The 56,952-nt window shown below is 69.4% G+C and carries 54 protein-coding genes and 1 tRNA gene (2 of these 55 only partly in view); 13 read left to right on the top strand and 42 right to left on the bottom strand.

Annotated features, from left to right (window positions below; genetic code table 11):
• Both WDU99_RS13165 and WDU99_RS13160 read left to right on the top strand, forming a co-directional pair.
• Window positions 1–3,720, top strand: the 3' portion of a protein-coding gene (locus WDU99_RS13165; protein ID WP_337332910.1) for an endo-alpha-N-acetylgalactosaminidase family protein. The gene continues 144 nt to the left of window position 1, outside the view; the window shows 3,720 of its 3,864 coding nt (coding positions 145–3,864); its start codon lies off the left edge, out of view; it ends in the stop codon at window positions 3,718–3,720.
• Between the two features lie 216 nt (window positions 3,721–3,936).
• Window positions 3,937–4,251 carry a hypothetical protein gene (locus WDU99_RS13160; RefSeq protein WP_337332909.1) on the top strand — a complete coding sequence of 105 codons (315 nt, stop codon included), beginning with the start codon at window positions 3,937–3,939 and terminating at the stop codon, window positions 4,249–4,251.
• An 18-nt stretch (window positions 4,252–4,269) separates the two neighbouring features.
• Here the strand turns inward: WDU99_RS13160 and WDU99_RS13155 are convergent, their stop codons facing one another.
• The gene (locus WDU99_RS13155; RefSeq protein ID WP_337332908.1) at window positions 4,270–4,758 is read right to left on the bottom strand and encodes a MarR family winged helix-turn-helix transcriptional regulator; all 489 of its coding nucleotides are present in this window, start codon (window positions 4,756–4,758) and stop codon (window positions 4,270–4,272) included.
• A gap of 86 nt (window positions 4,759–4,844) precedes the next feature.
• Between WDU99_RS13155 and WDU99_RS13150 the strand changes: the two genes are divergently transcribed.
• On the top strand, window positions 4,845–5,486 hold the full coding sequence (locus WDU99_RS13150; protein WP_337332907.1) for a MarR family winged helix-turn-helix transcriptional regulator: 642 nt from the start codon (window positions 4,845–4,847) through the stop codon (window positions 5,484–5,486).
• An 88-nt stretch (window positions 5,487–5,574) separates the two neighbouring features.
• On the opposite strand, the gene WDU99_RS13145 is transcribed toward WDU99_RS13150, so the two are convergent.
• The 6 genes from WDU99_RS13145 to WDU99_RS13120 are packed head-to-tail and all read right to left on the bottom strand — an operon-like array spanning window position 5,575 to window position 10,862.
• Window positions 5,575–6,303, bottom strand: a complete 729-nt coding sequence (locus WDU99_RS13145) for a hypothetical protein (RefSeq protein ID WP_337332906.1) — start codon at window positions 6,301–6,303, stop codon at window positions 5,575–5,577.
• 1 nt (window position 6,304) lies between these two features.
• Window positions 6,305–6,910 carry a dCTP deaminase gene (gene dcd, locus WDU99_RS13140; protein ID WP_337332905.1) on the bottom strand — a complete coding sequence of 202 codons (606 nt, stop codon included), beginning with the start codon at window positions 6,908–6,910 and terminating at the stop codon, window positions 6,305–6,307.
• 45 nt (window positions 6,911–6,955) lie between these two features.
• A complete protein-coding gene (locus WDU99_RS13135) occupies window positions 6,956–7,654 on the bottom strand; it encodes a response regulator transcription factor (protein WP_337332904.1) in 699 nt (232 codons plus the stop codon).
• Window positions 7,651–9,039 (bottom strand): histidine kinase, encoded by a 1,389-nt coding sequence (locus tag WDU99_RS13130; RefSeq protein ID WP_337332903.1) that lies wholly within the window; start codon window positions 9,037–9,039, stop codon window positions 7,651–7,653. Before WDU99_RS13130 ends, WDU99_RS13135 begins: the two co-directional genes overlap by 4 nt.
• 45 nt (window positions 9,040–9,084) lie before the next feature.
• Window positions 9,085–9,894 carry an ABC transporter permease gene (locus tag WDU99_RS13125; protein ID WP_337332902.1) on the bottom strand — a complete coding sequence of 270 codons (810 nt, stop codon included), beginning with the start codon at window positions 9,892–9,894 and terminating at the stop codon, window positions 9,085–9,087.
• A complete protein-coding gene (locus WDU99_RS13120) occupies window positions 9,891–10,862 on the bottom strand; it encodes an ABC transporter ATP-binding protein (protein ID WP_337332901.1) in 972 nt (323 codons plus the stop codon). The genes WDU99_RS13125 and WDU99_RS13120 overlap by 4 nt, the downstream gene beginning before the upstream one ends.
• 254 nt (window positions 10,863–11,116) lie before the next feature.
• Here WDU99_RS13120 and WDU99_RS13115 point away from each other — a divergent pair.
• A tRNA-Gly gene (locus WDU99_RS13115) sits at window positions 11,117–11,190 on the top strand.
• 44 nt (window positions 11,191–11,234) lie between these two features.
• Here the strand turns inward: WDU99_RS13115 and WDU99_RS13110 are convergent.
• Together WDU99_RS13110 and WDU99_RS13105 are read right to left on the bottom strand one after the other, a co-directional pair.
• A complete protein-coding gene (locus WDU99_RS13110) occupies window positions 11,235–11,600 on the bottom strand; it encodes a VOC family protein (protein WP_337332900.1) in 366 nt (121 codons plus the stop codon).
• Between the two features lie 49 nt (window positions 11,601–11,649).
• Window positions 11,650–12,240: a TetR/AcrR family transcriptional regulator gene (locus tag WDU99_RS13105; protein ID WP_337332899.1), complete on the bottom strand. Its 591-nt coding sequence runs from the start codon at window positions 12,238–12,240 to the stop codon at window positions 11,650–11,652.
• A 74-nt stretch (window positions 12,241–12,314) separates the two neighbouring features.
• Between WDU99_RS13105 and WDU99_RS13100 the strand changes: the two genes are divergently transcribed.
• Window positions 12,315–12,737: a VOC family protein gene (locus WDU99_RS13100; protein ID WP_337332898.1), complete on the top strand. Its 423-nt coding sequence runs from the start codon at window positions 12,315–12,317 to the stop codon at window positions 12,735–12,737.
• Window positions 12,738–12,772: 35 nt separating this feature from the next.
• Here WDU99_RS13100 and WDU99_RS13095 read toward each other — a convergent pair whose 3' ends face one another.
• The gene (locus WDU99_RS13095; protein ID WP_337332897.1) at window positions 12,773–13,549 is read right to left on the bottom strand and encodes an aspartate dehydrogenase domain-containing protein; all 777 of its coding nucleotides are present in this window, start codon (window positions 13,547–13,549) and stop codon (window positions 12,773–12,775) included.
• A gap of 65 nt (window positions 13,550–13,614) precedes the next feature.
• On the opposite strand from WDU99_RS13095, the gene cls reads away from it, so the two are divergent.
• Window positions 13,615–15,063, top strand: coding sequence for a cardiolipin synthase (gene cls / locus WDU99_RS13090; protein WP_337332896.1), 1,449 nt, complete (start codon window positions 13,615–13,617; stop codon window positions 15,061–15,063).
• Between the two features lie 98 nt (window positions 15,064–15,161).
• Window positions 15,162–15,686: an ASCH domain-containing protein gene (locus WDU99_RS13085; protein WP_337332895.1), complete on the top strand. Its 525-nt coding sequence runs from the start codon at window positions 15,162–15,164 to the stop codon at window positions 15,684–15,686.
• A gap of 58 nt (window positions 15,687–15,744) precedes the next feature.
• On the opposite strand, the gene WDU99_RS13080 is transcribed toward WDU99_RS13085, so the two are convergent.
• Window positions 15,745–16,290 (bottom strand): type 1 glutamine amidotransferase domain-containing protein, encoded by a 546-nt coding sequence (locus WDU99_RS13080; RefSeq protein ID WP_337332894.1) that lies wholly within the window; start codon window positions 16,288–16,290, stop codon window positions 15,745–15,747.
• A gap of 169 nt (window positions 16,291–16,459) precedes the next feature.
• Between WDU99_RS13080 and WDU99_RS13075 the strand changes: the two genes are divergently transcribed.
• Window positions 16,460–17,089: a nucleotidyltransferase domain-containing protein gene (locus WDU99_RS13075; RefSeq protein WP_337332893.1), complete on the top strand. Its 630-nt coding sequence runs from the start codon at window positions 16,460–16,462 to the stop codon at window positions 17,087–17,089.
• Entirely contained in the window at window positions 17,086–17,487 is a 402-nt protein-coding gene (locus WDU99_RS13070) for a hypothetical protein (RefSeq protein ID WP_337332892.1), read from the top strand. Before WDU99_RS13075 ends, WDU99_RS13070 begins: the two co-directional genes overlap by 4 nt.
• Before the next feature lie 60 nt (window positions 17,488–17,547).
• Here WDU99_RS13070 and WDU99_RS13065 read toward each other — a convergent pair whose 3' ends face one another.
• The 18 genes from WDU99_RS13065 to WDU99_RS12980 form a co-directional block, all read right to left on the bottom strand.
• Complete coding sequence (locus tag WDU99_RS13065) at window positions 17,548–19,566, bottom strand: ATP-dependent helicase (protein WP_337332891.1); 2,019 nt, start codon at window positions 19,564–19,566, stop codon at window positions 17,548–17,550.
• A gap of 69 nt (window positions 19,567–19,635) precedes the next feature.
• Window positions 19,636–20,616: an NAD(P)/FAD-dependent oxidoreductase gene (locus tag WDU99_RS13060; protein ID WP_337332890.1), complete on the bottom strand. Its 981-nt coding sequence runs from the start codon at window positions 20,614–20,616 to the stop codon at window positions 19,636–19,638.
• Window positions 20,609–20,938 (bottom strand): ferredoxin, encoded by a 330-nt coding sequence (fdxA, locus tag WDU99_RS13055; RefSeq protein ID WP_337332889.1) that lies wholly within the window; start codon window positions 20,936–20,938, stop codon window positions 20,609–20,611. The genes WDU99_RS13060 and fdxA overlap by 8 nt, the downstream gene beginning before the upstream one ends.
• Window positions 20,935–22,353 (bottom strand): FAD-dependent oxidoreductase, encoded by a 1,419-nt coding sequence (locus WDU99_RS13050; RefSeq protein WP_337332888.1) that lies wholly within the window; start codon window positions 22,351–22,353, stop codon window positions 20,935–20,937. The genes fdxA and WDU99_RS13050 overlap by 4 nt, the downstream gene beginning before the upstream one ends.
• A gap of 23 nt (window positions 22,354–22,376) precedes the next feature.
• Window positions 22,377–23,282 carry a uroporphyrinogen-III C-methyltransferase gene (cobA, locus tag WDU99_RS13045; RefSeq protein ID WP_337332887.1) on the bottom strand — a complete coding sequence of 302 codons (906 nt, stop codon included), beginning with the start codon at window positions 23,280–23,282 and terminating at the stop codon, window positions 22,377–22,379.
• A complete protein-coding gene (locus tag WDU99_RS13040) occupies window positions 23,279–24,163 on the bottom strand; it encodes an ABC transporter permease (protein ID WP_337332886.1) in 885 nt (294 codons plus the stop codon). Before WDU99_RS13040 ends, cobA begins: the two co-directional genes overlap by 4 nt.
• On the bottom strand, window positions 24,153–25,013 hold the full coding sequence (locus WDU99_RS13035) for an ABC transporter ATP-binding protein (protein WP_337332885.1): 861 nt from the start codon (window positions 25,011–25,013) through the stop codon (window positions 24,153–24,155). Before WDU99_RS13035 ends, WDU99_RS13040 begins: the two co-directional genes overlap by 11 nt.
• Window positions 25,013–26,071 (bottom strand): ABC transporter substrate-binding protein, encoded by a 1,059-nt coding sequence (locus tag WDU99_RS13030; protein WP_337332884.1) that lies wholly within the window; start codon window positions 26,069–26,071, stop codon window positions 25,013–25,015. Before WDU99_RS13030 ends, WDU99_RS13035 begins: the two co-directional genes overlap by 1 nt.
• A 59-nt stretch (window positions 26,072–26,130) precedes the next feature.
• Window positions 26,131–27,465, bottom strand: coding sequence for a sulfate adenylyltransferase subunit 1 (locus WDU99_RS13025; protein WP_337332883.1), 1,335 nt, complete (start codon window positions 27,463–27,465; stop codon window positions 26,131–26,133).
• Window positions 27,465–28,451 carry a sulfate adenylyltransferase subunit CysD gene (gene cysD / locus WDU99_RS13020; RefSeq protein WP_337332882.1) on the bottom strand — a complete coding sequence of 329 codons (987 nt, stop codon included), beginning with the start codon at window positions 28,449–28,451 and terminating at the stop codon, window positions 27,465–27,467. Before cysD ends, WDU99_RS13025 begins: the two co-directional genes overlap by 1 nt.
• A complete protein-coding gene (locus WDU99_RS13015) occupies window positions 28,448–29,191 on the bottom strand; it encodes a phosphoadenylyl-sulfate reductase (RefSeq protein ID WP_337332881.1) in 744 nt (247 codons plus the stop codon). Before WDU99_RS13015 ends, cysD begins: the two co-directional genes overlap by 4 nt.
• Complete coding sequence (locus WDU99_RS13010) at window positions 29,188–30,930, bottom strand: nitrite/sulfite reductase (RefSeq protein WP_337332880.1); 1,743 nt, start codon at window positions 30,928–30,930, stop codon at window positions 29,188–29,190. Before WDU99_RS13010 ends, WDU99_RS13015 begins: the two co-directional genes overlap by 4 nt.
• A 155-nt stretch (window positions 30,931–31,085) precedes the next feature.
• Entirely contained in the window at window positions 31,086–31,790 is a 705-nt protein-coding gene (locus WDU99_RS13005) for a sirohydrochlorin chelatase (protein ID WP_337332879.1), read from the bottom strand.
• 164 nt (window positions 31,791–31,954) lie between these two features.
• On the bottom strand, window positions 31,955–33,136 hold the full coding sequence (locus WDU99_RS13000; protein ID WP_337332878.1) for a MalY/PatB family protein: 1,182 nt from the start codon (window positions 33,134–33,136) through the stop codon (window positions 31,955–31,957).
• 67 nt (window positions 33,137–33,203) lie between these two features.
• Window positions 33,204–33,785, bottom strand: a complete 582-nt coding sequence (locus WDU99_RS12995) for a copper resistance CopC family protein (protein WP_337332877.1) — start codon at window positions 33,783–33,785, stop codon at window positions 33,204–33,206.
• A 103-nt stretch (window positions 33,786–33,888) separates the two neighbouring features.
• On the bottom strand, window positions 33,889–34,482 hold the full coding sequence (locus tag WDU99_RS12990) for a hypothetical protein (protein ID WP_337332876.1): 594 nt from the start codon (window positions 34,480–34,482) through the stop codon (window positions 33,889–33,891).
• 40 nt (window positions 34,483–34,522) lie between these two features.
• The gene (locus WDU99_RS12985) at window positions 34,523–35,809 is read right to left on the bottom strand and encodes a serine hydrolase domain-containing protein (protein ID WP_337332875.1); all 1,287 of its coding nucleotides are present in this window, start codon (window positions 35,807–35,809) and stop codon (window positions 34,523–34,525) included.
• Between the two features lie 74 nt (window positions 35,810–35,883).
• Window positions 35,884–37,284, bottom strand: coding sequence for an ATP-dependent DNA helicase (locus WDU99_RS12980; protein WP_337332874.1), 1,401 nt, complete (start codon window positions 37,282–37,284; stop codon window positions 35,884–35,886).
• Between the two features lie 85 nt (window positions 37,285–37,369).
• On the opposite strand from WDU99_RS12980, the gene WDU99_RS12975 reads away from it, so the two are divergent.
• Window positions 37,370–38,428, top strand: a complete 1,059-nt coding sequence (locus WDU99_RS12975; RefSeq protein ID WP_337332873.1) for a hypothetical protein — start codon at window positions 37,370–37,372, stop codon at window positions 38,426–38,428.
• 237 nt (window positions 38,429–38,665) lie between these two features.
• Here the strand turns inward: WDU99_RS12975 and WDU99_RS12970 are convergent, their stop codons facing one another.
• Window positions 38,666–42,964, bottom strand: a complete 4,299-nt coding sequence (locus WDU99_RS12970) for a DUF7927 domain-containing protein (RefSeq protein ID WP_337332872.1) — start codon at window positions 42,962–42,964, stop codon at window positions 38,666–38,668.
• A 308-nt stretch (window positions 42,965–43,272) separates the two neighbouring features.
• On the opposite strand from WDU99_RS12970, the gene WDU99_RS12965 reads away from it, so the two are divergent.
• A complete protein-coding gene (locus WDU99_RS12965) occupies window positions 43,273–44,829 on the top strand; it encodes a helix-turn-helix transcriptional regulator (protein ID WP_337332871.1) in 1,557 nt (518 codons plus the stop codon).
• Window positions 44,830–44,855: 26 nt separating this feature from the next.
• Here WDU99_RS12965 and WDU99_RS12960 read toward each other — a convergent pair whose 3' ends face one another.
• The 7 genes from WDU99_RS12960 to rpmB form a co-directional block, all read right to left on the bottom strand.
• A complete protein-coding gene (locus tag WDU99_RS12960; RefSeq protein WP_337332870.1) occupies window positions 44,856–45,443 on the bottom strand; it encodes a hypothetical protein in 588 nt (195 codons plus the stop codon).
• A complete protein-coding gene (locus tag WDU99_RS12955; RefSeq protein WP_337332869.1) occupies window positions 45,433–47,436 on the bottom strand; it encodes a bifunctional copper resistance protein CopD/cytochrome c oxidase assembly protein in 2,004 nt (667 codons plus the stop codon). The genes WDU99_RS12960 and WDU99_RS12955 overlap by 11 nt, the downstream gene beginning before the upstream one ends.
• A gap of 123 nt (window positions 47,437–47,559) precedes the next feature.
• A complete protein-coding gene (locus tag WDU99_RS12950) occupies window positions 47,560–47,847 on the bottom strand; it encodes an HU family DNA-binding protein (RefSeq protein ID WP_087129650.1) in 288 nt (95 codons plus the stop codon).
• 304 nt (window positions 47,848–48,151) lie between these two features.
• Complete coding sequence (locus WDU99_RS12945) at window positions 48,152–48,982, bottom strand: type IV toxin-antitoxin system AbiEi family antitoxin domain-containing protein (protein ID WP_337332868.1); 831 nt, start codon at window positions 48,980–48,982, stop codon at window positions 48,152–48,154.
• 283 nt (window positions 48,983–49,265) lie between these two features.
• Window positions 49,266–49,571, bottom strand: coding sequence for a 30S ribosomal protein S14 (rpsN, locus tag WDU99_RS12940; protein WP_313355641.1), 306 nt, complete (start codon window positions 49,569–49,571; stop codon window positions 49,266–49,268).
• 3 nt (window positions 49,572–49,574) lie between these two features.
• Window positions 49,575–49,745, bottom strand: a complete 171-nt coding sequence (gene rpmG, locus WDU99_RS12935; RefSeq protein ID WP_046014935.1) for a 50S ribosomal protein L33 — start codon at window positions 49,743–49,745, stop codon at window positions 49,575–49,577.
• Window positions 49,745–49,981: a 50S ribosomal protein L28 gene (gene rpmB, locus WDU99_RS12930; protein WP_071645079.1), complete on the bottom strand. Its 237-nt coding sequence runs from the start codon at window positions 49,979–49,981 to the stop codon at window positions 49,745–49,747. The genes rpmG and rpmB overlap by 1 nt, the downstream gene beginning before the upstream one ends.
• A gap of 315 nt (window positions 49,982–50,296) precedes the next feature.
• Here rpmB and WDU99_RS12925 point away from each other — a divergent pair, with 315 nt between their 5' ends.
• Together WDU99_RS12925 and WDU99_RS12920 are read left to right on the top strand one after the other, a co-directional pair.
• Window positions 50,297–51,502 (top strand): Gfo/Idh/MocA family protein, encoded by a 1,206-nt coding sequence (locus tag WDU99_RS12925; RefSeq protein ID WP_337332867.1) that lies wholly within the window; start codon window positions 50,297–50,299, stop codon window positions 51,500–51,502.
• A complete protein-coding gene (locus tag WDU99_RS12920) occupies window positions 51,492–52,496 on the top strand; it encodes a LacI family DNA-binding transcriptional regulator (RefSeq protein WP_337332866.1) in 1,005 nt (334 codons plus the stop codon). The genes WDU99_RS12925 and WDU99_RS12920 overlap by 11 nt, the downstream gene beginning before the upstream one ends.
• A 10-nt stretch (window positions 52,497–52,506) precedes the next feature.
• Here WDU99_RS12920 and WDU99_RS12915 read toward each other — a convergent pair whose 3' ends face one another.
• The 5 genes in view from WDU99_RS12915 to WDU99_RS12895 are tightly spaced (at most 21 nt apart) and all read right to left on the bottom strand, a layout consistent with a single transcriptional unit that may run on beyond the window.
• A complete protein-coding gene (locus WDU99_RS12915; protein ID WP_337332865.1) occupies window positions 52,507–53,196 on the bottom strand; it encodes a DNA-3-methyladenine glycosylase in 690 nt (229 codons plus the stop codon).
• Window positions 53,197–53,217: 21 nt separating this feature from the next.
• Window positions 53,218–54,948 carry an Ig-like domain-containing protein gene (locus WDU99_RS12910; protein WP_337332864.1) on the bottom strand — a complete coding sequence of 577 codons (1,731 nt, stop codon included), beginning with the start codon at window positions 54,946–54,948 and terminating at the stop codon, window positions 53,218–53,220.
• Window positions 54,938–55,735: a TIGR03943 family putative permease subunit gene (locus WDU99_RS12905; protein ID WP_337332863.1), complete on the bottom strand. Its 798-nt coding sequence runs from the start codon at window positions 55,733–55,735 to the stop codon at window positions 54,938–54,940. The genes WDU99_RS12910 and WDU99_RS12905 overlap by 11 nt, the downstream gene beginning before the upstream one ends.
• Complete coding sequence (locus tag WDU99_RS12900) at window positions 55,728–56,765, bottom strand: permease (protein ID WP_420064011.1); 1,038 nt, start codon at window positions 56,763–56,765, stop codon at window positions 55,728–55,730. The genes WDU99_RS12905 and WDU99_RS12900 overlap by 8 nt, the downstream gene beginning before the upstream one ends.
• Window positions 56,762–56,952, bottom strand: partial view of a Fur family transcriptional regulator gene (locus WDU99_RS12895; protein ID WP_337332862.1) — the 3' end only. 217 nt of this gene lie beyond the right edge of the window; 191 of the gene's 408 nt are visible here — the last part of the coding sequence; its start codon lies off the right edge, out of view; the stop codon is at window positions 56,762–56,764. The genes WDU99_RS12900 and WDU99_RS12895 overlap by 4 nt, the downstream gene beginning before the upstream one ends.

The following is a 56,952-nucleotide window of genomic DNA, read 5'->3' as shown; positions in this document are numbered from 1 at the left end:
GCCTCCAGCGCGTTCCCCCAGGTCGTGCAGTACACCGACCGCGACAGCGGCGCCGTCATGCACGGCAACGACACCGCCCTCACCGAGCTCGAGATCAACGGCGCTCCCCACGCCGTCGAGGTGAAAGCCAAGAAGGTCAAGGGCTCCACCGCCGAGTACACGGTCACCCCGACCGATCTCGACGGCGTGCGCTTCACGATCCGGCTCAGCGTGAAAGACAACGTCGTCACCCTCGCGTTCACCAGGATCGTCGACCGCGACGAGCAGGTCCAGACCATCCGCATCCCCGGACACGGCCTGGTGACCGTCTCGTCGGCCGAGGCCGGGGCGAACGTCGCCACCGCCGACCTGTCGGTCGACCGCGCCGTCTCGGGCGACGAGTTCATCCCCGTCACCGCCGAGACCCCTGCAGGCGACCCCGTGGCGACGAACACTGTGATCGCAAACACCGATCAGCTCGCGGCGGCCTTCACGACCAACGCGATGTACGACTCGTCCTCGGGTCCGGCCCACAAGGACGGCGGCAACTTCTGGCGCCACACCGTCAAGGACGGCGACGACGTCGAGGTCGGCATCTCGAGCGGTCAGTGGCTCTACCGCGCGAAGGACGCCCCTCATCCCGAGGAGCTGCCCTGGGTCAAGGTCGCCATCACCCCCGACGCCAACGACGACGGAGCGGTCGACTGGCAGGACGGCGCGATCGCCCTGCGCGACCTGCGCGTCGGCCCCTTCGAGGGCGACGAGACGCCGAACAACGTCATCACGCACATCCCGTTCAACTTCGCCTCGCAGGCCACCCACCCGTTCCTGCGCACCCTCGACGACGTCAAGCGCATCGCGCAGAACACCGACGGACTCGGCCAGCAGGTGCTGCTGAAGGGGTACACCAGCGAGGGCCACGACTCGGCCAACACCGACTACGGCGACAACTTCAACGAGCGCGCCGGCGGTCTCGAAGACCTCAACAAGGCCCTCAAGGCCGGCGAGAAGTGGAACGCCTCCTTCGGCGTGCACGTCAATGCCACCGAGATCTACCCCGAGGCGAACTCGTTCAGCGACGAGATCATGAACCCCGACGCGCCGGGCTGGAACTGGCTCGACCAGTCGTACTACATCGACCAGCGCTTTGACACGAACTCGGGCCAGCTCAACGAGCGCATCGCCGAACTCGCCGACGCCACCCACGACAACCTCGACTTCGTCTACGTCGACGTGTACTACCAGTACGGCTGGCTGGCGAAGAAGATCCAGCAGTCGCTGGTCGACAACGGCTTCCGCGTCGCCTCTGAATGGGCCGACAAGCTCGCCGTCAACAACACCTGGTCGCACTGGGCCAACGACGAGAAGTACGGTGGCTCGACCAACAAGGGCATCAACTCGCAGATCCTGCGCTTCGTCAACAACACCGAGGCCGACGTCTGGAACCCCGACCCGCGCCTGGGCACCGCCCACATCGTCGAGTTCGAGGGCTGGACCAACCAGAACGACTTCAACGGTTTCCTGAAGAACATCTGGACGGCCAACGTGCCGACGAAGTTCCTGCAGCACCACGAGATCATGACCTGGACCGACGAGGCCATCACACTCGAAGGCGACGTGCGGGTGACCGGCACGACGGCATCCGACCGCTCGATCACGGTCGACGGCGACGAGGTTCTGCGCGGCGACACCTACCTGCTGCCCTGGTCGTCGAAGGCCGGCAAGAAGGTCGACAAGCTGTACCACTACAACCCCGCCGGCGGCGAGACCACGTGGACCCTCACCGACGACTTCGCGAAGAACCGCACCCTGCAGCTGTACACCCTGGGTGACGGCGGGCGCACCAAGGTCGGCGACGTGCGTGTGGTCGACGGCAAGGTCAGCATCGACGCCGAGGCCGGTCAGCCGTACGTGCTGGTCGAGGGCAAGAGCTCGAAAGCCGGCAGTGCGCTGCCGAAAAAGGTGGAGTTCGGCGAGAGCACCCCGGTGACCGATCCCGGCTTCAACCTCACCGACCTCGACGAGTGGAACCCGCGCGGTCAGGTCGCCATCGAGCGTGATGACCTCGGCCGCCGCTCGGCCCTGTTCGGCGCCGGAGAGGCCTCGATCTCGCAGAAGCTCGACCGCCTTCCGGCGGGCGAGTACACCGCCAGCGCCTGGGTCGGCGTCGATAAGGACAAGACCCGCGAGGTGACGCTCGGCGTCGACCTCGGCAAGAAGGGATCGGATGCCAGTGTCACGATCGACTCGTCGAACGCGGTCAACTACATGGCGTCCGACGAATGGCACGGCACCACGATGCAGCGCCTCAAGGTGCACTTCACCGTGCCGCGCGGCGGCGACAAGCCCGTCTTCAGCGTGAAGGCCGCCGACGGCGACGCGCCCGTGCGCATCGACGACGTGCGCATCATCGAGGCGGCTGCTCCCGAGCTCGGCGACGGTGTCATCGCCAGCGCCGACTTCGAAGACACGGATGCCGGATGGGGGCCGTTCTACAAGGGCAACGCCGGCGGCTCGACCGACCCGCGCACTCACATCGCCAAGCGCAACGACTACACGCAGAAGGGCTGGAACGGTCGCAAGATCGACAACATCCTGAACGGCGAGTACTCGCTGATGGCGCACCAGGAGAACCGCGGGCTCGTCTACCGCACCACCGAGTACTCGGTGCCGTTCGAGCCGGGTCACCGCTACCGCGTCTCGTTCGACTACCAGTCGACCGAGGCCGGCGAGTACGCCTGGGTCACCGGCTATGACTCGGCGACCGGACCGCGCGTCACGTCGAGCACCGAGTTCGGTGCCGTGCACGAGACCACGCGTTTCGAGCAGATCGTGGATGCCAGCGCCTGCGGCGACACCTTCGTGGGCCTGAACCGCATCGGCGGTGGCACGGCCGACCTGATCGTCGACGACTTCACGGTCGAAGACCTCGGTGCATCCGACGCCATCCCCGCCTGCGCACAGCTGAGCGGTGAGCTCGGTGCCGACGTGATCCAGCAGGGCAAGTCGACGGAGTTCACCACCACGTTCACCTCAGACGAAGCGTCGCCGATCGCTGACGTGACCGTCGAGCTGAACCTGCCCGAGGGCTGGACGGCCGAGGCCGTCACGCCGGCGACCGCCGAGTCGGTGGATGCCAAGGGCACGCTGGTGACGCGCTGGAACATCACCGCTCCGGCCGATGTCGACGGCGCGTACGAGGTCGGCGCCACCGCCACGTACACCACCACGGTCGACCCGGTGGGCTCGCGTGAGGTGACCAGCACGACGGCGGTGAAGACGCTGCCGAAGGCGCCGACCAGCACCGTGTTCGCCAGCGATCACGACTGGGTGACCGCCAGCAACGGCTGGGGTCCGGTCGAGCGCGACCTGTCGAACGGCGAGCAGGGCGCCGGCGACGGCACGCCGCTCACGCTGAACGGCACGGTGTACGAGAAGGGACTGGGGGCGCACGCGCCCAGCACCATCAAGTACTTCCTCGGCGGACAGTGCACCACCTTCACCGCCGACGTCGGCATCGACGACGCACAGCCCTCACGCGGCTCGGTGGTTTTCTCGGTGAAGGTCGACGGCGAGACCGTCGTCACCTCGCCGCTGCAGAAGGCGACCAGCGAGACGTTCGCCCTGACCGCGGATGTCACCGGCGGTCAGTTCGTCGAGTTGATCGCCGACACGACCGCCGACGGCAATGGCAACGATCACGCCGACTGGGCGGACGCGAAGTTCACCTGCAGCGGCTGATCAGCTGATCGGCTGATCGCGGCCACGTTGGATCAAAGACGCGCCTTCCCGGCTTCGGGGAGGCGCGTCTTTGATCCGCCTGCGAACTCGACTGATGTGCACAATCGCGTTGCGAGCGCCAGTTGTCCACAGTCGCCGCGCATCCGAGTGCTCGCCGTCGGCACGACACCCTACTGTCGGTGGAAGCGTCGCCTCAGACGAGGCAGAATGTGGGGTATGTACATGTCCGCCGAGTTGATCGCCACCCTGAGCAGCTTCATCATGCTCGGTATCGGCATGCTGGGGGCACTCGCGTGGCTGGTGCGTCGGATAGATGCCGTCGAAGACCGGCTCGGTGCGAAGATCGACGCCGGTGACGAGAAGCTCGGCGCGCGGATCGACGGGCTCGACGAAAAGCTCAGCGCTCGTATCGACGCCGTCGAAGACAAACTCGGCGCAAGGATCGACGGGCTCGCCGGCGAACTCACTGAGGTGAAGATCGCGGTCGCCCGCCTGGAGGGGCCGCCGCGACATTTGCTGCCCGTACGCTGAGCGTTCTGCGGTCGGCGCTCAGGGATGCCAGTTGTCGGCGAGCTTGGTCAGCAGGCGTGCCAGCTCGTTGCGCTCGGTCTCGGTGAACAACTCGAGCGCGCGCCCCAGTCGCTCCCTTCGTTCCCCGCGCATGCCGCGAATCTTCTGCGATCCCTCTTCGGTGAGCGCGATGCGCGTGCGGCGCGCGTCGCCGGGGTCGGCCTCGCGGCGCACCCAACCGCGGTCGACGCCCTGCTGCACGAGCCGTGAAGCGCGGGGCTGATCGACGCCGATGGCCTCGGCGAGCTCGCTGACGCCGAGCGGATCGGATGCTGCCGCGAGCGCATCCAGCATCCGGATCACCGCAGGGGCGCTGCGCGCAGCATCCCATCCCATCCCACCTCCGCGCGGTCCGTGTCCGAAGGGTCCGTGCGGACCGTGCTGGCCGCGGCCGTGCGGGTGAGAACCTCCCCGGCGCCCGCGTAGGCGCGACAGGGCTTGGGCGATGGCGTCGGCGGGATCGGTCATGGAACACAGTTTACATGTGATTTGACATGGACCCTAGATGCATGTCACACTGCATGTAAATGCAACATGACAAGCAAAGGATCCCGATGAACACCAACGACACACAACCCTTCGGCTTCTGGATCACCGCGGTCGACCGCCTGATGAAGGACGAGTTCGCCACCGTCTTCGCTGACGAGGGCATCTCACGACGCGACTGGCGCATGCTCAACGTGATCGACGGCACAGTGCCCGGCCGCAAGGGGCGTCCTGAGCGTGCTGACTTCCGGCCGCTGCACGGTCGCAAGCTGCACCGCCTGATCGAACTCGGCTGGATCGAGCGCACCGATGACGGCTGGAGCCTCACCGAGGCCGGTCGTCTCGCCAAGACCCGCCTCAGCGCGGCCGTCGATGAGCTCCGCGACCGCGTAGCCGGCGTCGTCAGCCACGACGAGTACGCCGCGATGACGGCATCCCTCGAGAAGATCGCCCGCGAGTTCGGCTGGGAAGAGGGCAAACCGCTCCCCCGCCGCCGCGGACGAGGTCACGGCCACGGGCGCGGTCACGGCCACGGGCGCGGTCATGGCCACGGTCACGGGCGCGAGCACGGTCACGGGCGTGGACACGACCGAGGTCACGGACGCGGTTTCGACGAGTCCGGCCACCGTGGCGGACACCGCCATGGCCACGGCTTCCGCGGCCACCCCGGTTTCGCTCCGGCAACCCACGTCCACATTCACACCCACTGATCGTGCGTCGCGCGCGATCAAAGATGGATTTCGCGGGTTCAGAGCCTTCTGAACCCGCGAAATCCTTCTCCGTACCCGGGCCCGGAAGCTAAACGGCCAGTGGAATCCAACCCACCGCGGCCACGGCCGGTGCCGCGAACAGGCTCGGCCCGCTGGTCACCAGCACGATGACGGTCACGACCGCGCCGATCAGCAGAAGCAGCAGGATCGCGAAGATCGCGATCGTCCAGCCGCGGTAACCGCCCGTGGTCGCCCCGGATGGCGGCGGCACCACCGCCGGATCCCGCGGGATCGGAGGCGGCTCCGGCAGCGAGTCCGCGCTCGGCAGCGCCTTGCGCTGCGCCCGCGTCGCCGGGACCGGCGCATCGGATGCTGACGCCTCGGGCCCCGGGATCTCGGGCGACGGAATGTCGGGCTCGGGAATCACGGGGTCCGGGATCTCGGGCGCGGAGATGTCCGGCTCGGGGATCTGAGGCTCGGGGATCTGAGGCTCGGGAATCTGAGGCTCGGGAATCACCGGCTCCGGCAGATCAGCCGCCGACAGGTCCCCGACACCATCACCCGATGGCGGGGTGCCTTCAGCGATCGCGGCCGCCTCGCCGATGGCATCCGACACCGCCTGCTCGGCCGACGCAGCACTCGGCTCGGCTACGGCGCCGGGTCCGGCCGACGCCGCCTGCTCGGCCGACGCCCCACCCGACTCAACTACCGCACCCGACTCCGTGCCGGGCTCGCCCGATGTCACCGCATCCTCCCCGGTCTCGGGCGGCGGAGCCGCCTTCGCGTCGCCGTTCTCACCCTCGACAGGATTGGACATGTCAGCCTCCGATCGCTCCCGCATCGGTCGTGCTCACATCGGTGCGGTGGAAATTCTGGAATGCGCGGGATGCGGTGGGGCCGCGCTGCCCCTGGTAGCGGTTTCCGTACGGGCCCGAGCCGTAGGCGTTCTCGGCCGGCGAGGTCAGCCGGAAGAAGCAGAACTGGCCGATCTTCATGCCCGGCCACAGCTTGATCGGCAGTGTGGCGACGTTCGCCAGCTCGAGGGTCACGTGCCCGGTGAAGCCGGGGTCGACGAATCCCGCCGTCGAGTGCGTGATCAGACCGAGGCGCCCCAGCGACGACTTGCCCTCCAGCCGTGCGGCGACATCGTTCGGCAGGGTGATCTGCTCGAAGGTCGCTCCCAGCGCGAACTCGCCGGGGTGCAGGATGAACGGCTCGTCGGGCTTGACCTCGATCAGGCGCGTGAGCTCGGGCTGATCCTCGGACGGGTCGATGTACGGGTACTTGTGGTTGTCGAACAGTCGGAAGTACCGGTCGAGGCGCACGTCGACGCTCGAGGGCTGCACCATCGCGTCGTCGAACGGCGAGAGCCCGATGCGGCCCGATGCGAGTTCTGCCTTGATGTCGCGGTCGCTGAGAAGCACGTGTTCAGCGTAACGGGTGCACGTGCCCGTCCGGGGCCCGCACTGTCACACAATCCCCTGCTCGTACGCGAGGATCACCACGTGCACCCGATCGCGCGCATTGAGCTTGGCGAGCACGCGCCCGACATGCGTCTTCACGGTCGACTCACTGAGGAAGAACTGCTCGGCGATCTCTGCGTTGCTGAGCCCACGCGCGATCGCGGTGAAGATCTCGCGCTCGCGGTCGGTGAGCAGCGCAAGCGGGTCGGATGCCCCACGGTCGGATGCTGGAGAGTCGGATGCCCGGCCGTCGGGTGCCACCGGCGCAGCCTCCAGATCGCCGGCGACCCGGTCGATCAACGCCCGCGTGACGCGCGGGGCGAGCACTCCGTCGCCCCGGTGCACGGCGCGCACCGCAGAGAGCAGCTCGTCCCGCTGGGCATCCTTCAGTAGAAAGCCGCCAGCGCCCGCCCTGATCGCCGCGAAGGCGTATTCGTCGAGGTCGAACGTCGTCAGCACCAGCACTCGCGTCTCGGGATGCTCGGCGACGATGGCCTCGGTCGCTGCGATGCCGTCGATGCCGGGCATCCGCACGTCCATCAGCACCACGTCGGGATGGAGAGCATCCACCTGATGGATCGCCTCGGCACCGTCCGCCGCCTCGCCGACGACCAGCAGATCGGGGGTGCTCTCGAGCACCATCCGGAAGCCGACGCGGATGAGCGCCTGGTCGTCCACCAGCAGCACGCGGATCTGCTCGGTCACGGGGTGTCCTCCGGGGTCTCGGGCACGGGGCCGGGCACGGGGTCGTGGCTGTCGTCGCCCCTGCTGGTTGTCGCCGCCCCTGCTGAATCACGTGAATGAGTGGGGGCGGCGTCGCTGAGCAGGGGCGACGACGGGGGCTCACCCTCGCCCGCGGATGGCTCACCGTGCGGAAGCTCTGCGCGCAGCATCCATCTTCCCTCTCCTGCCGGGGCGGAGACGAGGGTGCCGCCGAGCAGCGACGCGCGCTCGGCGAGGCCACGCAGGCCGAAGCCGCCTTCGGAGGGCGAGCCGGGCGCGCCGTCGTTGATGACCTCGATCACGATCGGTGCGGCGTCGTAGTCGATACGCACGTCGATCATGCGCGTCGTCGGCGCGTGCCGCATCGCGTTGGTGACCGCCTCCTGCACGATGCGACCGATCGCCAGGCGCAGCGCGGGCGTCTCAGGGGGACGTCCGCGAACGGAGAGGGATGCTGCGAAGCCGGCCTGTCTCGCGGCGGTGACGATCTCGGCGGGATCGGCGGCCTGCAGCGGTGCGAGCGGACTGTCGGATGCTCCGTCGCGCAGCACACCGAGCATCGAGCGCATCTCGGTGAGCGCGTTGCGGGCGGTGGCCGCTGCGGCAGTCGACGCCTCACGGGCCCGCTCGCGGTCATCGGTCGCGGCGGCGCCCTCGGATAGCGCGACCACGACCGTCAGCGAGTGCGAGACGATGTCGTGCATCTCGCGGGCGATGCGGTCGCGTTCGGCGGCGGCCGCGAGCTGCGCCTGCTGGTCGCGCTCGACGAGCAGCTGCCGCGAGCGGTCGATGATCGCCTCCAGGTAGCGCTTGCGGTTGCCGACGTTGATGCCGATGAGGGCGCCGATGAGCGAGGGGATGGCCGTGGCCAGTCCGGCGTTGATGGCCTGCTGCACCGTGATCGCTCCGCCGGGGAGCAGTCCGCAGGCGAGAGCCGCGACGAGCAGCACGCTGGTGCCGAGGCCGATCCAGCACATCCGCGTGGAGCGGTACACGGCCAGCGAGTACACGGCGACGGTGAGCATGGGAGCTCCGGTCGAGCCGGTCATCGCCAGCAGCAGCAGCTCTACGACGATGGCGGCCGCGAGCACGATCTCCGGCCGGCGGCGACGCCACATCAGCAGCACCGATGCGCCCACGATGACGACGCTGAGGAACACGATCTCACCGACCGACATCGGCTCTGCGGTGTCGGGGAAGGTGGCGTTCGCGCCCAGGCTGAGCAGCAGGCAGATCAGCGCGATGAGTGCGTCGGCGATGCGCGGATGCCGGGCCCAGAACCGCCGGATGACGCCGGGCGGACGCGGAAGACGCAGCTCCTCATCGGCAGAGATGTCTGCCGATGAGGAACTGCGTGGATCGGACACGGTCATGACTCTACGTGGCCGTTCCCGGTTGCGGATGCTGGTGCGTCACGCATCCCGTCCGCGCAGCACGACCCAGCCCGAGGCCAGTGCTGCGGCGGCCCACGCACCGAGCGTCAGCCACGAGGCTCCCGCACTGACGGCCTGACCCTCCGTCGGCAGGATCGCGCTGGCTGCGACGGATGCCGGCAGGTAGTTGCCCACGTCGATCAGCCAGGTGAGGTCGGGCAGGAACGCCGAGAGCAGCGTGAGGATCACCGGCAGCACGAAGATGATGCCGACGGTGGCGGCGATCGCGGCGGCACCGGAGCGCAGCAGGAAGCCGAGCCCCACGCCGATCAGAGCGAACAGCGACATCGTGGCCGAGGCTGCGATGACCGGCAGGATCGTGGCGCTCGGGTCGGCCCAGTCGAAGGCGAGATCGTTAGCCACGAGGAACGGTGTGACGATCAGCATCGCGGCGATGAAGATCAGCAGTGACACGACGAACATGAAGACGGCGAGCACGGCCGCCTTGGCCGCGAGCACCGAGCCGCGCACCGGGTTGGCCGCAAGCGTGGAGCGGATCATGCCGGTGGAGTACTCGCCGGTCACCGAGATCACGCCGAGGATGCCGGCGAGCATCATGGTGAACTGCACCGGCGAGACGATGATCATGATCGGGTCGCCCATGCCCTCGGGGAAGTTGGCGGCGAGCAGGACGCCGATGCCGATGGTGAGGGCGGCGACGATCGCCACCGACCACCAGGTGCCGCGCACCGAGAGTAGCTTGACGAACTCACTGCGCAGCTGGCGGACGAACGACACCTGCGATGTCGTGGAGCTGACGTATGTGGCACGAGCCTGAATGGCGGTCATGCGCGGGCCTCCTCGAGGACGGGCTGCTGGGGGGCGGTGCCGGCAGCATCGGTGTCATTTGGCACGGTGCGGGTGCGGTACTCGACGGCGTCGCCGGTGAGGGCGAGGTAGGCGTCTTCGAGCGAGCCGCTGGTGGGGGTGAGCTCGTGCACGGCGATGCCGCGCTCGGCGGCGATGTCGCCGATGCGGGATGCCGGCAGGCCGGTGACGTCGAGCGTGAACTCATCGGTGGAGACGATCTCGACGTCGCGTCCGGCGACGGCGTCGGCAAGCTCGGATGCCCGAGGGCTGCGCACGAGCACGCGCGCAGTGGTCCACGCGCGGACGATCTCGGGCAGCGGGGCGTCGGCGAGCACCTTGCCCCGGCCGAGCACGATGAGGTGGTCGGCGGTCTGCTGCATCTCGCTCATCAGGTGGCTGGAGAGCAGCACGGTGCGTCCCTCGGATGCCGCGTGGCGCACGAACTGGCGAACCCAGCGCACGCCCTCGGGGTCGAGGCCGTTGACCGGCTCGTCGAGGATCAGCGTGTGCGGGTCGCCGAGCAGCGCCGCGGCGATGCCGAGACGCTGCCCCATGCCGAGCGAGAACCCGCCGGCGCGCTTGCGGGCGACCGAGCCGATCCCGGCGATGTCGATCACCTCGTCGACGCGAGAGGACGGGATGCCATGGGTCGCGGCCATGGCCTTGAGGTGGTTGCGGGCGCTGCGGCCGGTGTGCACGGCCTTGGCGTCGAGCAGCACGCCCACCTCGCTGAGCGGTGACGTGAGCTTGGAGTACGGCTGACCGTTGACGGTGACCGTGCCGGTCGTCGGGCGGTCGAGGTCGACGATCATGCGCATGGTCGTGGACTTGCCGGCGCCGTTCGGCCCGAGGAAGCCGGTGACGAGCCCTGGACGCACGGTGAACGATGCGTTGTCGACGGCGAGCTTGTCGCCGTAGCGCTTGCTGAGACCTTCTGCTGTGATCATGTCTTCGACGCTATTTCTTTGAGGCAGTGGTGCGCGTCAGTCGCGAGGATGAAGGTTTGAGGAGGATATGGCACCGTGGTGCCATGTTGCGGCGTGTGGGCGGTCGGGCTCCCGGGCTCGACCGCTCATAACTCCGGAGATCTGCACTGATTTCGCACCGATCCACACGATCCGCGCTGTTGGCGGCACGAATCTCCGGAGTTGTGAGCGCGCCGTGCGCCTTTGTTATGCTGGCCAGGCGCCGCACGGCGTGCGGGGCTGTAGTTCAATGGCAGAACTTCTGCTTCCCAAGCAGACAGCGCGGGTTCGATTCCCGTCAGCCCCTCCATCAGATCACCGAGCTCAGTGTTCAGGCGCGCGACCGGCTGCAGGCTATGCGTTGCGGGCACACACCATCAGCAACGTTTCGTCGGGGTCGCGAAACTGCACGAATGAGACGCTGCCGATGTCGACCGGTCCCGCGACCAGGGGGATGTCGAGACTGCTGAGATGCCGTTGCGTCTCATCGAGGTCGTCTGTCCACCAGAAGAAACGGGAAGGTCCGTCCGCGGTGAATGGGGCGGTGGAGTCCAGTGCCAGCCGCGGCCCAGAAGAGGTCGGCAGGTCGACGATCGTGTTCTCGTGCGTCGGCGCCGGCGCCTTCACCCCCAGCAGTCGTGCATACCAGGCGGCAGACGCCGAGATATCGCGAACAGGGACGAAGACTTGACCGATGTCACGCAGTGGATTAGGGGTCACGCGTCGATGCTAACGAAGGCACTCGTCCACCCCAGCCCCTGGCCGGTGATCACCGCGTGCGCAGGCCTTCAAGCATGGCGGTGAGGGTCGCCACCGCTGCGTCGAGATTGCGTGCCCTGTCCTGAGCCGGAGCTTCTGCCGACCAGATCGCCGCTTCGTTCATCGCTCCGGAGAGCAGTCGTGTCGTGGCATCGACGTCTCCGGTCAGCACACCCTGCGCGGCGAGCTCTGCGATCGCCTCACCCAGGTGCTGCGCCGAATTCGCGTCGTCGTACCGCCGCCACCTCGACCAGCCGAGCACCGCGGGACCGTCGATGAGCATGATGCGGCTCACGCTGGTATCCGTCGATGCCTCGAGGAAGGCGCGGCATCCGGCGAGCATCTGATCCCAGGCATCCGACCCGGCGCTCTCCGCGGCGCGCACCACCTGCGCAGCGACGCCCTCCTGCACCTCGGACAGTACGGCTTCGAACAACTCTGCCTTCGATCCGAAGTGGTGGTAGAGCGCACCCTTCGTCACCTCAGCATCCGACACGATCTCGGGCAGGGACGTCGCCGCATAGCCCGCAGTCGCGAAGCGACGCGACGCGGATGCCACGAGGGCTCGCCTCGTGGCATCCCGCTGCTCTTCTCTGCTCATGCATCCATCTTGACATACCAACGGTACGTCAACTAGCTTTCACATACCATCGGTATGCCAACCCAGGAGACCACATGCTTCACCGTCTTTACCCCGTCATCGCCACAGAGCACGTCGCCGAGACCGCCGCCTTCTGGAAGGAGCGATTCGGATTCGACGAGACGTTCGCCACCGACTGGTACGTGAGCCTTCGGCATCCGGACGGTGCCGAGATCGCATTCCTCGACGCGACACACGAGACGATTCCCGCCGGACACCGCACGCCGGCCGCGGGCGTGCTCGTGAACCTCGAGGTGGATGACGTCGACACGTGGTGGCAGCGCCTCGTCGTCGAGGCCGGGCTCATCCCGCTGCTGCCGATCCGCTCCGAGGACTTCGGGCAGCGCCACTTCATCGTCGCCGATCCGTCAGGAGTGCTGATCGACGTCATCACCGAGGTTCCGCCCAAGGGCGAATTCGTTGACGCGTATGCCGAGGGAGCGGCCGCAGCGATGTGATGGATTCACAGCTGCACGGTTGAGGCTGGGACACCTCAAAGGAACACCGGCCCCTGCGGCGCGCCCCAACCCCTCAGACGCGCATAGTCGTCGAGCGCGCGCAGCGCCGCCCACGCCACCACGGCGCTCGATCGGGGGCGCTCCGGCGAGGGTGCGTTCTCGACCACGATCCGCACCTCGCCGAGCTCACCGACCGCATGGATCTCGTGCCGGGTGCGCACCGCCGCCGGATCCGCGACGACCCGCGCGGTCGCGATGTTCCAGGCATCCGCCGCCAGCGCCAATGCGGCCGCGACGTTCGCCGACGATGGGAACCGCTGCGCCACCTCGCCGGCGAGCCCGTCGGCGAGCACCATCTCGGCGCCGCCGGCCTCGAGATCCTCACGCAGTTCCGCCGGCATCCACGACTGCACGAGCGCTGCGGGCTGCTTGCGGCTCTCGATCGACACGGCCTGCAGGGGGCCGGCAGCGCGCAGCGCACGCACCTGGTCGAGACCGCCGATCGCACCGGTGCAGGCGATGAGCCTGCCGCGCCTCGACTCCAGCAGACGCGCGCGCAAGCCGGCATCCGCCAACGCGCCCACCGAGAGCACGATGACATCGACACCGGCATCCAGCAGCTCTGGAACCCGCTCACGAACCGCATCCTGCGTCGCCGCCTCGACCACGACATCGGCCTCGCCGCTGCCCGGCAGCGAGTCGCCGCGCCCGAACGTGCCGATCACCTCATAGGGGCGCTGCCGCTCCACAACCTGCCGAAGCCGCCCGTTGATGTTCCCGCCGCCGAGGAACCCGACCCGCAGATCCGCCATGATTCGACCATAGGCCAGCCCGTTCGCGTGCCACACTGAAGCATCACCGACGAAGGATGCCGCCCATGACCGCACTGCTGTCTGCGAACCTGATCTGGATCCTCTCGACCCTCGCGGTGTTCGCGATCAACATCATCGCGCTCATCTACATCCCACGCGACCGCAAGCCCACCGCCGCGATGTCGTGGCTGCTGCTGATCTTCCTCGTGCCCGTTGTCGGCCTCGCGCTCTACCTGCTGATCGGCAATTTCCGGTTGCCGAAGAAGCGCCGCGGCGAGCGCGCTCGCATCATCGCGGTGCTCGGCGATTCAGCATCCGACCCCCACCCCGACGGGCCGCGCTGGTTCCAGCGGGTGATCGAGCAGAACCACGAGCTGACCGGCATCCCCGCGGTCGACGGCTCGTCGCTCGCCCTCATCGACGACTATCAGGGCTCGATCGACGCGATGGCCGCGGCGATCGACCGGGCCGAGAAGTACGTGCACGTCGCGTTCTACATCACCGCCTGGGACGACACCACCCGCGGCTTCTTCGCCGCGATGGAGCGTGCGGTGCAGCGGGGCGTCACAGTGCGGCTGCTCGCCGACTACATCGCCTCGCGCAAGATCCCGCGCTCCGACGAGACGTTCGCCGAGCTCGACCGGATCGGCGTGACGTGGTCGTGGATGCTGCCGGTGCGACCCTTCAAGGGCGAGTATCAGCGCCCCGACCTGCGCAATCACCGCAAGCTCGTCGTCGTCGACGGCGTCGTCGGATTCGTCGGCTCGCAGAACCTCATCTCGCGCGACTACAACGCCGGGAAGAACATCAAGCGCGGACTCATGTGGCACGAGCTCGTCTCGCGCGTCGAGGGTCCTGCGGTCGCGCAGGTGGATGCTGTCTTCCACGTCGACTGGATGATCGAGACCGGCGAGGATCTCGTGGACGAACGGGTTCGGGCATCCGACATCCCCCGCACCGGCGACCTGCTCTGCCAGCTGGTGCCGAGCGGACCCACGTACGAGACCGAGAACAACCTGCGCCTGTTCCTCTCGCTCATCCACGGCGCGACCGAGCGGGTGATCCTCACCAGCCCCTACTTCGTGCCCGATGAGGCGATGACCTACGCCATCACCACCGCCTGCCAGCGCGGCCTCGACGTGCAGCTGTTCGTCTCGGAGCTCGGCGACCAGGGTCTGGTGTACCACGCACAGCGCTCGTACTACTCGGCGCTGCTGCGCGCTGGCGTGCGGATCTTCCTGTACCCGGCGCCGTACATCCTGCACGCCAAGCACTTCTCGATCGACGACGACATCGCCGTGATCGGCTCGAGCAACATGGACATCCGCTCGTTCAGCCTGAACGCCGAGCTGTCGCTCATGGTGCGCGGCGAATCGTTCGTGACCCAGATGCGCGAGGTCGAGGCGAAGTACCGGGGCCTCAGCCGCGAACTCACCCTCGAGGAGTGGGAGCGCGAGCCCGCGAAGTCGACCTTCCTCGACGGGCTGGCACGGTTGACGTCGGCTCTGAACTGACGGGTCGGATGCCGGTGGCCGTGCGGCTGGTGGCGTCGGATGCCAGTGGTGATGGCGCCGGCCGTGGGGCCGGCGCGCAGCGCCGTAGTGTCGTATTCATGACGATCACCGCAGACCCCGCCGCCGTCGCCACCTATTGGCAGCGCGTCCGCGCCGTGTTGCCCGATCTTCCGTCCGAGGCGCCGGAGGCGTGGGCATTCGGTGCGACGCCCGAGCACGCCGACAGCCTGCTCGAACTCGTCGTCTCGGGTGTGAAGACCGGCACCGCATCGTCGGTGTGGGACTACGAGGCATCCGGCGACCCGATGCCCCAGGTGGGCGAGCTCAGCGTGATCCTCGACGGCCGCGGCGAGCCGCGCGCCGTCATCCGCACCACCGCGCTGCAGATCGTGCCTTTCGACGAGGTCAGCGAAGAGCACGCGCACGCCGAAGGAGAGGGAGACCGCACGCTTGCCGCGTGGCGCGAGATCCACGAGCGGTTCTGGCGGGATCACTCCGAAGACCCGCGCGGCTGGACCCCCGACATGCCGGTGCTCTGCGAACGGTTCACCCTGGTGCATCCGACGCGCGCAGAACATCCGACGCGCGCAGAGAAGGAGCCAAGTGACGGGTCTGGTGCCTGATAACCGTCATCTGGCTCCCCGCGAAGCACGCGAATAGGTCCGCGAAGAGCGCGCTCGCTCAGGCGACCTGGCCCGAGTGCTTGCCCTCGCGGATCTCCTCCACGAGCTTCGCGTTGAACGCGGGAAGGTCGTCGGGCGTGCGGCTCGAGACGAGGCCCTGGTCGACCACGACCTCTTCATCGACCCAGTCGGCACCGGCGTTGCGCAGATCGGTACGCAGGCTCGGATAGCTGGTCATCTTGCGCCCGTCGACGACACCGGCCTCGATGAGGATCCACGCGCCGTGACAGATCACCCCGACCGGTTTGTGCTGCTCGAAGAAGGCCCGCGCGAAGTTCACGGATGCCTCGTCCATGCGCAGGTGGTCGGCGTTCACGACCCCGCCGGGCAGCACGAGAGCGTCGAACTCATCCGCCGAGGCGTCGCCGGCGACCGCGTCGACCGCCTGCACGTGCCCCTTCTTGCCCGTGATCTCACCCGCCGACGGCGCGATCATCGTGATCGTCGCGCCCATCTCGCTCACCGCTCGCCACGGTTCGATCAGTTCGCTGTCTTCGTACCCGTCAGTGGCCAGGAAGGCGACTCTCGTGTTCTCGTCAGTCATCGACTTGTCCTCTCTGTCAGCGGTAGAACACAGTCCACGCTACGAGTTCCCTCGATCGACGCGACCCCCTGGTCAAACGTCTCGCGACGATGTACGGGCAGGGTGCAAGTAGGGAGCTCGCCTATAGAAATACTTGACACCCTGTAGATATTTCTTCACGATGGAGATTGTGGATCTGACATCACCGCTTCGATCACTCATTCCGAGCCTCGACTCGTCCGTTCTTGAGGTCTTGGCTCGAAGTGAACACCCTCAGAGCGCTTCGGCGATCTGGCGGGCCAGTTCTCGCGGAACCCGCGCAGGCCAATTGCCGGTGTTGAACCGGCTCGTCGAGCACGGTATCGTCAGGGCCCTTCCTGCGGCGGTCGGCCACCTGTACGCACTCAACCGCGAGCATCTGCTCGCTGACGCAGTCCTCTCAGCAGCCAGCGCCCGGGGCCGACTCATGCAGCGTCTCGGTGAACACGTGCAGCGGATGAGCCCGCCGCCGATGCATGCATTCGTGTTCGGATCGTTCGCCCGTGGCGTCGCAGACCAGCGAAGCGATATCGACCTCGTGCTGATCGTCGCTCAGGGTGTCGACCCGAGATCCGACGCCTGGGTTGCCCAGATCGACGCTCTCTCTCAGAGCACCGTGCGGTGGACCGGCAACGACCTGCAGCCACTGAGCTACACGGCGAATGCACTTGCAGACCTGATCTCCGCAGATGAACCGATCGTGCAACACTGGCGCGACGATGGCGTGCGACTCGTCGGCGATGAACCCGCCACGCTGCTTGAGAGAGGGTCGATGGGATGACGCCGAAGAAGCTCCCGACCCGCGCCTCCGACATGACTGACGGCCGGGCGCGGCTGCACATCGGGAAGAAATATCTCGAAGTCGCGGATCTGCTCGCAGGAGAGACCGGCGAGGCAATCAACGTCTGCGTGGGAGTGGCGGTCCTCGCTGGCATCGCCGCGGCTGATGCGATCTGCGCTGTCGCGTTGGGCGAGCGCTACAGCGGACCCGACCATAAAGGTGCGGTGACGTTGCTGACACGCGTCGACCATGATCTCGGCAGACGACTGTCGCGCCTGATCGGCCTCAAGTCGGAAAGCCAGTACGGCGCCGGGTTGCTGACAGCGCACGACCGCACGGTGTCACTGCGTGAAGCGACCGCGCTCATCGAAGAGGCCGAACGCCGTCTGATCGGCTGATCCCCTCAGGGTGCCTCCGACCACGACAAATCCACTCAACGAATGCGCAACGACCCCGACTCAAGCGAACAGGTCGTCGAACTCGTCGAGACGGATGCGGGGCGTGCCGCCCGCGGCCGGCACCGACGCGCCGGCCGGTTCGACCACGACCCCGGAAGCCGTGTCGACAGCATCCATCAGCGCCCGCGCCTCGGCCGTGAGGAACCGGCTCGGTTTCGCGACGACGTGCCGTGCGAGGAATGACGTCGGATGCGTGGGCAGCCGCGCCGGCGCGTACACGTCGAGCGTGTCGCGCGCCCTGGTGAGCGCGACGTAGAACAGCCGCTGCTCCTCAACCAGCCCCGCCGGCGTCGACAGCGCCATGTCAGAGGGCATCGCCCCGTCGCAGGACCGGATCACATGCACCGCGCCGAACTCCAGCCCCTTGGCCGAGTGGATGGTCGACAGCGTCACCCAGTCCTCGTCGAGCTCGGGTTTCTTCGCCCAGTCGCCGGCGACGTTCACCGGATCGATCGCCTGCTCGCTGACGAACATCCGCAGGTCCGACTGACGTGCGGCGGACTGGGCGATGCCGTCGACATCGATCGCCCGCCGCTGCCAGTCGGGATAATGCGCCCGCAGCAGCGGGTCCACCGCGCCGCGACATGCCTCCACCACCTCGGGCACGGTGGTCGTGGCATCCACCGCCCCGAGCAGTGACAGCGTCGATGCGAGACCGGTGCGCGCCTTCGCGGGAGCGGCGGCGACAGCATCCGCCGCCCGATCGATGCCGCCGTCGGCGAGGATCCCCGCGAGCGCCCGCGCCGACACCTTGCCGATCGCTCGATGCCTGGTCAGCAGCCGGTACCACGACACCTCGTCGGCGGGGTTGAGCACCACCCGGAAGCTCGCCAGCAGATCGCGCACATGCGAGGTCTCGAGATAGCCGATGCCGCCGAACTTGTGGAACGGGATGCCGCGCACCTTCAGCTCGACCTCGAGCTGCGCGCTGTGCGATCCGGTGCGCATCAGCACCGCCTGCTCGCGCAGCGGCATGCCGTCGACGTGGGCCGCGAGGATGCGATCGGCGACGGTGCGCGCCTCGTCGTCGGCATTGCGGCAGACGACGAGCGAGGGTCGGATGCCCGTGTCCGGCCGGTCCGCCCGAAGCCGCAGCCCGAGCTCGCCGGGACGCACCTCGTTCGCCAGATCGAGGATCGGCTGCGTCGACCGGAAGTTGCGTTCGAGTCGCACGAGCGTGGCATCGGGCAGAGTCTCGGCGAGATCGAGCAGGTGCCCGGCGCTCGCCCCGCGGAACCCGTAGATCGCCTGCGCGTCGTCGCCGACCACGGTGAGCCCCTGCCCGTCGGGGGCGAGGCCGCGCACGATGTCGACCTGCAGGCTGTTGACGTCCTGATACTCGTCGACCAGCACCCAATCCCACCGCGCGCGCATTCGCGCGCCGACGTCGGGATCGCGCACCAGCGCGCGCCACGCGATGAGCAGATCGTCGAAGTCGAGCAGTCCGCGCTCTCGCTTTCGGATGCTGTAGTGCCGCAGCAGCGCGAGCACGGCATCCGCATGCTCGAGCGCCCATGGGAACTGCTCCTCGATCACCTTCCGCGCGGGCGTACCGGTGTTCATCGCCCGCGACCCGATGTCGGCGATCGTGCGCGTGGTCGGCAGGCGCTTCTCGGTGCCGTCGAGCTTGTGCTCGGAACGCAGCAGGTCGAGCAGATCGATAACATCGTCGGGGTCGAGCACCGTGACATCCACGAGCCCGAGATGCTGCGCGTGCTCGACCACGACCCGGTGCGCCACCGCATGGAACGTGCCGCCCGCGATCCGCTGCGCGGCTTGCGCGTCACCGCACAGCGCAGCCGCTCGCGAGATCATCGAGGCCGCCGCGCGTCTCGTGAAGGTCAGCAGCAGCATCCGCTCGGGCACCGCGCCCGCCTCGAGCAGCCGCGCGACCCGCGAGGTGAGCACCCGCGTCTTGCCGGTGCCGGCACCGGCGGCGATCACGAGCGGACCGTCGCCGTGCTCGACGGCCTGCAGCTGGGCCGCGTCGAGTCCGGCGAGCGCATCAGTTCCTGTCACACGGCCGACGGTACTCGCGGGGTCGGACACCCGGCGCGCACGACGTGGCCCGGGGCACACGAACCCCGCTCAGTGCGTCGTCGTCACGCCCAGCGTGTCGTGCACGATCACGGCTGCGACCCGCGCGCCGGCTCCGGCGGCGACCACGAGCTGCTGCGGACCGGGGGCCGCGATGTCGCCGGCCGCGTACAACCCCGGCCGGCTGGTGCGCCCCGAGCGGTCGACGATCAGGTGTCCGGCCTCATCGGCATCCGGCATCACCTCGCGCAGATAGCCGAGCTCGGCATCCCATTGCGGCTGCACGAATCCTCCGTCGATCGCGTGCTCACCGCCGTCGGCGACGCGGATGCCCGTGATCACGCCCCGCTCACCGGCCAGCTCCACGATCGGCGAGCGCTCGACGGCGATCCCCTGCGCGATCAGCTCGGCCTCCTCCGCGGGTCCGATCGCCACCGACCCGTGCGTGAACACGGTCAGCTCAGACGTCCAGCGCGAGATCAGCCGCGCCCGCGCGACGAGGTCGGCGCTTTCGCCGATCAGGGCCAATCGCTTCTCGCGCAGGTCCCACGCATCGCAGGCGACGCAGCTGAACAGGCTCACACCGTAGAACCCGCGCAGGTTCGGCACGTCTGGCAGCTGCTCGCGCAGTCCGGTCGCCAGCAGCACGGCCCGCGCGCGCACGCTCTCGGTCGGCTCGCGGCGACCGACCTCGGCGCGAAAGCCTTCCTCGGCGCGGAACCCGCCACCGGCTCCGTGATCCCGCAGACCGACCGGCCCGATGTCGAACACCCGCTGCCGGGTGCGGATCTCGACGTTCGGATAGCCGGCGAGCTCCTCGCGCGCGAGCCGCCGCAGCTCGTGCGGCGAGACGCCGTCGCGGGTGAGGAACCCGTGAGACACCAGCGTGGCCGCGTTGCGGGGGCGGTCGGCGTCGATCAGCAGCACGCGCATCAGCGCCCGCCCGAGGTTCAGCGCCGCCGACAGCCCGGCCGGCCCGCCGCCGACGATCAGCACGTCGTACTCGGGCACGCCGTCCCCACTCTCAGTCATGCTCGCCCTCCTGCGGCGGCAGCGCCGCCACCAGCGGGTGGTCGAACGCGTAGGCGCCGACCTTCGCGGCACCGCCCGGCGAGCCGATCTCATCGAAGAAGTCGACGTTGGCGGTGTAGTAGTCGGCCCATTCGTCGGGCAGATCGTCCTCGTAGTAGATCGCCTCGACCGGGCAGACCGGCTCGCAGGCGCCACAGTCGACGCACTCGTCGGGGTGGATGTACAGCGACCTCTCCCCCTCGTAGATGCAGTCCACCGGGCACTCGTCGATGCACGCGCGGTCCTTCACATCCACGCACGGCAGCGCGATCACGTAGGTCATCGCACCAGCGCCCCGTCGCGCGACACCGCCACCTGCTCCTCGCGCGGCACGACCTTGACGCGCTCGCGGGTGTGCACGTGCGACTCGCCGAGCGCCCGCTCATGGGCATCCAGCGCCAGCCAGCCGTCCCACGTCGTGTACTCGGTCTCGCGCTCGTCGAGCAGGTCGAGCACATCGTCGCCCACGCCGGGTGCGCGCAGCGCGCCGACCTCAGCATCCGCGACGAGATTGGTGATCGTCTCGAGGGCATCCGACTTGGTGTGCCCGATCAGGCCCACCGGGCCGCGCTTGATCCACCCGGTCGCGTACAGTCCTGCCTCGCCGACGACGCGACCGGCCTCGTTCGGCACCACGCCGCGCGCCTCGTCGAACGGCGCGCCGACCACGCGCGTGCCGTAGTAGCCGACCGCCCGGTAGACCGCCTGCACGTCGTACTCGCGGAACTCGCCGGTGCGCTCGAGGGCGCCGCCTGCGCCGGCGCGGGTGCGCTCGAATCGGATGCCCGACACCCGGCCCTCGCCTTCGATCGCCACGGGGGCGTGCCAGAAGTGCAGGTGCAGGCGGCGCGATGCCGTGCCGGTCGGCCGCGCACGCCAGGTGTTCAGGGTGCGCAGCATGACCTTCAGCTGGTTGTTGGGGGCGTCGGCCGGGTCGACCCCTTCGAAGTCCTCGTCGTACAGCACGATGTCGACGTCGGGCACCTCGCCCAGTTCGCGCAGCTCGATCGGGGTGAACTTGATGCCTGCCGGGCCGCGGCGCCCGAACACGTGCACGTCGGTGACGGCCGAAGCCTCGAGCCCGGCGAGCACGTTGTCGGGTACCTCGGTGCTGCGCAGATCCTCGGCGTGCTTGGCGAGCACCCGGGCCACATCGAGGGCAACGTTGCCGTTGCCGATGACGGCCACCGAACTCGCCTCCAGCGGCCAGGTGCGTGCGACGTCGGGATGCCCGTCGAACCATGCCACGAAGTCAGCGGCCCCGTACGAGCCGGGCAGGTCGACACCGGGTACGTCGAGTGCGGCGTCGCGGATCGCCCCGGTGGCGAGGATGACGGCGTGGTAGCGCTCGCGCAGTTCGTCGAGCGCGATGTCGCGGCCGACCTCGACGTTGCCGATGAAGCGGATCGTGCGGCGGTCCTGGGTCGCTGAGCCTGTCGAAGCGTCCGGGAACGCATCCAGCATCTCGTGCAGCGAGTTGACGATCCCCTTGATGCGGGGGTGGTCGGGGGCGACGCCGTACCGGATCAGACCGTACGGTGCGGGCAGCGACTCGAACAGGTCGATCTCGACGCTCTCGATCGGGCCCTGCGCCGCCCGCACGGCGTCGACGGCGGTGGTCAGCAGGTTGCCGGCGTAGATGCCGGCGGGACCGGCGCCGACGATCGCGACGCGCAGGGTCAGAGGAGTGGAGGTCATGATGGTGGCTTTCTGGAGGGGGTTCAGCGGGAAGCAGTCGTGAGCGCGCTCTCGACGGCCGAGGCGAGGGTGGTGTCGACGGCCAGTCCGGCGTCGAGTGCGTCGGCCCAGCGTGGTCGCGGCCGCGCCGGATCGGATGCCCGCGGCGCGGGTTCCGTCTGCACGGGTTCCGTCCGCACGGCAGGAGCCAGGTGCGCGGCATGCGGGCTCAGTCGCACGACCTCGCCGATGACGATCACGGCGGGCGAGCGCACCTGCCGCTGCGCCGCGAGAGGCGCGATCGTGCCGAGGGTGCCGATGGTGACCCGCTCCCGCTCGCCGTAGCCGTCTTCGACGATGGCGACGGGGCAATCGGCTCCGCGGGTGCCGGCGGCCAGCACGTGGGCGGAGTGCCCCAGGGTGCCGACGCCCATCAGCAGCACGAGGGTGTGATCACCCGACGACCGGGTCAGCGGTCCGTGCGGCTCGAGCTGATCGTGCCCGCTGACCACGGTGAACGACGCCGCCACACCTCGGTGGGTGAGGGGGATGCCCGCGACCGCCGGCACCGAGACGGTGCTGCTGATGCCGGGCACCACCTCGACCGGAACACCGGCGGCCTCGCAGTGCAGCTGCTCCTCCCGGCCGCGGCCGAACACGAACGGATCGCCGCCCTTGAGCCTGACCACGTGCTCGCCGCGGGCGGCGCGCTGCACGAGCAGCTCGTTGATGCCGTCCTGCGGAACCCGGTGGTGGCCGGGCAGCTTGCCGACGTCGATGACCTCGGCGGTGAGCACGATGCCGTCGTCGGCCAGCTGGGCGAGCACCTGCCGGGCGCCCAGGCGGTCGGCGACGATGACATCGGCCTGCTGCAGCGCCCGCAGACCGCGCACGGTGAGCAGTCCGGCATCGCCGGGGCCGGCTCCGACGAGTGTGACGCGTCCGGTCATCGGGCACCTCCGAGGATGAGGCCCCGGCCGCGCAGCATCCGCCGCTCGAGGGGACCGAAGATCACGAGTTCGATCAGGATGCCGATGCCCAGGATCAGGATGATCGTGCCGAGCACGGCGGCGAGGTCGGCGAGTTCGCGGGACTGGTCGAGCATCGAGCCGAGCCCGAAGCCGATCGATCCGCCGGTCGCGATGATCTCGGCGGCCATCAGCGACCGCCACGAGAACGCCCACCCCTGCTTGAGACCCGCGACATAGCCGGGCAGCGATGCCGGCAGTGCGACCTGGGTGGCGAGCTGCCAGCGCGTGGCGCCGAGCACCGTGCCCACGCGGCGCAGCTGCGGGGGCACCTGGTCGATGCCGGAGAGCAGCCCGTTCACGATCGACGGGATGGCCCCCATCAGGATCACGAAGTACACGGTGGCATCCGACAGGCCGAACCAGATGATCGCCGCGGGCACCCAGGCCACCGAGGGCAGCACCTGCAGTCCCGAGATCAGCGGACCCGCGGCGCGGCGCAGCGGTCTGACCTCTGCCAGCAGCAGGCCGAGCGGGGTGCCGACGATGATCGCGATGAGGAAGCCGATCACGCCGCGTTCGAGGCTGGTCGCGATGGCCTCCTGCAGCCGACCCGAGGCCCAGGCGTCGCCGAGCGCGCCCAGGACCTGTGCCGGGCTCGGGGCCCGGTCTGGCCTCGGGTTCGCGACCACGACGTACAGCTGCCAGACCGCGAGCAGTGCGGCCAGCAGGATGATCGGGGGCAGCACCTTGGCGAGCACCTCGCGCACGGGCGAGCGGCGAGTGACGTCGTCGGACTGAAGGCGGTCCAGTCCCGCGGAGAGCGTGTCGAGCTCATCCTTCTCGAGGGTGTCAGCGGGCATTGCGGGCGATCTCCTTCCGCAGCTCGGCCGTGATCTCGGTGGCGAGGGCCGCGACCTCGGGCGACTCGATGCGGCGCCCCGTGGTGTTGCGGACATGCCACTCCCCCGCGATGCGACCGGGACGGCTGGAGAGCAGGATGACCCGCTGTCCGAGCCTGGCGGCCTCGCGCACGTTGTGCGTGACGAACACGATCGTGCGTCCGGTGGCGCGCCAGACCCGCTCCAGCTCCTCGTGCAGCAGGTCGCGCGTGATGGCATCCAGCGCCGCGAACGGCTCGTCCATCAGCAGCACAGGACGATCCTGCGCGAGCGCTCTGGCGAGCGCGACGCGCTGCCGCATGCCGCCGGAGAGCTCGTGCGGACGCCGCTCCCCCGCCTCGGCGAGGTTCACGATGCCCAATAGACGCTGCGCCTCGTCACGGCGCTGCGCACGGGGCATCCCGCGCAGCCGCAGCGCCAGCTCGACGTTCTTGCGGGCGCTGAGCCAGGGCATCAGCGCGGCCTCTTGGAACATCACGGCGGCACCCTTCGCCTCGGCGAGTTCGACCACGCCGGAGCTGACCGGCTCGAGCCCGGCGATGAGGTTCAGCAGCGTGGATTTGCCGCAGCCCGACGCGCCCAGCAGGCACACGAACTCGCCCGGTGCGATGTCGAGCGAGATGTCGTCGAGCACCACGGGGCCCCTGCCGTACCGCTTCGTGACGCGCGAGAGGCGCACCGAAGGTGCGGAGACGGGGCCCGCCTCCGCCAGCGGGGTCACCCCGTCGAAGCTCGGCGAGATCCGGAGGGTGGATGCCGCAGCATCCGCCCTCTCGGCCTGCAGCACCGCCTTGGCTGTGTTCGCGGCCATCATTCCTCCCCGAGTCCGGCAGCCGAGACCGGGGCGTCGCCGGCGCTCTCGAGCAGCTCGTTGAGCGTCCGCAGATCGAACAGGCCATCGATCGAGCCGTCCTTCTGCGTGCCGGCGGCCACCCCGTTCGCGACGAGCTGCTCGACGGTCTCCGCGTGCGGGTCGACGGTGAACGTCACGTTCTGCAGCGCCCGCGCGAGCACTTCCTCGGTGAGGCCCTGGCCTGTGGCATCCGCCAGCGCGTCGTTGATCACGGTCGGCGCCTGCGCGGCGTTGTCGTCGAGCCAGCGCACCGCGGAGATGTGGCCCTCGAGCAGTTCGCCGACGGCGTCCGGATGCTGCTCGGCGAAGTCCTTGCGCACGAGCAGCACCGTGGTCGGGAAGTTCCCGTCCTTCCAGAGGTCCTTCTCGTCGACGAGCACCTTCGCGCCGGCGTCGACCACCAGCCGCGACACCCACGGCTCGGGCAGCCAGGCTCCGTCGACCTTGCCGTCGCGGAACAGGGTCAGCGTCTGCGCGTTCTCGGTCGGGGTGACGTTCACGTCACCCCCGCCCGAAATCGACGTCGTGAAACCCTCGTCGGCGAGCCAGCTGCGCAGCGCGACGTCCTGCGTGTTGCCGAGCTGCGGCGTCGCGATGGTCGCGCCCTTCAGGTCGTCAACGGTCGAGATCCCGTCGCCCACGACGAGGGCCGCCCCGCCCGAGGTCGCCCCGGCGATGACGCGCGCCGACTGACCACCCGACTGGATGAACGTGTTGATGGCGGGGTTCGGGCCGATGTAGGCCGCGTCGATGGCGCCCGCCGAGAGCGCCTCGATGGCCGCGGGTCCGGCGTTGAACACCTCGGTCTTGAGCGTCACATCCCCCAGAGCGTCTTGGAACAGCCCCTCCGAGACGCCGACCAGCGCGGGTGCATGGGTGACGTTCGCGAAGTAGCCCAGACGCAGTTCGTCGAGGTCGCCGCCGGCCTGATCAGCGGATGCCGAGGCGCAGCCCGCGAGCATCATCGCGGCCAGTCCCAGAGCGGTCAGAGCGGTGGTCGTACGAGCAGTCTTCACGGTTTCGCCTCCTCAGCGGTCGGTGGTGCGGGTTCGGTTACAGGGTTCGGTGACGGCGGTCAGTCGACGACGGTGGCGGCGGCGAGCGTCGCACCGTCGACGGGATGGATGAGCACGAGTGAGCCGCCGTCACGGCTCACCGCGTACGACTCGAGCGGCAGCTCGCCGGCGAAGCGCAGCCGCACCCGTCCGATCTCGTTGACTGCGATCGACTCGGCGTCGAGGTGCGCCAGCGTCTCGAGGTCGCGGCGGTCGATGACCTCGGCGATCAGCGCCTGCACGGTGGCGGTGCCGTGCTTGACGAGCACCTTCGCCCCGGCGACGATCTCGCGCGGATCGAGCTGGAACAGCTCCACGACCGACTCACGGGTGCCCGACGGTGCAGTGCCCGCCGTGGCGATGAGCGCCCCGCGGGCAGCATCCACCTCATCGGCGAGCGTCACCGCGACCGACTCGGGAGCGGTGGCGACGTCGACCTCCACCCCCGCCGAGAGGATACCCGTGATCGTCGTCTCGTGCCCGCCGGGGAACACGCTGACGCGGTCGCCGACGCGCACCTCCCCCGAGGAGATGCGCCCGGCGAAGCCGCGGAAATCGCGGTACCGCTCGGCGTCTTCGATATCGGGGCGCAGCCCGCCCTGCGGGCGCAGCACCAGCTGCACCGGAAGACGGAAATCGGATGCCCGGTGCTCGACCTCGGCGGTGCTCGGCAGCGACTCGAGCAGCTGCAGCAGGGTGGCGCCGTCGTACCAAGGGGTGCGCTCGGAGCGGTCGACGATGTTGTCGCCCTCCAGCGCCGAGACCGGGAGCACATGGATGCCCCGCAGCCCGAGCTGCTCGGCGACCCGCTCGGCCTCGAGTTCGATCTCGACGAAGCGATCCTCGTCGAAGTCGACCAGGTCGATCTTGTTCACCGCGATGATCACGTGCGGCACCCGCAGCAGCGAGACCACGGCGAGGTGACGACGGGTCTGCTCGACCACGCCCTTGCGTGCATCGACCAGCACGACCACGGCATCGGCGGTCGCCGAACCGGTGACCATGTTGCGGGTGTACTGCACGTGACCGGGGCAGTCGGCCAGGATGAAGCTGCGGCGGCCGGTCGAGAAGTACCGGTACGCGACGTCGATCGTGATGCCCTGCTCGCGCTCGGCCCGCAGACCGTCGGTCAGCAGCGCGAAGTCGAAGTCACCGTGCGCGAAACCGCGCTGCCTCGAGGTAGCGGCGACCTGCTCGAGCTGATCGGCGAGGATCGCCTTCGCATCGTGCAGCAGGCGCCCCACCAGCGTCGACTTGCCATCGTCGACCGATCCGGCCGTGGCGAAGCGGAACAGCCCAATACCGGTCGTTGAGCGAGGGAGCGGAGCGACCGGGATGGATGTGTCGGTGGTCATCAGAAGTATCCGTTCTTCTTGCGGTCCTCCATGGCGGCCTCGCTGATGCGGTCATCAGCCCTGGTGGCACCGCGCTCGGTGAGGGTCGAGCGAGCAACCTCCGCCACGACGGACGCGGTGTCGGCAGCATCCGATTCCACCGCCCCGGTGCAGCTCATGTCGCCGACGGTGCGGTAGCGCACCGTGCGACGCTCGACCTGCTCGCCGGCGCGCGGCTGCGAGAACTCGCCCACCCCGCGCCACATGCCGTCGCGCCGGAACACGTCCCGCTCGTGCGCGAAGTACAGCGGCGGCAGCGGGATGCCCTCGCGCTCGATGTAGCTCCACACGTCGAGCTCCGTCCAGTTCGAGATCGGGAACGCCCGCACGTGCTGGCCGGGCAGGTGGCGCCCGTTGTACAGGCTCCACAGCTCAGGGCGCTGATTGCGGGGATCCCACTGCCCGAACTCGTCGCGCAGCGAGATGATGCGCTCCTTGGCACGGGCTTTGTCCTCATCGCGGCGGGCGCCGCCGAAGACGGCGTCGTGGCGTCCATCGGCGATCGCGTCGAGCAGCGGCTGGGTCTGCAGCGGGTTGCGGGTGCCGTCGGGGCGCTCGGCGAGGCGGCCGTCGTCGATGTAGTCCTGCACGCGTGCGACCTCCAGCGTGAGTCCCAGGCGCTCGACGGTCTCGTCGCGGAACGCCAGCACCTCGGGGAAGTTGTGCCCGGTGTCGACGTGCAGCACCGGGAACGGCACCCGACCGGGCGCGAACGCCCTGGCCGCCAGGTGCAGCACGAGCACCGAGTCCTTGCCGCCCGAGAACAGCAGCACCGGACGCTCGAACTCGGCCACCACCTCGCGGATGATGTGGATCGCCTCGGCCTCGAGCACGTCGAGGGCGCCCTGACTGGGGCGTTTCGTCTCGTCGCTGCGCGGTTCCTGAGCGAGCGAAGCGAGTCGAAGTGACGAAGCGCGCTCGGAGGAGGAGAAGGTGGTGGTGCTCATGTGTGCAGTCCGCATTCTGTCTTCGCCTGGCCGGCCCAGCGGCCGGATCGGGGGTCTTCGCCGGGGGCGACCGGTCTGGTGCACGGCTGGCATCCGATCGACGGGTAGCCGAAGTCAGTCAGCAGGTTGACCGGGGCATGGTGCTCGGCCGCATACGCGAAGACCTGGTCGAGGCTCCACGCCGCGACCGGGTTCACCTTGACCAGGCCGTTGCGCTCGTCGAACGTGACCAGCGGCGTGTTCGTGCGTGTGGGCGCCTCGTCGCGGCGCACCCCGGTGAACCACACCTCGTATCCGCCGAGCGCCTCCTGCAGCGGTGCCACCTTGCGGCGGGCGCAGCACAGTGCGGCATCGCGCTCGAACAGTCGCGCACCGAATGCCGCATCCTGCTCGGCGACGGTCTGCTCGGGCGTCACGTCCACGACGCGCACATCGAGTGCGCGGGCGACCTCGTCGCGGGTGGCGTAGGTCTCGGTGAAGTGGTAGCCGGTGTCCAGGAACAGCACGTCCACACCGGGCAGCTGCTCGGCGACGAGGTGCGGCAATGCAGCATCCGCCATCGAGCACGCCACGGCGGCGGCATCCGCCCCGAAGTTGCGCGCGACCCACGCGACGACCTCGGCGGCCGACGCCTCGTCGTCGGTGAGGCTGCCGAGCTCGGCGTCGCCCCGTGCGGCGAGCGCCGCGAGCTCGTCGCGGGTGCGCTTGGCCTGCAGCCGGGGTGCGAGGCTGACGCTCATGACGCGGCCTCCCCGGTCTCGCCCCGGAGAGCTTCCTCATCGGCTCGGTGCGCCCAGTGCGCGAACGTCTCGCCCGAGTCGCGGTCGGCGAGGTAGCGGCGGATGACGCGCTCCGCGTAGTCGGCGATGCCGTCGGCGGGCACCTTCAGCCCGCGCACCGTGCGACCCAGCCCCGCCTCGGGGCGTCCCTCGGTGGCCAGTCCCCCGCCGAGGTGCACCTGGTAGCCGGGGACCTGCTCGCCGTCGATCGTGACCAGCTGTCCCTTCAGTCCGATGTCGGCGGTCTGGATGCGGGCGCACGAGTTCGGGCATCCGTTCACGTGCAGGGTGATCGTCTGGCCGATCTCCGGCTCGAGGGCGCCGAGGCGCTCTTCGAGCTGCTCGATCGCGTGGGCCGCATTGACCTTGGTCTCGACGATCGCGAGCTTGCAGAACTCGATGCCGGTGCAGGCCATCGTGCCCCGGCGGAACAGGCTGGGGCGGGAGGGCAATCCCAATTCGTCGAGGCCCGCGACGACGTTCTGCACGCGATCCTCGGGGATGTCGAGGATGAGGATCTTCTGGAACACCGTCGGGCGGATGCGTGTGGAGCCGTTCACCTCGGCGAGGTCGGCCAGGCGGGTGAGCGTGGTGCCCGCGAGGCGTCCGACCGTGGTGGACGCGCCGATGTAGAACCGGCCGTCCTTCTGCCGGTGCACTCCGACGTGGTCGGGCGACCCGACCGGGTCGGCCGGTGCCGGGCCGTCGGGCAGCGGCTCGTCGAGATACTCGGTCTCGAGCACCTCACGCAGCTTCTCGGCACCCCAGTCGGCGAGCAGGAACTTCATGCGGGCCTTGTTGCGCAGCCGGCGGTAGCCGTAGTCGCGGAAGACGCCGGTGACGCCCTCCCACACCTCGGCGACGCGGTCGGGGGTCACGAAAGCGCCCAGGCGCTCGCCCAGACGCGGCACGGCGGCGAGCGCACCGCCCACCCACAGGTCGTAGCCGATGCCCAGTTCGGGGTGCTCGACGGCGACGAACGAGCAGTCGTTGATCTCGTGCACGACGTCGAGGCTCGGATGCCCGGTGATGGCGGTCTTGTACTTGCGCGGCAGGTTCGCGTACGAGGGGTCGCCGATGTACCGGTCGATGATCTCGCGCAACTGCGGGGTCGGGTCGATGAGCTCGTCCTCTGCGACGCCGGCGACCGCCGACCCGAGGAAGGTGCGCGGCACGTCGCCGCAGGCCTCGGTGGTCTGCAGTCCGACGGCCTCGAGGCGACGCCAGATCTCGGGCACGTCCTCGATGCGGATCCAGTGCAGCTGCACGTTCTGCCGGTCGGTGATGTCGGCGATGTCGCGGCCGAACTCGGTGGAGATGCCGCCGATCACCCGCAGTTGCTCGGTGGTGAGCTGGCCGCCGTCGATGCGCACCCGCAGCATGAAGTACTGGTCCTCGAGCTCGTGCGGCTCGAGCTGTGCGGTGCGCCCGCCGTCGATGCCGGGCTTTCGCTGGGTGTACAGCCCCCACCAGCGGAACCGGCCGTGCAGGTCGGTCGGGTCGATCGAGGCGAACCCGCCCTGGGCGTAGACGGTCTCGATGCGCTCGCGGACGTTCAGTCCGCCGTCGGCGAGTTTGAACTCCTCGTTGGCGTTGAGCGGCTCGGTGCCGTCGACGGCCCACTGGCCGTGGGGCTTCGACGGGGTTCGTGCTGTGCGCGTTCGTGCACCGCGAACGGGGGCCTGCTGTTCGACAGTCATGATCTCGCTCTCGTGCCGGATGCGGCGGGGATCGCCACGAAAGGAAACGCTAGATAGTCGGACGGCGTCTGAAAACCCTCCGGCGACTTATGACGTCAAGAGTCGTCACGGCAGGTCACGCGGAGAAAGAATTCCCACCGGCGACCCTCCGCGTGCTATTCGCGTGCGCGGTTGAACTGTGCGGCCGCGGCGTTGAAACGCTGCAGCACGAGCTCGGTGAGCTCAGCCGGGGTCGCGTCGCCGTCGAGCAGCGGAAGGGCGATCGGATGCCCGTGCGCGCGCCGCACCGCGAGGTCGAAGAAGTACCCGCGGGCGAGCAGATACGTCGCCACGACGGCATCCGGATGCTGCCGCAGCAGCTCGCCGAGCTCGGGCGCGCGGGCGGCCAGGTAGCCGAGCCGCACGGGCCGGCCGAGCCGGGCGGTGAGCTGCTCCGCCATCCCCTCGGCATCGACCGCCGAGCGGTCGTCGCGCGACCCTGCGACGGCGAGCACGACCGGCTGCTCCGCCGATCCCATGGACGGGCGCGCGGATGCCAGCCGCCGGGCGAGCACCTCGGCCAGCCGGGGGTCGGGCCCGAGCGGATCGGCCACGACGGCATCCGATCTGTGCGCGACGGCTCCGTGCAGGTCGTGGAACACATGGAATCCGCTCGACAGCAGCAGCGGCACGACCACGACCGGGCCGTCGATCGTGGCGAGCACGGTGTCGACGTCGGGCTGCTGCACGTCGACGAACGCCTCGTGCACGGTCAGCTGCGGGGAGGCGGCCCGCACGGCCTCGACGAGGGCGTGCACATCGGCCGCGCCGGCGGTGTCTGAGGTGCCGTGCGAGACAGCGAGAAGGGTGGGTGAGGGCATCCACACACACTAATGCGGGTGCGGTGCTGCGGACGCGGTGGTAGCCGGCGGCCGGCGTCACCTGCCCGGATCAGGACATCACCCCCACATCAGGAGAAAATCACAGAAATCGGCCTGCTCCCAGGCAGTTCACCTGATCTCGGGCGCCGGGTGGCCCGGCGGGCTCAGGCAGCCCGGTTCTCGAGCGCCTTCGCGATGCGCAGGATCGCCTCGCGCATGATCGGCCGGGGTGTGGCGAACACGAATCGCGTGTACCCGACGGCTGCCTGACCGCACGCTGCGCCGTCGGTCATGGCCACCCCCGCGTGCTCGCGGAACCACTCGCCGAGGTCACCGGTCAGCCCGGTCTCGCGGAAGTCGAGCAGCGCGATGTAGGTGCCCTCCGGCACCGTCACCCTCACACCGGGCAGGTGCTCGGCCACCAGCGCGGCCAGCTCGCGCCGGTTGCCGTCGAGGTACTCGGTCACCCCGTTCAGCCACTCCTCGCCGCCCGTGTACGCCGCCAGCTGCGCGATCACGCCGATCGTCGCCGTGCCGTGTCCGGCCCACCCGCCGTCGGCGTCCCAGGCGGCGCGGCTGTCGTCGTTCGACAGGATCAGCTGGGCGCACTTGAAGCCGGCCAGGTTCCACGCCTTCGACGCCGACGTCGCCGTGATGGTGTGGCCGGCGGCAGCATCCGACACCGTCGCGTACGGGATGTGCGCGGCTGGTGCGTACACGAGCGGGGCGTGGATCTCATCCGAGAAGACGTGGCCACCGGCATCCGACACCGTCTTCTCGATCGCGAGCAGCTCGTCGCGCGTCGCGACCGTGCCCAGCGGGTTGTGCGGGTTGCACAGCACGAGCAGCTCGCCACCCTCGTCGAAGGCCTTCGCGACAGCATCCAGGTCCATCGTCCAGCGTCCGTCGATCTCGATGCTGGGCACCTCGATCACGCGTCGACCGAGACGCAGCGGCACGTCGAGGAACGGCATGTACGCGGGGGTCGGCACGATCACCGCGGCGCCCGGCGAGGTGTACGCGGTGATCGCGAACTCGTAGGCGACGATCACGTCCGACACCAGGCGCACGTCGCCGGCCGGCACGTCCCACCCGTAGTGCTCGGCGTACCAGCGGGCGGTCGCCTGCTGCAGCGCCTCGCTGGTGGGCTTCGGCAGGTAGCCGGTGAAGCCGCTCGTCATGGCGTCGCCGACGGCCTGGGCGATCGCCGGCGCGACCCCGAAGTCCATCTCGGCGATGAACATGCCGATCGTGCCGGGGAACCGGGTCCACTTCACGCTGCCCACATCGCGCAGGTCGGCTTCGGTGATGGCGTCGTACAGGTGGGCCGCTTCAGCGATGCTCATCCCTCCATTCTGCTGTGTTGCGGGCGACGCGGCACGCCGCCCGCAACACGCAGGAACAGGGATGCCGTCAGCGCTTGCGGCGCGTCAGGATGACGATCAGCACGACCACGCCGGCCAGCACGACCACGCCCAGGCCGATCAGCAGCGGCCACGGAGCCCCATCGGCAGGCGCCGAGATCGGCGTCACGGTCGGCTCAGGCGTCTCGGTCTCGACAGGCGCGATGGTCTGCTCGGCAGTCGGTGTCGGCTCCACCGCAGGCGCGTCGGCAGCCGCGAGCGAGAACGAGTACTCGCCCGAAGTCGGATGCCCGTCGCTCGAGACGACCTTCCAGGTCACCAGGTAGCTGCCGTTGGGCATGCCGGGCTCGAGCGGCACGGTGACGGTGTCGGCGACGACCTCGGGGGCACCGGCCACCCAGTCCTCGCCGGAGGCGTCTTCGACGATCATCGCGGTGCCGGAGTTCTCCTCGAGCGCGAGCAGCTCGTTCGAGAACGTCAGCGTGATCTGCTCGGGCACGGTGGTGACCTGCTCGTCGGCGGCCGGCGAGCTCGAGATGAGCTCGTCGTGCGCGGAGGCCGGCGCTGCGACGGCGAGACCGGCGACGACGGCCACGGCCGCGGCGGCCAGGGCGGTACGGAATCGGAACATGGAAAGCCTCTCTTCGGGTGCCGCGGGCTGCGGCGTCTGCATCTGTGCGGGCGAGTGCGCCCGGGTTCACGCGACTCCGGGATGATCCCGGCGTCGCGGCGGATCAGATCAGACGCAGCGGAGGCCCGCGCCGACGCAGCGCGGTGAGGTGGCGGGGGCGCGGCCGGGGCGCGTCGACAGCGACCCAGCGCCGCCGCGTCGGCGCGGCGGGGCGCACGAGAGCGGTGACGACGACGGCTCGCCGCAGCCAGGCGGCGACATCGGATGCTGCAGCCAGCAGGGCACGCAGGATGCGCTCACCACGGTGCAGGGCGATCACGGTGAGCACCGCGGCGACACCGTGGGCGACCCACATGCCGGCGCTCTCGGGGATCAGCACCACGCCGCCGTCGGACAGCACCGGCAGAGCGCCGTGCACGTGCGGGGCGAAGCCACCCCGCGGGGTGATGCCACCCAGCACGAACAGCATGTGGAACAGCCCCTGCGAGAACGTGACGGCGATGCTGAGGCGCAGGACCGAGAGCCGGCGCCCGGCCAGCAGGGTGCTGATCATCAGCGAGAGCAGCCACGGCACGATCACGCCCAGCATCCCGGGCATCGCGCCGTCGACCACCGCATGCGACATCAGCGCGACGAACGTCGCGAACGTGGCGCCGACGAACCCACGCAGCAGCGGGATTCTCCGGGAGGGGCGCACCCGCCCATCCTCTCACGTGCGGCCGGATCGGCCGCTGCGATCATTCCGCCGGCGGCGAGCAGATCGCGGCGTCGGCGATGCTCTGACCGTACTGCTCCGCCGTGAACGGCAGGCCGAACTCGGGAGCGGTCTGCCCCTCGGCGGCCGGTGCCTTCGAGGCGATCGCGGCGAGCTGCCACGCGAGGTAGGCGGCGATCGAGCCGCCCGCCGAGGAGTTGTTCAGGGTCACCGCGACCGTGAACCCGGTGGCCGGGTCGGAATAGGCGGCCGTCGCGTAGCCGGGAACCCAGCCCTGCTGCCCGATCATCGAACCCACCATCAGCGCGCCGCCGGTGGCCTGGTACCAGCTCGGCGCCTTCGACGACGTCGGCAGCGGCTCTGCGAAGCGTGCCGGCTCGGCACCCTCGGCCCGCAGAGCCTGACGCGCCTCGGCCTGCACGTAGCGGCCGAGGTCGGTGATGTTCGAGGTGACGCCCGAGTCGGTGAAGCCGATGCTCGAGGAGCTCTTGGTGATGTCGATCGGGGCCGCGCAGTCGTAGCCGCCGCCTTCGGCGGGCGGCAGGTAGTTGCCGTCCAGCGACGGACCGGGCTTGGGTGCGGCGGCCACCGGAGACGGCAATGAGGTGGATGCCAGTCCCAAAGGCGTCGTGACGTACTCGTCGATCAGCTCGGCGGCGGTCTTGCCCGACACCCGCTCCAGGGCGAGACCGAGCAGGATGTACCCGGCGTCGGAGTCGCGGTACGCGGTGTGCGCGGCCGTGCGGGAGACACCGAGGCCGTAGCTGGCCAGGCGCAGCGGAGCCCACTCCCGCGCGGGCGTCTTCAGCCAGAAAGGCTTCGCCTTCGCCTCGGACGAGCCGACGCCGCTGGTGCCGTTGCACAGGTCGAGCAGGGTGATGTCCTCGAGGTCGGCGACGCCCGACACGTGCTGGGTCACCGGTGCTTCGAGTTCGACCTCGCCGGCGTCGGCCATGCCGTACAGCACGTCGCAGGTCATCAGGCGGGTGACATCCGCAATGCGGAACGTCATGTCCTTGGTCACCTTGGCGCTTTCGCCGCCGCTCTGCGTGCCGACGCCCGTGACCCATTGCCCGCTCCACGGCACCCAGACACCGACGATCGCACCGGTCGCACCGGTCGTGACCATCGCCCTGTCGACGGCCGACTGCAGCTGAGCGGTGACGTCCTCGGGCAGAGCCGCGTCGACCTGCTCCGGTGGCGTGTAGGTGAACTCGGGCGTCGATCCGGAGCATCCGGTGAGGGCCAGGGCGAGCGCGAGTGCGCCTCCCACGACAGCGCGCACGCGGCGCGACGAACGTACTTGCATGAAGACTCTCCCGGGGCTGGACTCTCCGAGTCTAGAGGCCGATACCTGAAAGGCCGCCAGTGTCGGGCATCCGCTCAGCCGCCAACCTTCTCGGCCTGCCTGGCCTCCCACGCCTCGCGCATGAACCGCCGCACATCCTCATCGACGCGGATGTCGCTGGGGCGCAGCGGCCGCGAGAGGTACAGTCCGTCGAGCGCCGTCAGGCGCGACAGGGCGACGTAGGTCTGACCAGGGGCGAACGCCCCCGAGCCGAGGTCGACGATCGCCCGGTCGTAGGTCTTGCCCTGCGACTTGTGGATCGTCACCGCCCACGCCAGCCGCAGCGGGAACTGCGTGAACTCGGCGGCCACCTCGCGCGTCAGCGTCTTCGTGCCCGGGTTGTACGCGTAGCGGAACCTCTCCCACACCGCGGGCTCGACGTCGAACTCCTCACCGTCGACATCGACGCGCACGGTGCCGCCGAGAATGCGGGTCACCGTGCCGATCGAACCGTTCACCCACCGCGGCGGCTCGCCCTGCATCGCCGTGTCATTGCGCAGGAACATCACCTGCGCGCCGACCTTGAGCTTCAGCTCGGCGTCGGCCGGATAGTTCGCCTCGCCGCGCCCGAAGTCGCCGCTGACCTCGGCGTGCGCGGTCTGCTCGCGACCGGGGAGGGCCGCGAGGTGTCGCTTGTTGATGCCGTTGACGATGTCGTTGCGGGTGGCCAGGGTGATGATCGGCACCTCGCCCGGCTCGGGCTCCGGTGGGGTCCTCGCCCCCTGCGCGTTCAGCGTGCCGGCGATCTCGGCCGTCACCCGGCCGTACCGCACCGCGTTCAGCATCGCCTTGAAGCCGTCGTCGGACTGCCGGTGGATGTGCACGAGCTCATGCACGTGCAGCTTCGCGCCGTGGGTGCCCAGGTCGAGCATGGCCCCCTGCTGTTGGGTCCCTGAGCCTGTCGAAGGGAGGCCCCCGGTCCACACCTTCGCGTCGAAGAACCAGAACGAGCGGTAATGATCTTGGATGTACCGCAGCTCATCGCCACGCGGCGGCACCGGCGCCAGCTGGTACGGATCGCCGAACATCACCACCTGCACCCCGCCGAAGGGGATGCCGCGTTTGCCCCTGGCCTGACGCAGCGACCGGTCGATGGCATCCATCAGGTCGGCGTTGACCATCGAGATCTCGTCGATCACGAGCGTCTCGATCGCATTGAGGATGCGCCGGGTGGCATCGCTCTGATCGATCTCGCTCTCGGCGATCAGGCCGATCGGCAGCCGGAACAGCGAGTGGATCGTCTGTCCCTCGACGTTCAGTGCCGCGACGCCGGTCGGGGCGCAGATCGCGATCTGCTTCTTCGTGTTCCAGGCGAAGTACTGCAGCAGCGTCGACTTGCCGGTACCGGCGCGGCCGGTGACGAAGACGTGCTCGTCGGTGTCTTCGATCAGCCGGAACAGCTGCTGCTGCTCATCGGAGAGGGCGGGCGCGGACACCCACCCATGCTAGTTCGAGGTCGGCCCGCGTCGGCGTGCGTCGGCACACGGCGCCGTCACAGCGGGCGTCCCTAGACTGAGCGCCATGATGCAGGGGCGGACGGTGTCACGCGGGCGTGCGCGCCTCGCTGTCGACCTGAGCATCCTGGGCTTGGTCGGTGTGCTGCTGCTGGCCGCGATCGGCGCCGGCGGTGTCTCGCTGTACCGACAGTTCTACAGCCCCTCCGCCTTCGTGCACCGCTACCTCGACCTGCTCGCGTCCGGACGGGCCGCCGACGCGCTGCGGCTGCCGGGTGTGGCGCTCGACCTCGCCGTGCTGCAGCAGGCGGGCATCCACGGCACCGCATCCGAGGCGCTGCTGCGCAACTCGGTGCTCGCCCCGCTCGACGACATCGAGATCATCTCGGACATCGAGAAGGACGGCGTCCACGAGGTGCGCGTCTCGTACCGCGCCAACGGCGTCGAAGGCACGTCGACGTTCTCGGTGGTGCAGAACGGCTGGACCGGCGTGACTCCCGAATGGCGCTTCCACGACAGCCCGCTGGCCGAGATCGAACTGACTGTGCGCGGATCCGACACCTTCGCCGTCAACGGCTTCGCAATCGACCGGCGGCAGATCGCGCACGCCGAGGACGCGGACCCCCTCGACCCACTGCACCTGCTCGTACTCACTCCCGGTGTGTACTCGGTCACCGTCGACTCGGCCATCGCCACCACCCCCGGGGTCAGCGTGCTCGCCGACACGGCCACGGCCAGCACCCCGATCGACGTGCAGGCACAACCCACCGCCAAGTTCACCGAGGTCGTGCAGAAGCAGGTCGAGCAGTTCCTCACCGCCTGCGCCGAGCAGGAGGTGCTGCAGCCGACCTCGTGCCCGTTCGGACTCGAGGTGCAGAACCGGCTCGCCCCCGGGTCGATGCCTGAGTGGTCGATCACCGAGCAGCCGCAGGTCACCGTCGTGCCCGACGGCGCGAGCTGGGCGATCCCCGCGGTCGACGCCATGGCGCACATCGACGTCGAGATCCAGTCGCTCTACGACGGCACGGTGCACGAGCTGTCGGAGGACGTGCCCTTCAAGGTCAACGGCACCATCGCCGTGCTGCCCGACGGCTCGGTGTCGATCCGCGTGGGATCGCCCGGCTGACCGCGCCTCGCTGACGGCGCCGACGTCAGCATCCGAGTTCGCTCGGGTCGACGACCGAATCGCAGGAGACCGCACGAAATGCAGGGTCGGATGCTGAAATGCGCCCTCCATTTCGTGCGAAGTCCTGCATTTCGTGCGAACGCGAATGGGCGGATGCGTGCGCGAGGGCGCAATTCTGAGCTGCGCCCCCCGTCGGCCCAGGCCGACGGGGGGGGCGCACCTGACGCGCGGTTCGAATCAGTCCTGGGCGCTCAGCCGCATCCTGCGTGCCCTGATCAGCAGGGCCGCAGCTCCGCTGAGCAGCAACAGGATTCCGGCGCCCCAGACAGCCGCGGGGACCTCACCACCCGTGGCGGCGAGCGGAGGGTTCTCATCGAGCGGATGGATCGTGCACAGATCCGAGTCGGGCGCGCACAGCGGCTGCTCGCCGGTGACAGCGACGACGTTGCCGAGCTCATGATCGCCCTGCTCGTCCCACGAGCGGACCTTCACGGTGTAGGTGACGATCACGGTGGTCGCCGGCGCGATGGCGCCCGTAACCCGGATGCCCTCGGCAGACCTCTCTGCAGTGGCACCCGCACCCTTCGTGGCGGGCCCCTCGATCAGGTCGGCGTCGTCGAGCACGCCACGCAGGTGATCGGTGAAGTCGATCGCTGCCGGTGCGGCCTCCGGGTTCGCGGAGACATTGCGGAACGTCAGCGTGTACGTCACCGAACGTCCCTCGCCCACATGGGTGCCGCTCTCGGGATCGGCCGACTTCGAAGCCACGACGTGCGAGACATGGTTCACAGTGCAGTCCGGGCGCTCCTGGTCGACGGGTTCGCAGGTCTCGGCCGGATCCTCGCCTGCCGGCACGATCGCGTTGGCGAGACGGTCGTCCCCACGCTGACCGTCGGCGTTCACTGTGACCGCGTACGTCACGGTGACGTGCGCGCCGGGCTCCAGCTCACCGGTCACCGAGAACCGACCGTCCTCGACGGCGGACACGCTCAGCGCCTCGTCGGATGCGCGTGGGGCCGAGGTGATCGCCGCGTCGTCCAGCACGCCCGCGAGCACATCTTCGGTGGCGACGCTCACCGGAGCGGTGCCCGTGCTCTCGAAGTGGAGCGTGTAGGTGACGACCTGCCCCGGCTGCACGGAGGAGCCGGATGCCGGATCGACCGTCTTCCAGTCATCGAGCTCGCCGATCGGGTGCACGGTGCAGGAGACGCCGGCGTCATCGCAGTCGGTATCGATGACATCCGCTCGAGCGAGCACGTTCGCGAGGCGGTTGTCGCCGCGATCGCCGTCGGCGCGCACCGTGGCGGTGTAGCTGACGGTGACACTCTGCCCCGCAGCGAGGATGCCCCCGACGAGCAGGTCTTCGCCGTCGCGCACGGCCGTCAGGGCAGCATCCGACACGACGACCTCGGCATCGATATCCGCATCATCGAGCACCCCGGCGAGGCGGTCGCTGTGGTCGACCGTGCCCGCGGCACCACCGGAGTTGGTGAAGGTCAGCGTGTACGTCACCTCCTGACCGGCCTGCACGTCCTCGCCGGACGCGGGGTCCGACGACTTCACGGCAGCGATCCTGGGCAGCGGAGTGCTGGTGCACTGGTCGGACCCGGGCGCACAGTCGTCCGGCGCATCGGCGCCGGGGGTGACGAGGAAGTTGTCGGCGGAATCGTCGCCGCGCTCATCCTGCGGGAGCACCATCACCTCGTACGTGATGTGCGCGGTCTCGCCCGCGGCCAGCTCTCCGCCGATGCGGAAGCGGCCGTCCTCGACCGCCGCGACGGTCACGGATGCCGTGTCGGATGCCGGCGCAGAGGTCAGCTCGGCGTCGTCGAGCACGCCGGTGAGGACGTCTTCGCGATCGACCTGAGTCGTCGCCGCCCCGGTGCTGCGGACGGTGACGGTGTAGGTCAGAGTCGTGCCCTCTTCGACCGGATCGCTCGAGGCGACCACGGCCTTGGCATAGGTGACCGCGGCGATCGGCGTCGTGGTGCAATCCGGGCGCTGGTCGTCGGTCGGTTCGCATACCGGCTGCGCGGGCGGAACCTGACCCTGCTCGAGCAGGAAGTTCGCCGCCACGTCGTCGCCGCGCTCGCTGTCGGGGAGCACGGTCACCTGATACGTGACCGTGCGGGTCTCACCGGCAGGGACACTGCCCGTGATGGCGATCGCGTCGCCGGTGCGGACCGCCTGCAAGCCCGACTCGGCCGCCGGCTCGGTGCTGACCTCGGCGTCGTCGGTGACGTGTCGCAGATCGTCGACCGCGTCCACGAGGGCGGCGGCTGCGCCGTCGTTGACGAAGTGGAGCGTGTAGGTGAGCACGCTGCCGGCGACCACCGGCGAATCGGACGAGCTCACGCTCTTCCACTGATCCAGGCCGGAGCCGGGGACGAGTACCGTGTCGCACGCTTCGCCGATGACCTGATCGGCCGGAACGCAGGCACGGTTGGTGAGCACGCGATCCCCCTCGCCGGTGTATTCCACGGTGTAGGTGATCGTCGCCGACTCCTCGGCGGCGAGCGCACCGGTCCACGACAGCTGCGCGCCGTCGATCCCGACATCGCCGACGGTCGCCGCGAGCGAACCGGACACGATCGTGGCGTCGTCGAGCACATCGGAGAGGTCATCGGTCATGGTCGCCGGTGCCGTGTCGGTGTAGTCGCCGGGGCCGGGGTTCGCGACGACGACCTGGTACTCCACGCGCTCGCCCACAGCCGGCAGATCCGTGCGATCGGCCGTCTTGGCGACGGTCAGCGCCGGCAGGGGGTAGCGCACCTCGGCGCACGACTCGCCGGTGACCGGGTCGGTGCCGCCTGCTCCTTCACAGACCGGCGTCTGAGCATCCTGCGGGTCCTTCGGCGCCCAGGCGATGTTTCTCACGTCGCGATCGCCCCCGCTCCCCAGCACGACGGAGTACGTGAGCGTCACGCTCTCGTCCACGGCGAGTGCGCCGTTCCAGGCCAGCAGCGGCTCCTGGTACGAGAGCGTCCCGTCGCGGTCGGCCCTGGCGTCGTCTGCGAACACGCCGTCGTCGAGCACGCCGGCGAGGTCATCCATCACGACCGCCGGGTTGTCGACGGTGTAGTCCGCACTGCCGGTGTTGGTCGCCATCACGGTGTAGGTGACGGTGTCACCCGCGCGGGTATCGGCGGTGGCGTCCGACGACTTGTCGACCTCGAGGCAGCCGGCGGCCAGCGGGATCGACGCCGATGCGTCCACGTCGCTGTACGCCCAGTGATCGGACGCGACCTGGTTGCCCCACGGGTTGCTCCCCGTGGATTCCCAGCGGTGCACGCCGTCGCTGCTGTCGACTCCCGCCGATGCGTCGAGCGGTGACGTCACCGAGGTCTTTCCGTCGGTCGAAATGGTCGAGTCGTCCCAGTGCAGGGAGGTGCTGCCCGGCGAGTTGCCGCGCAGCTGCTCGACCCGCAGACCCTCACGCACGGCCTCGACGTCGGCGAGCACCATGTGCAGCTCGTCGGCGCGATCGATCGCGACCTCGGCCGTGAGCGCCGTGCACGGATCGATCAGGGCACCCTGGCCGTCACGTCCGTCCCACGTGTAGGTGTGCGCACCCGCCGATCCGCCCAGCGGCACGACGCGATCGGTCGCACCGTCGAAGGCGCCGTCGCCGTCGACGTCGATGCGCAGCTCGTACGCACCGGTGAACCCGGCCAGTCCGTAGGAGAACGAGCCGGCCCACGAGCCGGCGGCGTCACGCGCGAAGGCCAGATCGCTCACCGTCGGCGTCGCCACCTCGGGGAGCACCCACAGTTCGCCGCGCGCAGACGGTGCGGAGGTCGGCAGATCATCGGCCGGGGCATCGAAGAACAGCCAGTACGGGTCGCCGCACTCCGCGCCGGCCTGGTTGTATCTTGGCACGTTCCCCGGTGTCGGGGTCGAGTGGTACAGGGGGGTGCACGTCTCACCGTCGACGATGCCGAAGGCGTTGCTGTCCAGAGACCAGCCGCCGCCGATGAAGCCGTTCAGCGCGATGCTGTAGACGGCTCCGAACTCACTGACCGCCCACAGCGCGACGTCATAGCCGCCGCTGCTTCCCGGTCCGTCGTAGGCCATGTAGAGGTCGGTCCAGACGCGACCCGGGATCTCCCCCTCGGCGTCGCTGACCATGACATCCCAGAGGAACCGGCTGTTCGAAGCAGACCGCAGGTAGCCGTCGGTGACGTTTTCGACCGGAATCTCCTCGATGATCCAGACCCCGGCAGGACCGGTCAGTGCGCTCGCCTCGCAGAGATCCCCCGCTGCTGCACCGAGCTCACTCATGCAGTCCATGTGCACGTCGCCCGCCGGGTCGGTCACCCGGAAGCGCACGCCCGAGCCTTCCGAACCCAGGTTGTTCCACTTCTCGAACCGCACGTCGAGCTGCTCGCCATCGTCGACATAGGCGAAGTACGTGTTGCCGCCCAGCGACACGGTCCCACCGACGGTGGCGGCCGCAGCCGGGGTCACGGCCCCGAACACGACGAGGGCAGCGCTCACAAGGCTGAGCACCGCCGCCATCGCCGTGCTGCGACGCACGGTCCCCACCGTTGCGCCGTCCGTGGTGCGCGCACCGCGTCGGAAATACCGCGTGACTCTGGCCATCATCGAGTTCCCCCTCCAAGGACGCTGCGCCGTCGCCGGCTCCGCCAGCGCGCGCAGTGCAATCCAAGCGACTGCGCACATGTTCCGAGCCCAATCCGCGGAAACCTCATCCCCCTCCTCACCCCCCTGGCGACCGGCTAGCATGGGCGGGTTGGGGACAGAAAGCCGAGGGCACCATCACAAGCGAGCAGCGCCCTTCCTCACTCGACGGCACCATGCTCCCGGACGCCTCCGTCGACTACGTGGATCGCTCACATGCGACACGACTCGCCGAGGCGGCCGGCAGAGGCGATCTCGAAGCCGCCGTATCCATCACCCGCGACCATTGGTTCGATCTCGCCCTCAGCCTTCGCAGCGGTGTGATCGAAGCCCTCGAGCAGGTTCCGCCTGCGTCGCTTCGCGAGCACCCACCGCTGCTGATGCTGCTGGGCATGGGGTACAACCTGAGCCCGCAGCGGCGTGCACGAGGGATGCGGTACTTCGCGTCGGCGATCTTCGCCGTCCGCTCATCCCGGCAGACGGCGAATCCCGTCGACCGCGTGCTTGTCCTCACCGCCGAGAGCGCCGCGTTCCGGCTCATCGGCCGCCCCGCCCTTGCCGTGCGGCCCGCACGCGCGGCCATCGCGGCCCTCGAGCGGATGGACGCCGCCGCGCTCGCCCGGGTCTCGGCTCGAGCGCAGATCTACGCTCACCTCGGGATCAGCCTGTACTACGGCGGACGCACTGGCGATGCGCTGTACGCGTTTCAGCGCGGCCTTGCCGAGTCCCCTACGCCCACGCACGCCTCGGGGTTCGCCAACCCGTCGATGCTCTGCGGCATCCACGCGCTCGACGGAGATCTCGGCGAGGCGGGGGCATACGCGGCCATCGCCCGCGAGGATCGCTGGACCGACGTACAGCGATCCTGGTACCCCGGCACCTTCTACCGGGTCGGCGAGGCGATGCTCGCCCTGGAGCGTTTCGATGCGCCGGCCGCGCGTGCGCACCTCGACGCCATGGTGCATGATCGGCGCACCATCGAGCACTGGCAGGCGGTCGCGTCCACCGAGGCCCTCGTCGCGCTGGTGGAAGGACGCGCCGCGGCGGGACTCGCCGGCCTCGACGCCTTCATCACCCTGCGTGGCCCTGAGGGGCGCCGCGCAGGTGCGCGCTCTCAACTGGCCGCCGTGCGGTCGCTGCTGCACCTCGCGATGGGGAATGCGGATGCCGCTGAGCGAGCGCTTCAGCGCTTCGAGGGACCGTCTGCGGTGAAGTACGTCGCGTCCGCGCGGATAGCACTCTCCCGCGGACGGATCGGGTCCGCTCTGCACGACGCACGCGTCGCCTCGGAGCGCGCCGATACTTCGCGGGTCTCCGTCGAAGCGGCGACGGTCGAAGCCGCATGCACGCTGCGGATACCCGGCGCACGACGCAGGCGCGCGGCCGTCGAACACCTCGGCGAGCAGCTGCTCGCGACCGGGCTCCGCCTGCCGGTCGCCCTGCTGCCGCCGGCCGACTGCGACAGTGTGCGCACCGCCCTCAGCGACGCGGGATACACCGCCATCGCCGAGGAGCTGCCGACGTGCTCACTGCTCGGCTTCGACACACCGGCAGCTCAGCTCACCGACCGCGAGATCGCCGTCCTGCGGGTCATGGCCACGGTCCCGTCGATCGCCGGCATCGCCGATCACCTCAGGCTCTCGGTCCACACGGTCAAATCGCATCGGCGCAGCATCTACCGCAAGCTGGACGCGCAAGACCGCGAGACGGCCATCGCGATCGCACTCGATCGCGGTCTCATCTCAGCCTCGGAGAGATAACTGCACGCGCCGACCGGCTGATCAGGTCAGCGCACGCCCGCGCGATGCAGGGCAGCCACCAGGCGGGCTGACAGCCACGAGCCGCACACCGATGTCACGACCCTGCTCAGCCACGTCGCCAGCAGAAGCCCCGGCTGCAGGTGCTCCGCCGACATCACCGGCAGCGAGACGACGAACAGCGCCGACCCGACCACCCCGCCGATCAGCACGTGCAGCAGCACCACGGGCAACCGCGAGCGCTCCAGCATCCACATCATCCCGTCGAACGCCGCGCCGGCGATCATCAGCGGCACGGCGATGAGCCAGCCGACGGCACTGAAGGGTCCCACGAGCACCGCCACCATGGCCGCGGCGACGGTCGCCGACCATCGCAGGCCGACCATGCGCCGCGCCGCGAAGATGAACAGCGTCTGCGCACCCGCGAGCGCCGCGTACGCCGGCGGCGACCACGCGGCGACCTGCGGCATCAGCGGCGCCAGCGCGAGGATCGGGAAGACCTGCACCGCGGCGAACGCCGCGATGCGCAGATGCCGACGCGTCATGCCCAGCGCCGGAGCTGCCTGCCCGGAGCCGATCTGCGCCGGCCGATGTCCGTCGACCCGCTCAGCCGCCATCGCGCACCGCCTGGCGACGGTCCCGCGCGGCCATCTTCGCGAGCTTGGCGTTGTACTCCTCCAGCTCGGCATCGCCCGTGCGATCGGCGTGCCGATCGCGTCGACGCTGCAGTCGGGCATCCGATCTCGACCACTGGATCGCGACGGTGATCGCGAGGATCAGCGTCGGGATCTCGCCCACCGACCACGCGATGCCGCCGCCGATGTACTGGTCCTCCATCGGCGTCGGGCCCCAGGTGCGACCCATCGACCCGAACCACTCGGCGACCATCAGCCCCTCCTGCATCATGATCGCCATGCCGAAGAACGCGTGCGTGGCCATCACCGCGATCAGGGTGATCAGGCGGCCGGCGTACGGCAGCCGGTACGGGATCGGATCGACGCCGACCAGCGTGAGCACGAACAGGTAGCCCGAGATGAGGAAGTGGATGATCATCCACTCGTGACCCAGGTGGTCGTACATCGCCCAGCGCACCAGGTCGGAGAAGTAGAACGCCCACAGCGAGAGCACGAAGACGCCCGCGGCGACGAACGGGTGGGTGATGAACCGCGAGTACGGCGAGTTGACCGCCCACAGGATCCACTCGCGTCCGCCGCGTGTGCCGTCGTCGCGCTTGTGGATCGCGCGCAGCGCGAGGGTGACGGGGGCGCCCATCACCAGCAGCAGCGGGATGCCCATGCCCAGCAGCATGTGACCGAGCATGTGCACGCTGAACAGGTACTCCTGATACGCGTTGATCGGGCCGCACGTGACCCACAGCAGCAGCGCGAGGCCGGTCATCCAGAACACGGTGCGCTGCACCGGCCAGCGGTCGCCGCGCTGACGCATGCGCCGCAGACCGACGATGTACAGGAACACGCCGAAGCCGGCAGCGACGATCCACAGGATGTCCCAGTCGAACGCGGTGAACCAGCGATCGACGGTCAGCTCTGGCGGCAGCTCCGAGCGGGTCAGTCGCTGCGCGGGGGTCTGCACCGCCGGCGCCTCCTCGCCGAGCGGCGGGGGTGTGCGCGCGAGCGCGGCAGCGGCGCCCGAAGCGGCGCCCATCAGCGCGAGCTCGCCCAGGATCAGGGTCCAGAACGCGCGCTTCTCGCGCTCTCCGGCCAGATGCGGGATCAGCCGGCGGCGGTACCACGCGCCGAACAGACCGAGCCCGAGCAGCAGCGCGGCCTTGCCGAGCACGATCAGCCCGTACGGCGAGAGCAGTTCGCTCCACTCTCCGAGGGCGACGACGGTGCGGGCGACGCCCGAGACCGCGACCACCACGAACGCCGCGATCGCCAGCGACGAGTACCGCGAGACCAGCACGGGGAGGTCGATGCGGTCAGCATCCGACTTCGCCCTCTTGCCCAGCCCTCGCAGCACCACGAGCAGCAGCACACCGCCCACCCACACGGCCGCGCCGACGGTGTGCAGCAGGATCGAGTTCACCGCGACGGTGTGCCCCTCGACATCGCCCGAGTGACCCTGCGTCGCCATCGGGATGAACGCCGCGGCGGCGAGGACCGCGGTGAGCATCGTGCCCGTCCAGCTGCGCCAGCCGAAGACCAGCAGGGTGATCACCGCGCCCATGAGCGTGGTGATCAGCCATGCCTGGCCCAGCGGCAGCTCGAGCAGGAAGCGTCCGAACTGCTCGCCGAACGAGTTGTCGGCGCTGAGCTGAGGGTTGAACGCCGCCATGAAGGTGAGGAAGGCGGTGAGGCCGGATGCGACGGTGAAGACCGCAGCTCCGACGGATGCGGTGTCGAGCGCCACATCGAACGGGCGCGACCCGCTGCGCAGGGCGAACAGTGCGAGCACGAGCGAGCCGAGCATCGCGGCCGCGCCGAGGTTGGCGAACAGTTTGACGGCGGGGAGTCCCCACATGACGATGGGGCCGGGGTCGAGCAGTTTCGGGGGCACGGCACCGCCGCCGATCACGAGGGCGGCGATGAGCCCTGCGACCGCACTGACGACGAGGATCGCCAGGCCAGCGAGACGGTACGGGTTCACCGTTCCAGCCTAGGCCGAATAGCTGTGTGCCCCGGCCCGGGGGCAGCCTGCCGTGGGTGCGAAGGTGGGCCGGGAATGAAGAAGGGCCGCCCCGGAGGACGGCCCTTCTTCGCGGAAGCGGTCTTACTTGACCGCTGCCTTCAGCTTGGAGCCTGCGGTCACCTTGACGCGCTTGCCGGCCGGGATCTTGATCTCGGCGCCGGTCTGCGGGTTGCGGCCGGTGCGGGCAGCGGTGTCGACCTGCTCGAACGAGATCCAGCCCGGGATCGAGACCTTGCTGCCCTTGGCGACAGCGTCGGAGACGGTGCCGAAGAGCGAGTCGAGCACGCGCGACACCGTGGCCTGGCTCTCGCCGGTGGCGGAAGCGATGCTCGCGACGAGCTCGGTCTTGGTGATGGACTTGTCAGCCATGTCATCCTCCAGCGACGATGTCCGTCGCATTTCTTGTTGTGCGGAGGTGCTTTCCCCCGTTGGTCGGATCGACCGCCTCGAATGTACCAACCGAGACCGGGATTTCCGCGTCATTTCGCGGGTTTCGGAGTGTTTTCCATGCGTGTCGGGCCACTTCTGTCACATGCGTCACAGATTTCGGTTCGCCGGGTGTGCGGGTTCGATGTGCGAGCCGTCGCACGAAACGACGGAGATCGCACGAAACGCAGGGTCGGATGCCCGAATGCGCCCTCCGTTTCGTGCGAAGTCCTGCATTTCGTGCGACTCACTGCTGCGGAAGATGCAGCCCCTGGGCGATCGCCTCCATGACGATGGCCTGCACCTGCTCCCAGTGCTCCATGATCTGCTCGTAGCTGAACCGCAGCACGTGATAGCCGCGCAGCTTGAGCAGCGCATCGTGCTCGATATCACGGGTCCGCTGCGCACCAGTGTGCGTCGCGCCGTCGATCTGGATCACGAGCCGCTCGCCGATGAGCAGATCGACACGACGGCCGAGCACCCAGGCCTGCGGCAGCATGGGCAGTCGCAGCCAGCCCAGCCGGTGGATGAAGATCGTCTCGAGGCCGGAGTCGGCGAACGGACGCGCCCGCTCGAGCACAGCCGCCGCAGCCGCGGGCAGTGGCAGCCGGGCGAGTGCCTGCCGGTCGACGAGTCCCTTGTTCAGCGCGGATTCCCAGATCACCAGCGCCGTCTCGAATGGCTGACACTGCGCGATCAGCGCGAGGGCGTTGCGAAGGTCGTCCTCGACAGCATCCGGATCTCGGGGCACGACGGGCTTCGCCCAATGCACCACCGCTCCCTCGGGCACGCTGATGCGCGAGCCGTGTGGAGGCGCTGCGACGTGCACTCCACGGGCATCCGGAACCCACAGGCCACGCGCTCGGGCGAGCGTCACGCAGCTCAGCAGCACACCGCGCTCGGCGGTGAGCTGCGCCAGGGTCGGGTCGTCGCGCAGCGCGACCCAGCCGTTCCGCGGCCGGATCACCGCGCCCGCCGCCTTGGCCTGGCGCAGCGCGTATGCCGAGACGCCGGCCGCGATCAGCGTGCGAGTGCGTGCGATGCCGCCGCGGCGGCGGAGCTCTTCAACCGGATCCATCCGCAGAGTCTCGCTCCGAACCGACCACCCGCGGGGCCGGGATCACGGGAATTGTGAGCAACTCCGGCGCGCAGCGCCGTTGTGGAGGACGAGTGCGGGCATCCGAAACGACGGAGATCGCACGAAACGCAGGGTCGGATGCCCGAATGCGCCCTCCGTTTCGTGCGAAGTCCTGCATTTCGTGCGAGGGCGAGGGCGAGGCCGCGCCCGGGCACGTGCGGGCGGGCACGCAGAAGGGGCGAGGATCGTGATGATCCTCGCCCCTTCTGCAAGCGGATGCTGCTTACCAGCTCGACTTGGTGATGCCGGGCAGCTCGCCGCGGTGAGCCATGTCACGGAAGCGGACACGCGAGATGCCGAACTTCGTGAGCATGCCACGGGGGCGGCCGTCGATGGCGTCACGCGAGCGCACGCGCACGGGCGACGCGTTGCGCGGCAGCTTCTGCAGGCCGATGCGTGCGGCCTCGCGGGCCTCGTCGGTCGCGTTGGGGTCGACCAGGGTCTTCTTCAGCTCGGCGCGACGCTCTGCGTAACGCTCAACGATGACCTTGCGCTGCTCGTTGCGAGCGATCTTGCTCTTCTTAGCCATGGATCAACGCTCCTCTCGGAATTCGACGTGCTTGCGAACCACCGGGTCGTACTTCTTCAGCACGAGGCGGTCGGGGGTGTTACGACGGTTCTTCTTGGTCACATACGTGTAACCGGTGCCCGCCGTCGAACGGAGCTTGATGATCGGACGAACGTCCTGAGCCTTCTTGGCCATTAGAGCTTCACACCCTTCGCCTTGAGGTCCGCGACGACCTTCTCGATACCGCGAGCGTCGATCACCTTGATGCCCTTGGCGGACACGTTCAAGGTGACCTTACGACCGAGCGACGGCACGTAGTAAGTCTTCTTCTGCACGTTCGGGTCGAAGCGGCGCTTCGTCCGGCGGTGCGAGTGCGAGATGTTGTGACCGAAGCCGGGAACAGCACCGGTCACCTGGCACACTGCTGCCATAGTTGTGACTCCTTCAATACCGTGGGGCCGGACGGCCCCACCCAAGATCCCTTGTCGGCACACCGCGCCCCGGAAGGCAACAGCATGCGAACTGCGCACAGGAGAGCGCGCAGACAAAGAGTCAGTCTAGCACGACGAAGCTGCGCACTTCGCACCCGGGCCCGGGAAAGCGGGTGCGCTGTTGTGCGATCCGTGTTACTCTACCCGCGTAGATCACTGGGGAGCACGGGGGTTCCGGAGCCCTACTGAGGGGCAAGGCTCCGGGACCCCCTTTCCAGTTGACACCCGTAGATATCCGGTGAAAGACTTCAAGCCATGGCGTTCACTCTGGGGCTCGTCGGCGCGGGCCAGTTCGCCGGTCAGTTCGCAACCCTGTTCCATCACCACCCCGGCGTCGCCGGCGTGCACGTGACCGACGTCATATCATCGCGTGCCGATGAACTGGTGCGCTCCGCCGGACTGGCCGGGACTTTCGACAGCTTCGACGAGATGCTCGACTCGCCGCTCGACGCCGTCGCGATCTTCACGCAGCGCTGGACGCACGGTCCGCTCGTGGTGCAGGCGCTGCGCGCCGGCAAGCACGTGTACTCGGCAGTGCCCATGGCCATCACGGTCGACGAGATCGCGGCGATCATCGATGCGGTGCGCGAGACCGGTCTGACCTACATGATGGGCGAGACCAGCTACTACAACCCGTCGACGGTGTTCGCCCGCCAGAAGCTCGCCGAGGGGGCCTTCGGCCGCCTCTTCTACGGCGAGGGCGATTACGTGCACGACATGGACCTCGGCTTCTACGAGGCCTACCAGTACTCCGGGGGCGATGACTGGAAGTCCACTGCCAGCTACCCGCCGCTGCTGTACCCGACGCACTCGATCGGCGGCGTGCTCGGCGCCTGGCCGACGCACGCGACCGCGGTATCGGCGATCGGCGTGGTCGACCAGCGCGGTGACGGGGTGTTCGACCGCTCGGTGAGCCGGTTCGACAACGACTTCTCCAACGCCACAGCGCTGTTCGAGCTCGCCGCAGGCGGATCGATGCGCGTCAACGAGTTCCGCCGGGTCGGGTACCCCTCACACCTGCGCGAGTCCCGCTTCCGCTGGTTCGGCACCGAGGGCTCCTTCGAGCAGCTGGCGACCACGACGGTGTGGCAGAACCGCGAGGGCGTCGAAGACATCTCGCACCTCATCGACACGCATGCCTCGCTCTCACCCGGCGATCCCTCGCTCGCGCACGTCGCCCCCGCCCTGCGCGAGGCGTTCGTCTCGGGATACGCCGAGATCCATGCCGCCGACCGCGAGCGGATCCCCGCTGAGCTGCGAGCGCTGCCCAATGGCCATGAAGGCAGCCATCACTTCCTGGTCGATGACTTCGTGCGCGCCGTGACCGACCAGACCCTGCCACCGGTGAACGCCTGGCAGGCGGCGCGGTTCACCCTTCCCGGCGTGATCGCGCATGCATCCGCCCGACGCGACGGCGAGCGCCTGACGATCCCCGACATGGGAGACCCGCATGTCGGATGACGCACGACCCCGCCCGGTCACCCGAGCCGACGTCGCCCGGTACGCCGGTGTGAGCACAGCCGTGGTCAGCTACGTGCTCAACGACGGCCCCAAGGCGGTCGCCCCGCTGACCAAGGAGCGCGTGCTCGACGCCGTGCGAGTGCTCGGGTACCGGCCGAACCTCGCGGCCCGCGCGCTGTCGAAGGGGCAGGCCGACATGCTCGGCCTGCTGGTGAACGACAACCGCAACCCCTTCTTCGCCGAACTGTGCCACGCGCTGGACCAGGCGAGCGCCGACCGCTCGAAGCAGCTGCTGATCGTGAACAGCGACCGGATGCAGGTGACCACGTCCGAGCAGATCCGCGATCTCGTCTCACGGCAGGTCAGCGGGCTGATCATCGCGAGCGTGCTGACCGCAGGCGAGCAGGCACTCGTCGAGACCCTCAACATCCCCACCGTCATGATCGGACAGTTCGGCGACACCGACGGCCTCGCCGGCGTCGGGGTCGACTTCGCCGCCGGCGCGCGGATGGGCGTCGAGCACCTGATCGAGCACGGCTACACCGACATCGCCTTCATCGGCAGCGCCGCGCGCCACGACGGCCGCGAGCGCGGCTGGCGGGAGGCGCTCGGCGCCGCACAGCTGACACCGGGCGCGCTCGTGCACACGACGTTCTCGTACGAGGGCGGCTACGACGTGGGCCAGCAGCTGGCACGGGGAGACGCACTGCCCCGTGCCGTGCTCGCGGCCTCGGATCAGATCGCCACGGGCCTGCTGACCGCGCTGCGCCAGGGCGGTGTGCGCGTTCCCGAAGATGTGGCCATCGTCGGGTTCGACGGCACGACCGCGGTCGACTACGTGTGGCCGCGCATCACGACCGTCGTGCAGCCGCGCGAGCAGATGGCCGAGACGGCGATCCGCGCGCTGCTCGAGCCCGACACCGTGCCGCGCTACGTCGAGTTCGCGACGCAGCTGCGCGTGCGCGAGTCGTGCGGCTGCTCGGTCACCGACTGAGCAGCCGCGCTCACGCGCCGTCGACGATTGCACGTGCGGCGTCGGCCGCCCCGCGCCCCCAGCGGAAGGGCGAAACCGTCGGGTCTCCGGTGATCCAGAACCGCCACGGGAAGGCCATCGTCCCGGCGACCCCGGCCACGCCCACCCGTGGCCCCGACGAGACCTGCACGGGGGCATCCGGCCACCACAGCGCGACTGTGGCGCCGTTCTGCTCGGCGCCCGAGGCGAAGGCGATGCCGTCGTGCAGCGCGTGCCGCAGTCCCACCGCCTGCCCGAGCCGGCCAGGTCCGCGCGCCAGGTCGCGCAGCGCGATGCGCGACAGGGGCGTGGCGATGCCGCGGCGCTCGGCGGCAGCATCCGATCCTTCGATCACCTCGCCGGCGCGCAGCAGCACTCCGCCGGCGACCCCCTCAGGACCGCAGACGACGTTCACGCACGAGTGGATGCCGTGGCTCAGGTACACGTACAGGTGGCCGGGCTCGCCCCACATCGTGGCGTTGCGCGCCGTCGGCCCCATGCGCGCGTGCGATCCGGGATCGGGCACGTTGCCGGTGCCGAGCCCGTGGTACGCCTCGACCTCGGTGATCCGCAGCCGCGTCTCGACGCCGTCGACGACCGTGACCAGCTGGGCGCCGAGCAGTCGGGGTGCCACCTCCAACGGCAGCCCGAGCAGGTCATCGCGCGCAGCGCGCCTCAGCATCCGATCCTCCCCTCGCCCACGTCAGGGCGCCATGCGGCACCATGAGATGTCGAAGCCGCTGAGCCTCGGCATCTCCTCATCACCGCGCAGGTCGATCAGCTGGGTGTGCAGCGTGCTCGGCAGCGGCAGCAGCAGGTCGTCGTAGTCGTTGGTCGGCAGGTCGGGGGCGATCGCCACTGCGGCGTACTGCCCGCTCGGCGACGCGCAGACCTGCAGGATCGAGTCGGTGCCGCTGACCTCGGTGATCACCGTCGCCGTGCCGTCGTCGTCCACCTTCACGACCGCCTGCCCGGTCGGCATGCCCGTGTCGTCGCGCTGCACGATGTGGCGCAGCGTGCCGCCGGGGAACGTCTCGATCGAGGTCGGCGGGCCGTAGTCGGGGTCGGATTCGGTCAGCGGCTCCTCCGAGCCGTCGGTGAGGTTCAGTTCGACGATGCTCGCGTCGGCGCGCTCGATGATCGCCGTGTAGGTGGTGCGCGTGACGCCGAGGATGCTGGCGGCGATGCCCATGGACTGCACGCCGGCGTCGCCGGTGGGGTCCTCCAGGCTCAGCGCGCCGTCGAAGTCGATGAACAGCAGCGACGACGAATCGGGCACGAACTGCCACTCGGCGATGCTCGCGTCGGCACCGTCGATCTGCACCACGCGCGGTTCGCCCTCGCCGCGCAGCGGCTGCGTGACGAGCACACTGGCCCGGCCCGATGTCTCGGTCAGCTCGCGATCGGAGTAGCTGTAGCCGACCAGACCACCACGGTCCGAGACCTGCACGGATGTCACGTAGCCGTCACCGGGCAGCTGCAGCTCGCGCTCATCCGAGCCGTCGCGGTTCATCACCAGCAGTCGCGTTCCGTCGTCCTCCTCCACAGCGACGACGAGCTGGTCGCCGGTCGCGCGGTAGTCGTCGATGCGCGGATGCGTGAACACGGGCGTCGCCCGCTCACCGGACAGATCGGTGGTGAAGATCTTGTCGTCGCCGTCGACCGCGCGCTGCAGCAGGAAGATCTCGGACGCGGGCGTGGTGAACGAGGTCGCCAGATCGCTGGACGGCCCACCGCCGACGGCGGTCACCCCGGCGACTGTGACCTGGTAGGTCGTCGAGTCGTCGAGCGGCGCGGTGAAGCGCACGCCGACGGAGCGGCCGGTGGCATCGACCGTGAACGGCACGGCGGGCTCGACCGTCACCTGGGCGGCGTCGATCGTCTCGAGGCGCTGGTTGGCGGTGAGGATGATCCGGCTCCCCGACGTCTCGATCGCCTGAGCGGGGTCGACCTGCACCTCGCTGAGGCGGGGACCCTGCGTCACGCTGACGACGCCGAGGATGCCGACGATGAGCGCCAGCACGCCCAGCACCGACCACAGCGTGAGCGCGAAGCGCCGGTCGCGGGCGGGGGTTTCGCGGGGTTCCGGGGTCTGGCGGCGGGCGGGTGACACTTCGGGGGCCGACACGCCAGATGTCGGACCGGATGCCGGGGATCGTCCGACATCTGGTGTGTCGGCCCCCGTTTCGTATGCGGCGGCGGGGATGCCGGTGGTGACGGGGGTGGTCGGGGTGGGCACCGGCGGTGCGGTGGGAGCCTCGGCGGCGGGGATGCCGGCAGCGGGAGCCTCGGGCTGCTCGGGAACACCGGGGACGGGAGCCTCGGGAACGCCGGCGTCGGGAACCGTCGGGTTCTCCTGCGCGGCCTGGGCGGCGCGCTGTGCACGCAGCTGGGCGCGGGTGAGTGGCGGCTCGCCGGTGCCGTCAGTACTCATACGGGTCCTTCGGCTCATCGATCTCGGTCACCGAGTCGGGTTCGATGCGCAGGGTGCCGTCATCGTCGGCGCGCACCGTGCCGGTGACCTCGATCCACTGTCCCGTCTCGTACGACTCGGTCAGGCCCGATCCGGCGACCGGAACCGACGCGGTCTGCGCGTCGATCACGCAGTGCGTGATCACCATGCGCGTCAAGTTCACGTCACCGCCCTCGTCGGGCGTGACGAAGCCCACCAGAGTGACCGGCGCGCCGTCGTAGTTCTCGGGACGCGTCGAGGTGGCGAAGGCCGTCGACCACTCCCCGACGCCGAACGTCGTGGTGTCGGCCACTCCCAGCGACACATCATCCGCGCCCGCGAACAGGGTCGGCGACTCCCCGGCCCGCGAGACCGCGAGCTCCGCAGAGAGGGATGCCGGTGGCATCAGCAGCCCGGCGATCACAACGCCCGAGGCCAGTACGCCGCCGGTCACCACGGCGCCGGTCTGCAGCATCCGACGCCGCGCAGCGGCAGCATCCGATCCGTCCTCGCGAGCCGTGTGGTCGTGGTCGCCCTCCGCGCCCAGCGGCAGCGTGCACGACCAGACCGCGAGCACCAGCGTCACCACCGCCGCGGCAGCGGCGAACCACACCGTCTCGGGACTGATGTACAGCGTCAGGCGCCCGGTGACGGCGAGTCCGAGGGTGACGACCGACACCACCGTCGCGAGCCCCACCCCCAGCCACCGGGTGGCGAGGGCGTGCGCCGTCGAAGGCTCCGCGTGTCCGGCATCCGAGTGCTCAGCCAAAGACGTTCACCCCGATCCCGATCGCGCACGCGGAGAGGATCACCACGCCCACCACGGCCGCGATCACGCGCGTCGTGTAGGTGGTGCGCAGCAGGGCGATCATCTTCACGTCGACCAGCGGCCCGACGATGAGGAAGGCGATGATCGCACCCGACGAGAACGTCGAGGCGAACGACAGGGCGAAGAACGCGTCGACGTTCGAGCAGATCGCGACCGTCATCGCCAGCGCCACCATCGCCAGGATCGACAGCAGCGGGTTCGATCCGATCGCCAGCAGCACGTCGCGAGGCACGAGCACCTGCACCGCACCGGCCAGCGCCGATCCGATGACCAGCGCCGGCATGACCGCGCGCAGCTCGACCAGGAACTGCACCAGGCTGCGACGGGCCGGCGATCCCGGCTCGTGCGCGACCTGCTCGCACGTCTCGACGAAGCGGGTGGTCAGCATCGCCTCCGGATCACGACTGCGGCTGAAGATCCATCCGATGAGGTTCGCGATCAGGAATCCGCCCACCAGACGAGCGACGAGGATCCCCCCGTCCCAGCCGAACGCGGCGTGCGTGGTGAGGATCACGATCGGGTTGACGATCGGCGCGGCGATCAGGAAGGTCAGCGCCTCGGCGGGCGCGAGGCCGCGCATCATCAGGCCGCGCGCGAAGGGCACGTTGCCGCACTCGCACACCGGGATGAACATGCCCAGCAGCGACAGCACCGCACGTCGCGCCCATGCGTTTCGCGGCAGCCAGCGCTGCACCGCATCCGACGGCAGCCACACCTGCACCACGATCGACAGCAGCACGCCGAGGATCACCCACGGCAGCGCCTCGATCAGCACGCTGAGGGTGAGGGTCAGACCGTCCTGCGCGCGCGTGGGCAGCGCATCGGCGAACAGCGCCGGCGCGAACACGTCGATCAGCACCAGCACGGCCACGATCGCCACCCCGATGCCGATCGCCGGCAGGGTGGGCACCCGGCGGATGCGCGAATGCGTGTGCGCGTGACTGCGGGCGGGCGCCTCGGCGGTTCTCACGCGCCGGGCCCGTCGAGCCGGTTCGCGCACGACGCGCACAGACCGAAGATGTCGACGACGTGCTCGGCATCACGGAAGCCGTGCACCGCCGCCGTGCGCTTGGCCCACTGCTCGACGTCCTTGGCCTCGATCTCGACGGTGAGGCCGCACGACCGGCAGATCAGGTGGTGGTGATGCTCCTGCGTGG

The organism is Microbacterium bandirmense (genome assembly GCF_037204185.1).
Lineage (GTDB): Bacteria > Actinomycetota > Actinomycetes > Actinomycetales > Microbacteriaceae > Microbacterium > Microbacterium bandirmense.
This window is presented reverse-complemented; position numbering and strand designations above follow the sequence as displayed.

Coding starts and splice junctions, on each gene's coding strand:
- WDU99_RS12985 (WP_337332875.1), bottom strand. CDS start 35,809: ATGCAAGTACGTTCGTCGCGCCGCGTGCGCGCTGTCGTGGGAGGCGCA.
- WDU99_RS12950 (WP_087129650.1), bottom strand. CDS start 47,847: ATGGCTGACAAGTCCATCACCAAGACCGAGCTCGTCGCGAGCATCGCT.
- WDU99_RS13010 (WP_337332880.1), bottom strand. CDS start 30,930: ATGACTGTCGAACAGCAGGCCCCCGTTCGCGGTGCACGAACGCGCACA.
- cls (WP_337332896.1), top strand. CDS start 13,615: ATGACCGCACTGCTGTCTGCGAACCTGATCTGGATCCTCTCGACCCTC.
- WDU99_RS13105 (WP_337332899.1), bottom strand. CDS start 12,240: ATGAGCAGAGAAGAGCAGCGGGATGCCACGAGGCGAGCCCTCGTGGCA.
- WDU99_RS13040 (WP_337332886.1), bottom strand. CDS start 24,163: ATGCCCGCTGACACCCTCGAGAAGGATGAGCTCGACACGCTCTCCGCG.
- WDU99_RS13155 (WP_337332908.1), bottom strand. CDS start 4,758: ATGACCGATCCCGCCGACGCCATCGCCCAAGCCCTGTCGCGCCTACGC.
- WDU99_RS13005 (WP_337332879.1), bottom strand. CDS start 31,790: ATGCCCTCACCCACCCTTCTCGCTGTCTCGCACGGCACCTCAGACACC.
- WDU99_RS12960 (WP_337332870.1), bottom strand. CDS start 45,443: ATGGCGGCTGAGCGGGTCGACGGACATCGGCCGGCGCAGATCGGCTCC.
- WDU99_RS13125 (WP_337332902.1), bottom strand. CDS start 9,894: ATGACCGCCATTCAGGCTCGTGCCACATACGTCAGCTCCACGACATCG.
- WDU99_RS13060 (WP_337332890.1), bottom strand. CDS start 20,616: ATGACTGAGAGTGGGGACGGCGTGCCCGAGTACGACGTGCTGATCGTC.
- WDU99_RS13095 (WP_337332897.1), bottom strand. CDS start 13,549: ATGGCGGATCTGCGGGTCGGGTTCCTCGGCGGCGGGAACATCAACGGG.
- WDU99_RS13070 (WP_337332892.1), top strand. CDS start 17,086: ATGACGCCGAAGAAGCTCCCGACCCGCGCCTCCGACATGACTGACGGC.
- WDU99_RS13100 (WP_337332898.1), top strand. CDS start 12,315: ATGCTTCACCGTCTTTACCCCGTCATCGCCACAGAGCACGTCGCCGAG.
- rpmG (WP_046014935.1), bottom strand. CDS start 49,745: ATGGCCAAGAAGGCTCAGGACGTTCGTCCGATCATCAAGCTCCGTTCG.
- WDU99_RS12995 (WP_337332877.1), bottom strand. CDS start 33,785: ATGTTCCGATTCCGTACCGCCCTGGCCGCCGCGGCCGTGGCCGTCGTC.
- rpsN (WP_313355641.1), bottom strand. CDS start 49,571: ATGGCTAAGAAGAGCAAGATCGCTCGCAACGAGCAGCGCAAGGTCATC.
- WDU99_RS12915 (WP_337332865.1), bottom strand. CDS start 53,196: ATGCTGAGGCGCGCTGCGCGCGATGACCTGCTCGGGCTGCCGTTGGAG.
- WDU99_RS13035 (WP_337332885.1), bottom strand. CDS start 25,013: ATGGCCGCGAACACAGCCAAGGCGGTGCTGCAGGCCGAGAGGGCGGAT.
- WDU99_RS12920 (WP_337332866.1), top strand. CDS start 51,492: ATGTCGGATGACGCACGACCCCGCCCGGTCACCCGAGCCGACGTCGCC.
- WDU99_RS12945 (WP_337332868.1), bottom strand. CDS start 48,982: ATGGATCCGGTTGAAGAGCTCCGCCGCCGCGGCGGCATCGCACGCACT.
- WDU99_RS13145 (WP_337332906.1), bottom strand. CDS start 6,303: ATGTCCAATCCTGTCGAGGGTGAGAACGGCGACGCGAAGGCGGCTCCG.
- WDU99_RS13015 (WP_337332881.1), bottom strand. CDS start 29,191: ATGAGCGTCAGCCTCGCACCCCGGCTGCAGGCCAAGCGCACCCGCGAC.
- WDU99_RS13080 (WP_337332894.1), bottom strand. CDS start 16,290: ATGACTGACGAGAACACGAGAGTCGCCTTCCTGGCCACTGACGGGTAC.
- WDU99_RS13025 (WP_337332883.1), bottom strand. CDS start 27,465: ATGACCACCGACACATCCATCCCGGTCGCTCCGCTCCCTCGCTCAACG.
- WDU99_RS12910 (WP_337332864.1), bottom strand. CDS start 54,948: ATGAGTACTGACGGCACCGGCGAGCCGCCACTCACCCGCGCCCAGCTG.
- WDU99_RS12925 (WP_337332867.1), top strand. CDS start 50,297: ATGGCGTTCACTCTGGGGCTCGTCGGCGCGGGCCAGTTCGCCGGTCAG.
- WDU99_RS13050 (WP_337332888.1), bottom strand. CDS start 22,353: ATGACCTCCACTCCTCTGACCCTGCGCGTCGCGATCGTCGGCGCCGGT.
- WDU99_RS12975 (WP_337332873.1), top strand. CDS start 37,370: ATGATGCAGGGGCGGACGGTGTCACGCGGGCGTGCGCGCCTCGCTGTC.
- rpmB (WP_071645079.1), bottom strand. CDS start 49,981: ATGGCAGCAGTGTGCCAGGTGACCGGTGCTGTTCCCGGCTTCGGTCAC.
- WDU99_RS13120 (WP_337332901.1), bottom strand. CDS start 10,862: ATGATCACAGCAGAAGGTCTCAGCAAGCGCTACGGCGACAAGCTCGCC.
- WDU99_RS13150 (WP_337332907.1), top strand. CDS start 4,845: ATGAACACCAACGACACACAACCCTTCGGCTTCTGGATCACCGCGGTC.
- fdxA (WP_337332889.1), bottom strand. CDS start 20,938: ATGACCTACGTGATCGCGCTGCCGTGCGTGGATGTGAAGGACCGCGCG.
- WDU99_RS13085 (WP_337332895.1), top strand. CDS start 15,162: ATGACGATCACCGCAGACCCCGCCGCCGTCGCCACCTATTGGCAGCGC.
- WDU99_RS13160 (WP_337332909.1), top strand. CDS start 3,937: ATGTACATGTCCGCCGAGTTGATCGCCACCCTGAGCAGCTTCATCATG.
- cysD (WP_337332882.1), bottom strand. CDS start 28,451: ATGAGCACCACCACCTTCTCCTCCTCCGAGCGCGCTTCGTCACTTCGA.
- WDU99_RS13000 (WP_337332878.1), bottom strand. CDS start 33,136: ATGAGCATCGCTGAAGCGGCCCACCTGTACGACGCCATCACCGAAGCC.
- cobA (WP_337332887.1), bottom strand. CDS start 23,282: ATGACCGGACGCGTCACACTCGTCGGAGCCGGCCCCGGCGATGCCGGA.